Annotated in this window: 53 protein-coding genes (2 of these 53 running past the window's edge); 34 read left to right on the top strand and 19 right to left on the bottom strand. The window is 65.1% G+C overall.

What is annotated here, in order from left to right:
- Positions 1–20 carry the final stretch of a hypothetical protein gene (locus AC1DGP_RS21270; RefSeq protein WP_476776370.1) on the top strand. 1,096 nt of this gene lie to the left of the window's left edge, so only the last 20 of its 1,116 coding nucleotides appear in the window; its start codon lies off the left edge, out of view; its stop codon occupies positions 18–20.
- A 45-nt stretch (positions 21–65) separates the two neighbouring features.
- Here AC1DGP_RS21270 and nadE read toward each other — a convergent pair whose 3' ends face one another.
- Genes nadE through asnB form a run of 4 tightly spaced genes read right to left on the bottom strand, consistent with a single transcriptional unit; the run spans position 66 to position 4,870 of the window.
- On the bottom strand, positions 66–1,073 hold the full coding sequence (nadE, locus tag AC1DGP_RS21275) for an NAD(+) synthase (protein ID WP_441507060.1): 1,008 nt from the start codon (positions 1,071–1,073) through the stop codon (positions 66–68).
- Positions 1,070–2,617, bottom strand: a complete 1,548-nt coding sequence (locus AC1DGP_RS21280) for a class I adenylate-forming enzyme family protein (RefSeq protein ID WP_441507061.1) — start codon at positions 2,615–2,617, stop codon at positions 1,070–1,072. The genes nadE and AC1DGP_RS21280 overlap by 4 nt, the downstream gene beginning before the upstream one ends.
- Before the next feature lie 25 nt (positions 2,618–2,642).
- Complete coding sequence (locus tag AC1DGP_RS21285) at positions 2,643–2,909, bottom strand: acyl carrier protein (RefSeq protein ID WP_441507062.1); 267 nt, start codon at positions 2,907–2,909, stop codon at positions 2,643–2,645.
- 23 nt (positions 2,910–2,932) lie between these two features.
- A complete protein-coding gene (gene asnB / locus AC1DGP_RS21290; protein ID WP_441490892.1) occupies positions 2,933–4,870 on the bottom strand; it encodes an asparagine synthase (glutamine-hydrolyzing) in 1,938 nt (645 codons plus the stop codon).
- A gap of 345 nt (positions 4,871–5,215) precedes the next feature.
- Here asnB and AC1DGP_RS21295 point away from each other — a divergent pair, with 345 nt between their 5' ends.
- The 8 genes from AC1DGP_RS21295 (at position 5,216) to AC1DGP_RS21330 (ending at position 13,266) form a co-directional block, all read left to right on the top strand.
- Positions 5,216–6,769 (top strand): GumC family protein, encoded by a 1,554-nt coding sequence (locus tag AC1DGP_RS21295; RefSeq protein WP_441507063.1) that lies wholly within the window; start codon positions 5,216–5,218, stop codon positions 6,767–6,769.
- A 9-nt stretch (positions 6,770–6,778) separates the two neighbouring features.
- Positions 6,779–8,110 carry an O-antigen ligase family protein gene (locus AC1DGP_RS21300; protein ID WP_441507064.1) on the top strand — a complete coding sequence of 444 codons (1,332 nt, stop codon included), beginning with the start codon at positions 6,779–6,781 and terminating at the stop codon, positions 8,108–8,110.
- Positions 8,103–8,864 (top strand): polysaccharide deacetylase family protein, encoded by a 762-nt coding sequence (locus AC1DGP_RS21305; protein WP_441507065.1) that lies wholly within the window; start codon positions 8,103–8,105, stop codon positions 8,862–8,864. The genes AC1DGP_RS21300 and AC1DGP_RS21305 overlap by 8 nt, the downstream gene beginning before the upstream one ends.
- An 11-nt stretch (positions 8,865–8,875) precedes the next feature.
- Positions 8,876–10,120, top strand: a complete 1,245-nt coding sequence (locus AC1DGP_RS21310; protein ID WP_441507066.1) for a glycosyltransferase family 4 protein — start codon at positions 8,876–8,878, stop codon at positions 10,118–10,120.
- 299 nt (positions 10,121–10,419) lie between these two features.
- Positions 10,420–11,547 carry a glycosyltransferase family 4 protein gene (locus AC1DGP_RS21315; RefSeq protein WP_441491070.1) on the top strand — a complete coding sequence of 376 codons (1,128 nt, stop codon included), beginning with the start codon at positions 10,420–10,422 and terminating at the stop codon, positions 11,545–11,547.
- Between the two features lie 77 nt (positions 11,548–11,624).
- Positions 11,625–12,002 (top strand): VanZ family protein, encoded by a 378-nt coding sequence (locus tag AC1DGP_RS21320; protein WP_441490887.1) that lies wholly within the window; start codon positions 11,625–11,627, stop codon positions 12,000–12,002.
- Positions 12,003–12,071: 69 nt separating this feature from the next.
- Complete coding sequence (locus AC1DGP_RS21325) at positions 12,072–12,848, top strand: bestrophin-like domain (RefSeq protein WP_441490886.1); 777 nt, start codon at positions 12,072–12,074, stop codon at positions 12,846–12,848.
- Positions 12,849–12,975: 127 nt separating this feature from the next.
- Positions 12,976–13,266 (top strand): GYD domain-containing protein, encoded by a 291-nt coding sequence (locus AC1DGP_RS21330; protein ID WP_069881005.1) that lies wholly within the window; start codon positions 12,976–12,978, stop codon positions 13,264–13,266.
- 23 nt (positions 13,267–13,289) lie between these two features.
- Here the strand turns inward: AC1DGP_RS21330 and hpaR are convergent, their stop codons facing one another.
- The gene (gene hpaR / locus AC1DGP_RS21335; RefSeq protein ID WP_441507067.1) at positions 13,290–13,787 is read right to left on the bottom strand and encodes a homoprotocatechuate degradation operon regulator HpaR; all 498 of its coding nucleotides are present in this window, start codon (positions 13,785–13,787) and stop codon (positions 13,290–13,292) included.
- A 213-nt stretch (positions 13,788–14,000) separates the two neighbouring features.
- On the opposite strand from hpaR, the gene AC1DGP_RS21340 reads away from it, so the two are divergent.
- The 6 genes from AC1DGP_RS21340 to AC1DGP_RS21365 all read left to right on the top strand — a co-directional run bounded on the left by AC1DGP_RS21340 (position 14,001) and on the right by AC1DGP_RS21365 (position 19,468).
- On the top strand, positions 14,001–14,399 hold the full coding sequence (locus AC1DGP_RS21340) for a 5-carboxymethyl-2-hydroxymuconate Delta-isomerase (RefSeq protein WP_441490884.1): 399 nt from the start codon (positions 14,001–14,003) through the stop codon (positions 14,397–14,399).
- Positions 14,396–15,946 (top strand): 5-carboxymethyl-2-hydroxymuconate semialdehyde dehydrogenase, encoded by a 1,551-nt coding sequence (gene hpaE, locus AC1DGP_RS21345; protein WP_441490883.1) that lies wholly within the window; start codon positions 14,396–14,398, stop codon positions 15,944–15,946. Before AC1DGP_RS21340 ends, hpaE begins: the two co-directional genes overlap by 4 nt.
- Positions 15,947–16,070: 124 nt before the next feature.
- On the top strand, positions 16,071–17,051 hold the full coding sequence (hpaD, locus tag AC1DGP_RS21350) for a 3,4-dihydroxyphenylacetate 2,3-dioxygenase (protein WP_476832513.1): 981 nt from the start codon (positions 16,071–16,073) through the stop codon (positions 17,049–17,051).
- A 79-nt stretch (positions 17,052–17,130) separates the two neighbouring features.
- Complete coding sequence (locus AC1DGP_RS21355) at positions 17,131–18,765, top strand: thiamine pyrophosphate-dependent enzyme (protein ID WP_441507069.1); 1,635 nt, start codon at positions 17,131–17,133, stop codon at positions 18,763–18,765.
- 132 nt (positions 18,766–18,897) lie between these two features.
- The gene (locus AC1DGP_RS21360) at positions 18,898–19,221 is read left to right on the top strand and encodes a c-type cytochrome (protein WP_441507070.1); all 324 of its coding nucleotides are present in this window, start codon (positions 18,898–18,900) and stop codon (positions 19,219–19,221) included.
- Positions 19,222–19,300: 79 nt separating this feature from the next.
- Positions 19,301–19,468, top strand: coding sequence for a hypothetical protein (locus AC1DGP_RS21365; RefSeq protein ID WP_441490879.1), 168 nt, complete (start codon positions 19,301–19,303; stop codon positions 19,466–19,468).
- A gap of 145 nt (positions 19,469–19,613) precedes the next feature.
- Here AC1DGP_RS21365 and AC1DGP_RS21370 read toward each other — a convergent pair whose 3' ends face one another.
- Positions 19,614–20,798, bottom strand: a complete 1,185-nt coding sequence (locus AC1DGP_RS21370) for an ROK family protein (protein ID WP_441507071.1) — start codon at positions 20,796–20,798, stop codon at positions 19,614–19,616.
- 118 nt (positions 20,799–20,916) lie between these two features.
- Here AC1DGP_RS21370 and AC1DGP_RS21375 point away from each other — a divergent pair, with 118 nt between their 5' ends.
- Genes AC1DGP_RS21375 through AC1DGP_RS21385 form a run of 3 tightly spaced genes read left to right on the top strand, consistent with a single transcriptional unit; the run spans position 20,917 to position 23,944 of the window.
- Positions 20,917–21,660, top strand: coding sequence for a glucosamine-6-phosphate deaminase (locus tag AC1DGP_RS21375; protein ID WP_476776374.1), 744 nt, complete (start codon positions 20,917–20,919; stop codon positions 21,658–21,660).
- The gene (locus AC1DGP_RS21380) at positions 21,660–22,712 is read left to right on the top strand and encodes an N-acetylglucosamine-6-phosphate deacetylase (protein WP_476769957.1); all 1,053 of its coding nucleotides are present in this window, start codon (positions 21,660–21,662) and stop codon (positions 22,710–22,712) included. Before AC1DGP_RS21375 ends, AC1DGP_RS21380 begins: the two co-directional genes overlap by 1 nt.
- A gap of 38 nt (positions 22,713–22,750) precedes the next feature.
- Positions 22,751–23,944: an ABC transporter substrate-binding protein gene (locus AC1DGP_RS21385; protein WP_441507074.1), complete on the top strand. Its 1,194-nt coding sequence runs from the start codon at positions 22,751–22,753 to the stop codon at positions 23,942–23,944.
- A gap of 107 nt (positions 23,945–24,051) precedes the next feature.
- Here AC1DGP_RS21385 and AC1DGP_RS21390 read toward each other — a convergent pair whose 3' ends face one another.
- The 13 genes from AC1DGP_RS21390 to AC1DGP_RS21450 form a co-directional block, all read right to left on the bottom strand.
- Positions 24,052–25,056, bottom strand: coding sequence for a Gfo/Idh/MocA family protein (locus tag AC1DGP_RS21390; RefSeq protein WP_441507075.1), 1,005 nt, complete (start codon positions 25,054–25,056; stop codon positions 24,052–24,054).
- The gene (locus AC1DGP_RS21395) at positions 25,053–26,081 is read right to left on the bottom strand and encodes a Gfo/Idh/MocA family protein (protein WP_441507122.1); all 1,029 of its coding nucleotides are present in this window, start codon (positions 26,079–26,081) and stop codon (positions 25,053–25,055) included. Before AC1DGP_RS21395 ends, AC1DGP_RS21390 begins: the two co-directional genes overlap by 4 nt.
- Position 26,082: 1 nt before the next feature.
- Positions 26,083–27,273: an extracellular solute-binding protein gene (locus tag AC1DGP_RS21400; protein WP_441507076.1), complete on the bottom strand. Its 1,191-nt coding sequence runs from the start codon at positions 27,271–27,273 to the stop codon at positions 26,083–26,085.
- Between the two features lie 266 nt (positions 27,274–27,539).
- The gene (locus AC1DGP_RS21405; protein ID WP_441507077.1) at positions 27,540–28,442 is read right to left on the bottom strand and encodes a TIGR01459 family HAD-type hydrolase; all 903 of its coding nucleotides are present in this window, start codon (positions 28,440–28,442) and stop codon (positions 27,540–27,542) included.
- Positions 28,420–29,259 carry a phosphonate ABC transporter, permease protein PhnE gene (gene phnE / locus AC1DGP_RS21410; protein ID WP_244523542.1) on the bottom strand — a complete coding sequence of 280 codons (840 nt, stop codon included), beginning with the start codon at positions 29,257–29,259 and terminating at the stop codon, positions 28,420–28,422. Before phnE (AC1DGP_RS21410) ends, AC1DGP_RS21405 begins: the two co-directional genes overlap by 23 nt.
- Positions 29,256–30,065, bottom strand: a complete 810-nt coding sequence (phnE, locus tag AC1DGP_RS21415; protein WP_441490871.1) for a phosphonate ABC transporter, permease protein PhnE — start codon at positions 30,063–30,065, stop codon at positions 29,256–29,258. Before phnE (AC1DGP_RS21415) ends, phnE (AC1DGP_RS21410) begins: the two co-directional genes overlap by 4 nt.
- The gene (phnC, locus tag AC1DGP_RS21420; protein WP_441507123.1) at positions 30,062–30,859 is read right to left on the bottom strand and encodes a phosphonate ABC transporter ATP-binding protein; all 798 of its coding nucleotides are present in this window, start codon (positions 30,857–30,859) and stop codon (positions 30,062–30,064) included. Before phnC ends, phnE (AC1DGP_RS21415) begins: the two co-directional genes overlap by 4 nt.
- 23 nt (positions 30,860–30,882) lie before the next feature.
- The gene (phnD, locus tag AC1DGP_RS21425) at positions 30,883–31,872 is read right to left on the bottom strand and encodes a phosphate/phosphite/phosphonate ABC transporter substrate-binding protein (RefSeq protein ID WP_441507078.1); all 990 of its coding nucleotides are present in this window, start codon (positions 31,870–31,872) and stop codon (positions 30,883–30,885) included.
- Positions 31,873–32,003: 131 nt separating this feature from the next.
- Entirely contained in the window at positions 32,004–32,795 is a 792-nt protein-coding gene (locus AC1DGP_RS21430; RefSeq protein ID WP_441507079.1) for a DeoR/GlpR family DNA-binding transcription regulator, read from the bottom strand.
- A 111-nt stretch (positions 32,796–32,906) separates the two neighbouring features.
- Complete coding sequence (locus AC1DGP_RS21435) at positions 32,907–34,400, bottom strand: carboxypeptidase M32 (RefSeq protein WP_476776376.1); 1,494 nt, start codon at positions 34,398–34,400, stop codon at positions 32,907–32,909.
- A 123-nt stretch (positions 34,401–34,523) separates the two neighbouring features.
- Positions 34,524–36,068 (bottom strand): glycerol-3-phosphate dehydrogenase, encoded by a 1,545-nt coding sequence (glpD, locus tag AC1DGP_RS21440; RefSeq protein WP_441507081.1) that lies wholly within the window; start codon positions 36,066–36,068, stop codon positions 34,524–34,526.
- Between the two features lie 138 nt (positions 36,069–36,206).
- Positions 36,207–36,983 (bottom strand): DeoR/GlpR family DNA-binding transcription regulator, encoded by a 777-nt coding sequence (locus AC1DGP_RS21445; protein ID WP_441507082.1) that lies wholly within the window; start codon positions 36,981–36,983, stop codon positions 36,207–36,209.
- Between the two features lie 247 nt (positions 36,984–37,230).
- Complete coding sequence (locus tag AC1DGP_RS21450; protein ID WP_441507083.1) at positions 37,231–38,496, bottom strand: NAD(P)/FAD-dependent oxidoreductase; 1,266 nt, start codon at positions 38,494–38,496, stop codon at positions 37,231–37,233.
- A 153-nt stretch (positions 38,497–38,649) separates the two neighbouring features.
- Between AC1DGP_RS21450 and AC1DGP_RS21455 the strand changes: the two genes are divergently transcribed.
- The 16 genes from AC1DGP_RS21455 to AC1DGP_RS21530 form a co-directional block, all read left to right on the top strand.
- A complete protein-coding gene (locus AC1DGP_RS21455) occupies positions 38,650–39,528 on the top strand; it encodes a MurR/RpiR family transcriptional regulator (protein WP_113519031.1) in 879 nt (292 codons plus the stop codon).
- 41 nt (positions 39,529–39,569) lie between these two features.
- Positions 39,570–41,153 carry an ABC transporter substrate-binding protein gene (locus tag AC1DGP_RS21460; RefSeq protein ID WP_441507084.1) on the top strand — a complete coding sequence of 528 codons (1,584 nt, stop codon included), beginning with the start codon at positions 39,570–39,572 and terminating at the stop codon, positions 41,151–41,153.
- A 36-nt stretch (positions 41,154–41,189) separates the two neighbouring features.
- A complete protein-coding gene (locus AC1DGP_RS21465) occupies positions 41,190–42,122 on the top strand; it encodes an ABC transporter permease (protein ID WP_441490864.1) in 933 nt (310 codons plus the stop codon).
- The gene (locus AC1DGP_RS21470) at positions 42,119–42,964 is read left to right on the top strand and encodes an ABC transporter permease (protein ID WP_069880984.1); all 846 of its coding nucleotides are present in this window, start codon (positions 42,119–42,121) and stop codon (positions 42,962–42,964) included. Before AC1DGP_RS21465 ends, AC1DGP_RS21470 begins: the two co-directional genes overlap by 4 nt.
- A gap of 64 nt (positions 42,965–43,028) precedes the next feature.
- Positions 43,029–44,528 carry a M81 family metallopeptidase gene (locus AC1DGP_RS21475; protein ID WP_441507085.1) on the top strand — a complete coding sequence of 500 codons (1,500 nt, stop codon included), beginning with the start codon at positions 43,029–43,031 and terminating at the stop codon, positions 44,526–44,528.
- Positions 44,529–44,713: 185 nt separating this feature from the next.
- The gene (locus AC1DGP_RS21480) at positions 44,714–45,631 is read left to right on the top strand and encodes a LysR family transcriptional regulator (protein WP_441478019.1); all 918 of its coding nucleotides are present in this window, start codon (positions 44,714–44,716) and stop codon (positions 45,629–45,631) included.
- Between the two features lie 144 nt (positions 45,632–45,775).
- Positions 45,776–46,582: a carbon-nitrogen hydrolase family protein gene (locus AC1DGP_RS21485; protein ID WP_441490860.1), complete on the top strand. Its 807-nt coding sequence runs from the start codon at positions 45,776–45,778 to the stop codon at positions 46,580–46,582.
- A 12-nt stretch (positions 46,583–46,594) separates the two neighbouring features.
- A complete protein-coding gene (locus AC1DGP_RS21490) occupies positions 46,595–47,263 on the top strand; it encodes an RraA family protein (protein WP_441490859.1) in 669 nt (222 codons plus the stop codon).
- Between the two features lie 132 nt (positions 47,264–47,395).
- Positions 47,396–48,376, top strand: a complete 981-nt coding sequence (locus AC1DGP_RS21495) for an ABC transporter substrate-binding protein (protein WP_441507124.1) — start codon at positions 47,396–47,398, stop codon at positions 48,374–48,376.
- Positions 48,377–48,396: 20 nt separating this feature from the next.
- Entirely contained in the window at positions 48,397–49,479 is a 1,083-nt protein-coding gene (locus tag AC1DGP_RS21500; RefSeq protein ID WP_441507086.1) for an ABC transporter ATP-binding protein, read from the top strand.
- On the top strand, positions 49,476–50,366 hold the full coding sequence (locus tag AC1DGP_RS21505) for an ABC transporter permease (RefSeq protein ID WP_441490857.1): 891 nt from the start codon (positions 49,476–49,478) through the stop codon (positions 50,364–50,366). Before AC1DGP_RS21500 ends, AC1DGP_RS21505 begins: the two co-directional genes overlap by 4 nt.
- Before the next feature lie 12 nt (positions 50,367–50,378).
- Positions 50,379–51,173 (top strand): ABC transporter permease, encoded by a 795-nt coding sequence (locus tag AC1DGP_RS21510; protein WP_441507087.1) that lies wholly within the window; start codon positions 50,379–50,381, stop codon positions 51,171–51,173.
- Positions 51,174–51,357: 184 nt separating this feature from the next.
- On the top strand, positions 51,358–53,406 hold the full coding sequence (locus AC1DGP_RS21515; RefSeq protein ID WP_441507088.1) for a hydantoinase/oxoprolinase family protein: 2,049 nt from the start codon (positions 51,358–51,360) through the stop codon (positions 53,404–53,406).
- A gap of 11 nt (positions 53,407–53,417) precedes the next feature.
- Positions 53,418–55,118 (top strand): hydantoinase B/oxoprolinase family protein, encoded by a 1,701-nt coding sequence (locus AC1DGP_RS21520; protein ID WP_441507089.1) that lies wholly within the window; start codon positions 53,418–53,420, stop codon positions 55,116–55,118.
- A complete protein-coding gene (locus AC1DGP_RS21525) occupies positions 55,115–56,146 on the top strand; it encodes an Ldh family oxidoreductase (protein WP_476832514.1) in 1,032 nt (343 codons plus the stop codon). Before AC1DGP_RS21520 ends, AC1DGP_RS21525 begins: the two co-directional genes overlap by 4 nt.
- 80 nt (positions 56,147–56,226) lie before the next feature.
- Positions 56,227–56,595: the 5' end (the start) of an ethanolamine ammonia-lyase subunit EutB gene (locus AC1DGP_RS21530; protein ID WP_441507091.1), read on the top strand. It continues 1,020 nt past the right edge of the window; the window shows 369 of its 1,389 coding nt (coding positions 1–369); its start codon is at positions 56,227–56,229; the stop codon falls past the right edge of the window.

Consider the following 56,595-nt stretch of genomic DNA (forward strand, 5'->3'; position numbering starts at 1 on the left):
ACGGCGGCAGCTTCGACTAGTTTTCGCGCACCGAAGGCGGACAGGCCGCCGCCGGTGCGCTGGCCTCAATGTGCGATCTCGTCCACCGGGCGCACGAGCTGCGGCCCCAGGTGCAGGTAGCGGGTCGCCTTGCGCTTGGCTGCAATATCGGCCCAGACCCGTTCGACCTCGACGGCCGTCAACTGGGTGGCAGTGCCGACCTCTTCGGCGGTGAGGCCGTGATTGAGCCCGTAGAGGCACAGATCCATGCGGTCATAGGGCAGCGAGAAGTAGAACTCCTCCTGAGTCTGCTCGAGGGTGTAGGTGTCGGTCGTCGGCGGCCGCCTGCGGATCTCTTCGGGGATGCCGAGATGAGCCGCCAATGCATAGACCTGGCTCTTGTAGAGATGGGCGATCGGCTTCACGTCGGCGGCACCGTCGCCGTTCTTCACGAAGAAGCCCTGATCATATTCGAGCCGGTTCGGCGTGCCGAGCACGGCAAAATTCAGCCGGTCGGCGTGATAATATTCGATCTGCTTGCGCGTGCGCTGCTTCATGTTGGTGGCGGCGACGATGCCGAGATAGACGGCAGGCGGCATGCGTAGCTTCGTCTGCCGGCCTTCGGGGTCCTGAACGACCAGATACGAGATGTTGTAGCCGTCGCCCGAGAGCGAGTTGGCGATGACGATCTTGGACGCCCAACCCGGCCCATACGCGGGTACGAGCTCCCGGATGAAGCCGTCGCGTCGTTCATAGCACCCCATGGCCTGCAGCGTCGGGCCGATATCCTCGACCGCAGCCTCGATCCCGAACGTGTCGGCGACGAGCCGGCCGAGCCGGAGGCTTTCAGGATCGGAATCGTTTTCCGGCATGAACAGGCAGAAGACGTTCTTGGCGCCAACGGCGCGGACCGCCAGCGCGACGGACACGCTGGAATCGATGCCGCCGGACAGGCCGAGCACGAGCCCGCGCTTGCGCATGCCGCGCAACTGCCCACGCAGTTCGGCGACGATCCGCTCCGTCTCCGCGGCGTTGTCGATCGTCAGCGTGGCAGCCGAGAAGGCGAGCAAGCTCGGGGCAGGGGGGAGGTTCATTCCGCTGCTCCCAGCGTTTCGGCGGCCAGCCTGCGGCTGACCTTTCCGGTATCCGTCTTCGGCAGTTCGGTGCGGAACGCGATGATCCGCGGCACCATGAAATCCTCGAGATGGACAGCGCAGTGGCGAATGATGTCCCGCTCGCTCAGGCTCGCATCCGACAGGACGACGAGGGCGGCAATGGCCTGGCCGAGCACCGGGTCGGGCACGCCCATCACCACCGCTTCGGCGATGCCGGGATGGCCGTGCAGCACCGCTTCCACTTCCTTCGGAGCGACCTTCTCGCCGCGCGTCTTGATGATGTCGTCCTTGCGGCCGACGAAATAGAGGAAGCCCTCCTCGTCCGTCCGGAAGAGATCGCCGGTGTGGAGGCGCTTCTCCCAGGGGTTCGGCCCTGGGCGCAGCATCTGTGCCGTTGCCGCCTCGTTGCGCCAATACCCTTGCATGACATGCGGGCCGCGGATCACCAGCTCGCCCGGCACGCCCGGAGCCACGCGGTTGCCCTCATCGTCGACGACCAGCGCCTCGGTGTTGGGAATGGCGATCCCGACCGAGCCCGGCCGGCGGTCGAGTTCTTCCGGCGGCAGATAGGTGCAGCGCTTGCATTCCGTCAGGCCGTACATCGAATAGAGCCGTACGCCGGGGAACAGTTCACGCAGTCGAGCGATGTGGGCGGGCGGCAGGGCTGCGGCCGTGTTCGAGAGATAACGCAGGCTCGGCAGGAACCCCGGCTCGAGATCGCGCATCTGCAGGATCATCGCGGCCATCGTCGGCACGAGCGGAAAACCAGTGACATTCTCAGTGCGAATGCGCTCGAAGATCGCCTGCGGGAAGGCGAAGGACTTTTCCAGGACGAGGGTCGCCCCAAGCTTCATCGCCATGAGGAACTGGTAAAGGCCGTAGTCGAATGCCAGCGGCAAGACGTTGAGGATGATGTCGTCGGGCGTATTGCGCAGATAGGTCGTGATCGAGTCGGCCGCCGCATCGATATTGCGATGCGTCATCATCACGCCCTTGGGCCGGCCCGTGGAGCCCGAGGTGTAGATCAGCATGGCAAGGTCGATATCGATGCCGCCATGACCGACTGAAGCGGGCGAGCCCTTCAGGCAATCCTCGAAGGACACCGCGCCTTCGAGCGGCCGGCCGGCCGGCGACTGCGTCGAAGCGACAAAGAGCGCCTGCCCTGGGACCAACGCGCGCGCCTGCGTCACAACCGGCAACAGTTTCGCCTGCGTCAGGATCGCGGCGGCCTCGCAATCGCCGATGACATAGGCCAGCTTGTCGGCCTTGGTCGAGGCGTTGATCGGGCTGAAGGTCGCGCCGGCCTTGAGAACCGCGAAGATCGAGACGGCGGCTTCCCAGCAATTGTCCATGAAGACGAGGACGCGGTCGCCCCGCTTCACGCCGCTTGCGGCGAGCGTGGTGGCCAGCCGGCTGGAAAGATCATCCAGCTCGTCATAGCGCAGCCGCCTCTGGTCGGTGACCAGCGCCGTTTTCGCAGCCTGTGCGGCGGCGTTCGTGACGAGGAATTGCTCGATCCGCATGAGCCTGTTGCTCCGCCCCTAATCGTTACGCCGTGACCGGAGCGGATACTTTCGACGCGATGAAAGCCGAGATGCGATCAAGCGAATCCAGGTTTGCGGGCACGATATCGGCATCGGCCACGGTGATCCCGTAGCGATCCTCGATGAAGGCCACGAGCTCGAGCACCCCGGTGGAATCGATGACGCCGTTCTCGATCAGCGACGCCGTACCGGCGAGCTCATGGCTGGTATCGCCGAACAGGAAGTTCTCGACGACGAAGGCCTTCACGCTGTCCCTGATTGTGTCGCTCATGTCTGTTCCTTTCCCGGCCGGTTTCAGGCGGCCTCTGATCTGCGGCCGCTCGTGCCGGTGAATGTCTGCAGCCAGAGCTGCGTCGAGAGGATGCCGACAAAGGCCGCGTTGTCGCGAAAGCCGGAGGCTGGGCGCGCGCTGCATTTCTCGTGCAGCTTTGCCACGGCCTTGGGATTGAACAGGCCGCCGGCTGCGACCTGCGCCTCGCCCATGGCTGCCCGGACATAATCGGCAGCACCCGCTCCGACGAAGGAGTGACTGTCCGGCGCGCGATAGGGCTGCTTTGCCCGTCGGCTGATCGAGGGCGGCAGCAGGTCCTTGGTCGCCTCGCGCAGGATGTGCTTCTCGACAAGCCCCTTCAGCTTCATCTCGGGGGGAAGCCCGGCGGCGAACTCGACCAGCTGATGATCGAGGAAGGGGAAACGCCCCTCGATGCCATGGGCCATCGCCATGCGGTCGCCCTGGCTGGACAGGATATAGCCCGGCAGAAGGAAGCGGGCCTCCAGATACTGCGCCTGATGCAAGGGGTGCCAGCGGCTGAAGGCCTCCGGCAGACGCGAAGCGAGTTCCTCGGCCGCGTCATAGCCCGATAGCGTGGCACGCAGGTCGCCCGAGAAGAACAGCTTCGTTGCCGCCGTGCCGTCGAGCCGCGGCCGATGCGAGAACAGCGGATCGTCGAGTGCCGCACCGTTCGCCCCGAAGAACGATGCGAGATATTCTGCGGATTGTTGCCTGAGGCCAGGCAGATAGGGATAGAGCTTGCGAAACAGGTGCGGCCTGATCCGGGAGCCGGGCTGCCTGCCGCAGAAGCGCCGAACCCGGGCCTCCTTGAAGATGTCATAGCCGGCAAAGACCTCGTCCGCGCCTTCACCCGTCAGCACCACTTTCAGCCCGGCCTCGCGCACCAGGCCGGAGAGTTTGAAAAGCGGGGCAGGTGCGGTTCTGAGGATCGGCCGCTCGGTGAAGCGGATCACGTCGGGAAAGACCGCGGCGATGTCGCCCTCGCCGCAGGCGACGGAACTGTGCTGCGTCCCGAGTGCCCGGGCCATTTCCATCTGGAAGGCGCTTTCGTCATGCTCGGCGCTGTCGAAGGTGACGGAGAAAGTCCTGAGGCCGCCAGGCGCCATGCCCGCAGCAAGCGCAGAGGTGATCGAGGAATCGAGCCCGCCTGAGAGATAGGAGCCGACCGGGACATCGGCCCGCATGCGAATCCGGGTCGCCTCGGTCAGCAGGGCGCGCAGTTCCTCTGCCGCAGCGCGTTCATCGGTGTGCCGGGATGGCGCATCCCGGTCGGGATAATCCAGGCTCCAATAAGGCCGCGTCGAGACGCTGCCCTCCTGGACGATCATGAGATGCGCTGGTTCCAGCTCGAAGATGTCGCGGAAGGCCGTGCGCGGCGCGATCGGCGCCCATAATGTGAAAATCTGGTCGAGGGCGACGGGATCGATCTCTGCACTCACGCCCGGGACCTGAAGAAGCGCCTTGACCTCTGAGCCGAAATAGAACCGATCGCCCTGCCTTGTATAGAACAGCGGCCGGACGCCCATGCGGTCCCGGGCCAGAACCATGCGGCGGCGCCGGCCATCCCAGAGCGCGAAGGCGAAATCGCCATTGAGGACGGACAGGCAATCCTCGCCCATCTCCTCATAGAGATGCAGGATCACCTCGGTGTCGCTCGACGTCCGGAAGCGGCGCCCCTTTGCGCGCAGCTGCTCGCGCAATTCGACATAGTTGAAGATCTCGCCGTTGAAGGCGATCGTCAGTTCACCCGTCGCATCGGACATCGGTTGCTGGCCATCCCCCAGGCCGACGATCGACAGTCGCGCATGTCCGAGACCTGCGTCCTTCGCCGTGAAGAGCCCTTGCTCGTCGGGACCGCGATGCGCAATCGCGGCCGTCATCCGTTCAAGGAGTTCCCTCCCATCCCGGACCGCGCCGAAATAGCCCCCAAATCCGCACATGCCGAGATGCTTCCAAGTCCTTCGTGTCCGGTTGAACTATAGCCAATCCTGGGCGAGCAAGCGTTAACGCTTGGGGATATCCATGCGAATGGTAAATTTCGAAGCACCCGGCAAAGCCCCAAGTTCTTGATTAGACTTCGGATCAAGGCCGAAGATCGACGTCCCAAGGGATCTGATGACGCAGCTGGACTTTGCCGCAAGATCGAGGGCCGGATTGTCGTTCCCGGATGCGGTGTTCTCGTTGCGATTAACGTAAAATTCAGGGCCGGAGCATACCCCTAGGGCATGTTTACGGGGGATAGGCGCGTCTCTTCCGTCTAGAGTTGCGTGCTGAGGGCGAAGCGGATGTACGGGCCGAAGGAGTCGGAGCAGCGACAAGCGCCTCTGCCGACAGGCCATTCCCGGATTCGCTCGGAATCGCTGCGCGATGATGCAGCCTCGTCTTCTGGCGCACGCTCCGATCCGTCGTCTCACTCCCCGCAGTCGAGCCGGGCGCAAGGTTCATTCGGGAGTGGAAGCCCGATTGCCCGTCTCCGCTTGCTCGCCGATGTCGGGGCCGACGACATCCTCGTCTGGCTGCGGCGGGGAATAGGCATGATCGTTGCCGCCATCGTCATCTGCGTCGCCACGGCGCTGGTCTATGCGGTGACGACGCCGCCTCGTTATACCGTCTACACCGATATCCTCATTGATCCCTCGAACCTGAACGTCGTCCGGGACGACGTCTTCACGACCAATCCGCAGCGTGATGCACAACTGCTCGAGGTCGAGAGCAAGCTCAGGGTCCTGACCTCGCGCAACGTCCTGGCACGGGTCATAGACCGGCTCGACCTGACCAATGATCCGGAGTTCGTGCAGCCTGGCTATCTGTCGGCGCTCAGGAGCCTGATCTCGTCCAGGGATGCCAGTCAGGACAATCGCCTTGCCGTGATGCGTGCGTTGGCCGAACGGGTCGAGGCGCGGCGCGAGGAGCGCTCCTTCGTCGTGGTCATGAAGCTCTGGGCGGAAGACCCCGAGAAGGCTGTCGCGATATCCAACGCGATTGTCGAAGCCTTCGAGGCCGAGCTTTTCCAGTCAGCGGCCGAAAGCGCCGGCCGGGTGGTGAAGAACCTCAATAACCGCCTGGATGAGCTGCGCCGCAACGTGACCGAGGCGGAGCGGAGGGTGGAGGATTTCCGGCGTGCGAAAGGGCTGCAGTCCAATAATGGCGAGCTCGTCAGCACGCGGCTCTCGGGCGAGCTCAATACGCAGGTTCTGGATGCACAGCAGCGCTTCATTCAGGCGGAATCGCGCTACAGGCAGATGAGTGCAGCGATCGCAGAGCGGCGGGCAGCCAGCGCGTCGATCTTCGATTCCGCGACCATGACGAGTCTGCGAGCGCAGTATAATACGCTGCAGCAGCAGATCGGGTCGATCAGGGCGACCTTTGGCGCGCGCCATCCGCAGCTGATCACAGCATTATCCGAACAGCAGGTGCTCGAAGGAGCACTGTCCCGCGAAGCCCGCCGCATCTTCGAAGGCGCGAAGGCCGACTTCAACAGGGAACAGACGACGCTCAGAGTACTGCAGGACAAGGCGGGCGACGGGAAGTCGAACGTCTTCACCGACAACGACGCCGAAGTGCAGCTGCGCGATCTACAGCGCGACGCGCGCGCCAAGGCGGCGATCTACGAAACCCACCTGGCGCGTGCCCAGCAGATCGGTGAGCGCCAGCAGATCGACACCAGCAATGTGCGTGTGATCTCGTCACCGATGCCGCCCAAGGCGCGTAGCTGGCCACCTCGTACGTTGATCCTGCTGGCGGCGGCGGTGATGCTGGGCCTTATGCTCGGGATTGCAGCGGCCCTGGCGCGTGGGGCCTGGACCTATATCCGTCACCCGCAGCCCGCGGCTGCTTGAGGGGCGGCCATGGGAAGCGCCGCCAAGGGGGAGGCAGATCGAGGAGAGAAGCTGAGGGAGACTGTCGGCACCGCCCTGTTCATGGCGATCTTCCTGTTCTTCTGGATTTCCCTCAATCCCTTCGTCGACCTGACCGGCGAGGCCGTGCTGGACCCCAGCGCCGGCAACTCCAACCTGATGAACCAAGTCGTGTCGCTGCTGCTGTTCGCGGGCACGCTCGCCTACGGTTTGCTTCACCCGATGCGCAGCATCATCCTGCAGCCGCGCGTGCTGTTGGGCCTGCTGTTTGCCTGGTTCTTCCTGGTTTCGCTGATCTCGTCCTACCCCATGCTCGGGATCAAGGGGACCGTTCTCGCCGTCATGGTGACGGTCAATGCCAGCATCTATCTGCTGCTGCCGGCCTCCGAGAGGCATTTCGCCAAGATGCTGGGCATCGGTACGCTCATCATGCTGGGGGTCAGCTATTACGGCATCCTGTTCAAGCCGCTGCTGGCGATCCATCAGGCTTCCGAGCTGCGCGAGCCGATGAATGCCGGTTTGTGGCGCGGGCATTTCCCGCACAAGAACAGCGCTGCAGCGGCAATGGTGGTCGCTTCGTTCTTCGGCCTCTTCGTCATGAATGCCTGGTCGCGGATCGCGGGCATGACGATCCTGTGCCTGTCGTTCCTCTTCCTGATCAATACCGGCGGCAAGACCTCGACGGCCATGCTGCCGGCTATCCTTCTGCTCGCATGGGTCTTCGAGAAGGTTCGCTTCCTGCGCATTCCGATCGTCATCGGCGGTGTCGGGGCGTTCAACATCTTCGCGATCGGGGCTGCGGTCTTCAGGCCGCTGGGCGATTTCATCAACGAGCTCGGGATCGATGCGACTTTTACCAACCGCGCGGATATCTGGCGGTTTGCCGTCTCCGAACTCGCGGACCGGCCACTGACAGGATACGGCTTCAAGGGTTTCTGGCAGACATCGGAGCTCGTCCACAGCGGCGGCTCGATCGAAACCTGGGCGGTTGCCGCGGCAAACGGGCACAATTCCTATCTCGACGTCGCATTGATGACGGGAATCCCCGGGCTTTTGCTGACGCTGGTCTGGCTCGTCGTCCTGCCGCTCCGCAACATTTCGCGGCTGGAACCCGACGCCGAGCACTCGCATCTGACTCGGCTCTTCACCCGCATCTGGCTCTACGCCATCTTCAATGCCGGCCTCGAGAGCCTGTTCTTCGAAGGTGGCAACTCGCTTTGGTTCACCTTGCTGTTCGCGCTTTACGGCCTGTCCCTGCAGGCCTCGGCCGCGCTGGCGCCGGAGCGCCGGACCCAGCCGGAAGGGGCCGTCGCGCATGCCTAGCGTATCCGAACGCCTTGGAGCGAAGGTCGACAGCCTGAGCAACCGGCTGATCTGGGGGCTTGCGGGCTCCAGGCGCCGCCTGGAGACGGACACCCCGCTGGTCTCCTTCACCTTCGACGATGTTCCAGATTCTGCCCGTAGCGAGGGAGCATCGATCCTCGAGAAATATGGCGTGCGTGGCACGTTCTATATCGCCGGAGGGCTTGCGGGGCAGGTCGAGCCGAACCGGGTGCTGATAACACCGGACGGGTGCCGGGATCTCGCCGAACGCGGTCACGAAATCGGCTGCCACACCTTCTCGCATCGCAGGATCCGCGACATTCCCGGCGCCGATCTGTCGCGCGATCTGGACCGCAATGCCGACTATCTCGCGCAAGCCGGCATTTCCGCGGAGCCGGCCAATTTCGCCTTTCCCTACAATGCGGCATGGCCTCTGGCGCGACCCGAATTCCGCCGGCGCTTCCGCACATGCCGCGGGGCCGGCGAAGCCATCAATCGCGGTGCGGTCGATCCCCTGATGCTCAAGGCCGTCGAGATTCGCCAGCCCGATCCGGAGGCGCGCGCCCTGACACGCTGGATCGACGAGGTGGTCGCCATGCCCGGCTGGCTCGTCTTCTTCACGCATGACATCGCACCCAACCCGACATCCTATGGGTGTACGCTGGGCACATTCGAGCATCTGGTGCGTCACGCGGTCGAGCGCGGATGCGCGGTCCAGCCTGTCGATCGCATTCTGGATCGGATCGGCTGGTGAGGAGCCGGGACGTGGCAAAACCCCAACCTGCCGGGAAGCGCCTGCTGGCGATCAATAACTATTTCTACCGCCGCGGCGGGGCCGAGGCGGTCTTCTTCGACCACATGACCATGTTCGAAAGGATCGGTTGGGATGTCGTCCCCTTTGCCATGCAGCATGAGGACAATGAACCCTCGCCATGGTCAGACTATTTCGTGTCGGAGATCGAATATGGTCGCCAGACGAGCCCGTTGCGAAAGGTCGTCCAAGCAGCAAGCATCATCTACTCCGTCGAAGCGCAACGGAATATCGCGCGACTGATCGAGCAGGCGCGCCCCTCGGTCGCCCACGCCCATAACGTCTACCACCACCTCTCCCCGGCGATCTTCTCCACCTTGAAGTCAGCTGGCATTCCGGTGGTGATGACGGCGCATGACCTGAAGCTCGCCTGTCCGTCCTACAAGATGCTGCGCGATGGAAAAATCTGCGAGGATTGCCGCGGCGGCCACATCTACAATGTCCTGCGCCATCGCTGCATCAAGGGATCCGTGCCGTACAGCACCCTGGTCCTGGCGGAAACTCTGGTGCATCGCTCGCTCGGCCTTTACCGGGACAAGCTCGACCGCATCGTCGTTCCCAGCCGCTTCTATCTGGAGAAGCTGGTCGAATGGGGCTGGCCCCGCGAGCAGCTGGAATACATACCGAATTTCGTCGATGTCGAGCGTTACAGCAGCGACTGGGAGGAGGGCGATTATTTCGTCTTCGCCGGCCGCCTCGCGCCCGAGAAAGGGCTGGCGACCTTGATCAAGGCCGTCGCTCTCTCGAAGCAGCGGCTCATCGTGGCCGGCACTGGGCCCGATGAAGCGGCCCTTCGCCAGTGCGCCGATGAAACCGGCGCGGACGTGAGCTTCGTGGGGCACTTGTCAGGGCAGGACCTGCACCGCCTGATCGGACAATCCCGAGCGCTGGTGCTGCCCTCCGAATGGTATGAGAACGCCCCGATCAGCATCCTGGAAGCCTATGCGCTGGGACGTCCCGTGCTGGGTGCCGCCATCGGCGGCATCCCGGAGATGATCCGGGAGAAAGAAACCGGAATGCTGGTGACCTCGGGAGACGCGCAGGATCTCGCGCAGAAACTGGGAGATCTGGCCGCGCTCCCGGCGGCCGAGCGCGCGAGGATGGGAGCGGCGGGGCGCAAATGGATCGCAGCCGACTTCTCCGCCGCCGCCTTTCGCGACCGGACGCTGAACCTCTATGCCGCGCTCGGGGCCGCCTGAAAGGCGACGAGGCAAAAAGCGATGTAAAGGTTAATAATTGGAAAACACGCCGCGCGCCGGGCTGTCTATTGCGGATGGCAGCCCGCATTCTATAAAATTCATCGAAATCAGGTAGAGGGATTTTCCAGAACACCGGATTCCACTCTCTACCTTCCCAAGAGGAATCTCTCCGAGGTCCGGCGCCGAGCTGAAAGCGCAACGGTCTTCGGCATTGTCGTTCAAGACCGGCCGGGCAGCAATCGGCGGAGGCGTCATTGACCAGTCTTCCTCTTGAGGTGCCTCCCGCACAGCCGGTGGCTATGGCAAGTCAGGATATTCCACGGCGTGTCATTTTCCTCGGACTCCGCGGCATCCCCAATGTTCAGGGCGGCGTAGAGAAACATGTCGAGATGCTGGCCGGCGAGATGGCCGCATGCGGCTGGAACGTCGAAGTCATCGGCCGGCACCGTTACCTGCCGTCTCCGCCTTCTCCCGCGAACGGTATCCGTGTCTTCTCGCTCTGGGCCCCCCGCAAGATGGCGCTGGAGGCCATCGTCCATACCTTCCTGGGCGTCTGTTTCGCGGCGGTGCGCCGGCCGGACATCCTGCACATTCATGCGGTTGGCCCGGCATTGATGGTGCCTCTCGCCCGTCTCCTGGGCATGAAGGTGGTCGTGACCCATCACGGCTATGATTACGACCGGCAGAAATGGGGCGGCGTTGCCCGGCGCGCCCTAAGACTTGGCGAGTATCTCGGCATGCGCCTGTCCCATGGCCGGATCGCGGTCTCGCGCGAGGTCGCCCAGACCATGAGCTCCCGCTACGATACGCCGGTCAGCTTCGTGCCGAATGGTGTGGCCATCTCCCGGGGCGCGCATCGGACTGGCGTCCTGGCGGAGTTTGGCCTGCAGCCCAAGCGTTATGTCCTGCTTGCCGCCCGCCTCGTTCCGGAGAAGCGGCAAACGGACCTCATCGAAGCATTTGCGCGGAGCGGGCGCTCCGACCTTCGCCTGGTCCTGGCGGGTGGAGCGGAGTTTGAAACCGCCTATTCCCTGCAGGTCAGGGAGATGGCCCAGGCCGTGCCCGGCGTCGTCTTGACTGGTTTCCAGTCCGGCGACAGGCTTGCCGAACTCTTCGCCAATGCCGCGCTCTTCGTCCTGCCGTCGAGCCATGAGGGGATGCCGATCGCGCTCCTGGAGGCCATGGCGTCCGGCCTCCCGGTGCTCGCCAGCAATATCGCCGCGAACCGGGAACTTGGCCTGCCTCCGGAGGATTACTTTCCGCTTGGCGATGTCGATGCGCTCGCCGCGGCGATAATGGCAAAGATCGCCAATCCGATCAGCGAGGAGCAGGCCCGCTCCCAGATCAAGCGGGTGGAGCTGGCCTATAGCTGGCCGAACGTCGCCCAGAAGACGCTGGAGGTCTATCGGGCGCTGCTGGCGAAATAGGCGGGCTTCCATTGTGAGCGAGAGCGCGCGATAGAGCGCCAGCAGCTCGCCGCCCCACAGCCAGAGATCGACGGACCATGACATTCAGGATAGTTCTACGCGCCCTGGCATGGTTCACGCTCGCCTTCATCGCTTACGCAACCTTGTCCGCGATCGAGCTGCGTCCGAGAATCGGCGATGCCGTTCATCTCGAACGGTTCGGCGCATTCGGCCTCCTAGGTTTCCTCTTCGCCACCGCATATCCCCGGCGAATTGGGATCATACTCCTGCTGACCATCGGGATCGCAATAGGGTTGGAGCTCTTCCAGATGCTGTCACCCGACAGGCACGCGCGGCTGGGAGATGCCCTGGTCAAGATCGCCGGAGGTGTGAGCGGCGTCGCGGCGAGTTGGCTGTCTGCCCGCCTGCTGCCGCGGCTCACAACCTACCTGGATCGTGAGCGGCTCAGGGGGTAGGCGTCTCGCTGCATCCGCGGCAGCGTCGGCCAGCATGCTATCATTGTTGTGAGGAGGGTGATGCTCTCGATGATACAACTGATTGCAGCCTATTCGGACGCAGTGATCCTGATCATTTGCGGATTGTCCACTGCGGTACTGGGAGTATTGCTCGCCTCCATTGCCCGTCGCCTATGGTTTGCCCGGCCTCGGGACGCTGCCGACGAGCCCAACAAGCTCGCCGAGGTCGTTCATGGCAGTCTGCTGGCGTTCTCGGTTTTCGTGCTCGCCCTGATGCTTGCGGATGTCCGTGTAAATCTGGCGCGGGCTGATGACGCGGTTTCGCGTGAGGGCTCCTATATCGCGCGCCTCGATCGGGATCTGGCGAGTCTCGACGGGAGCGAGCCCGAGGCGGCGCGGAAGGCGCTGCGAGACTATGTCGGTGCCGTGACCCGCGATGAGTGGCATTCCCTCTCGACCGAGGATGCCGGGCTTTCTGCGACCGCTGATCGTGCGCTCGCTGCGTTGGTCCTGCAGGTGCGCAAGGTTGCGGCGGAGTATCGGGATTCGGCCTCCTCGCTGCGCGGATTGCTGGACAGGCTGGAGGAATATCGCCAGGGGCGGCTCGAAACGGCGACCAAGAGCGTGCCGGGGATTTTCTGGTGGATGATCCTGATCTTTCTGCTCGGCGCGATGCTGATGAACGGCCGCTTTTACCTGAACCCTGCCGCTCTTGCCCTGATCGCGGCGCATATGGGCGCAATCGGCATGGTGCTCGGCCTCATCATCATCATGGACGAACCGTTCAGAGGCGAAACGAGCATTTCATCGGCGCGGGTGAGCCAGGCCATCAAGAGCCCGCAATAGGCGAGGCGCTCCCAGGCGGAGCTGGACGCGCGTCTCGCAAGGCAGGCACGCCATTCCCCCAGGTACAGATCGACTGGCGTCTCCAGCTGTGGTGCATTGCGCCGGGGCTCAAAGGGAGGAGCGCGTCATGGCTACCTACGTCGTCCTCGCGAACTTCACCGATCAAGGCATCCGTAACGTCAATGACAGCGTCAAACGCCTGGAAGCATTCCGGGAGATGGCGAAATCCAAGGGGATCACCGTCAAGGACGCCTATTACACGCTCGGCAAGTATGACGTCCTCGTCACCGTGGATGCTCCCGACGAGATGAGCGCCACTGCGCTCAGTCTTGCCGTTGCCAAGCTCGGTAACATCCGCAACCAGACGATGCGGGCTTTCACCCCGGCCGAGATGACCACGATCCTCGGCAAGGTCTAAGGAGGCCGGAGCGCGGCGCGTCGTCAGGTCGCGCTGCGCTTCCGTTTCAGGGGAATCCTTCGCTTCTTTCGCGTGGTTTCCCCTGGCGGGGGCGGCTTGCCCGCACTCTCGTCATGGGGTGCGACAGCGCTGGCCACGCCCTCCAGCTCGCGCAGCAAGGCCTGCAGAGTCGCGAGTTTCTCGTCGCCAAAGCGGCTGGTGATGTCGCGGTAGATCGCTTCCGAGACCGGCGTCACCGTTTCGATCAAACTGGCGCCGGCCGGGCTGATCGAGATGATGGCGCGACGCAGATCACGCTGATCGGCCCCTCGCGTGATGAGGTGTCTGGCCTCGAGGTCGACGAGGATCCGCGACAGGCTCGGCGCGAGCAGGAACGTTGCGCGCGCGAGATCGGTCACCTCCAGGCTGGGCACCGAGTTCAGCGCCCGCAGCACCCGCCATTGCTGCTCCGTGATTTCATATTGCCGCAGCGACGGCCGAAAGCAGCGCATGACCGCTTCGCGCGCCCGCAGCAGGGACATCGGCAGGGATTTCGAGAAATGGCGAAGATGGACACGCGTCCCACCTTGCGAGGACTCATCGGGGGGTGGAGCGGGGCTTCTCAAACGTGGTCCCTTCCGGGGCGGTGCGCAGGATCAGAGCAATGCCACCATTCTAGCGGTTCGCGCCGGTAATCGCTTGCTCAAATTAATTTAACACGTTAATTTAATTTCGAACACGAGGCGGGTGCGCGGATGCCGCATATCATCGTCGAATATTCAGCCAATCTTGAGCCGGCGCTGTCGCTCCGCCGGCTGGTCGACGAATTGCACCATACAGCGCTCGCAACCGGGGTTTTCCCCATTGGCGGCCTGCGGACGCGGGCCGAACGCCGCGATATCTTCGCGATCGCCGATGGCGATCCGACCCACGGTTTTGTTGCCGTTCTGGCTCGGATCGGGGAGGGTCGGGATGCCGCGACGCGCCGGCGGGTCGCCGAAGCGCTGATGGCGACGCTCGAAGCGCAAACCGCCGACCTGTTCAGCAAGATCGGGCTCGGTCTCACAGTCGAGGTCCAGGAGATCGACGGGACGGCCTCGCTCAAGACCAACAATCTGCATGAACGCCTCGCACGCAAGGGAGGCCTCGCATGAACCGGGCCATCGATCCGAAATTCGCCAGCAATCTGATCGGGGCCGAGCGCGCCATGGCGCGCTTCCTCACCGGCGGGGTCGTTCCGCATGTCATTGCCGGAGAGCGCGTGCTCTCCGCCACGAGCGCCACCTTCGAAACGCTCGATCCGGCCACCAATGAGCATCAATGCACCATCGCCTCCGGTGGTGCAGCGGAGATCGACCGTGCGGCCCGCGCCGCCGAGGCGGCCTTCAAGGTCTGGCGCGATGTTCCAGGCGCGACGCGTCGCAAGATCCTGCATGCGATAGCGGATGCGATCGAGGCGCGAGCCGAGGAGATCGCCTTCGTCGAGAGTTGCGATACTGGCCAACCGATCCGCTATATGGCCAAGGCTGCGCTGCGCGGCGCCGAGAATTTTCGCTTCTACGCCGATCGTGCCACCGAGGCGGGCAACGGGCTTTCGCTGCCCGATACCGACCATATCAACTACACCATCCGCCAACCGATCGGCCCCGTCGGCGTGATCACGCCGTGGAACACGCCTTTCATGCTGTCGACCTGGAAGATCGCGCCGGCACTCGCCGCCGGCTGCACCGTCGTCCATAAGCCGGCCGAGTGGTCACCGCTCTCCGCGGTCATCCTGACCGAGATCATGGATGAGGTGATCCGCGCCCACGGATTGCCCGCGGGCGTCGTCAATCTGGTGCACGGGCTCGGCGAAGAGGCTGGCAAGGCCCTGACCGAGCATCCCGCGATCCGGGCAATCGCCTTCGTCGGCGAGACCACGACCGGCTCGCACATCATGGCGCAAGGCGCAAAGACGCTGAAACGCGTGCATTTCGAACTCGGCGGCAAGAACCCGGTGATCGTTTTCGACGATGCCGACCTGGACCGCGCCCTCGATGCCGTGCTGTTCATGATCTACTCGCTGAATGGCGAACGCTGCACGTCGTCCTCGCGCGCGCTGGTCCAGCGCTCGATCTATGACAGCTTCAGCGAAAGAGTCGTCGAGCGTGTCCGGCGTATCAAAGTCGGCCACCCGCTCGATCCGGCAACGGAGATCGGGCCGTTGATCCACCCGCGTCATGCCGAAAAGGTCCTGTCCTACCCTGCGCTCGCGCGAGAGGGCGGGGCACGCGTCGCCTGCGGCGGCGGGCGGGCGATGGAGGGGGCCGGCAATTATGTCGAGCCGACGCTCTATGTCGACGCTGCAGCTGGAATGCGGATCGCCCAGGAGGAGATCTTTGGTCCTGTCCTGACCATGATTCCCTTCGAGGATGAGGCCGATGCGGTTCGGGTCGCCAACGATGTCCGCTACGGGCTCGCCGGCTATCTCTGGACCCGTGATATCGGCCGCGCGCACCGTGTCGCTCGCGATCTCGAAGCCGGCATGATCTGGGTGAACTCCGAGAATGTGCGGCATTTGCCGACCCCGTTCGGAGGCATCAAGAGTTCCGGCATCGGCCGTGACGGCGGCGACTATTCCTTCGATTTCTACATGGAGACGAAGAACATCGCGGTCGCCTATGACAGCCACAAGGTCCCAAAGCTCGGGCTCGGAGGCTGACCGGTAACGGGAAGGATCGAAGCGGGAACGGCGGCCGTGGTCGCAGCCGTGCCACCGGCTTCACAGCATCAAGCCCTCGAAAAGCAGGCCGGCAGCAGGAATAAGATACCAAGGAGGAAGCTCTATGCCTGTCCCGCAGCCGGTATTGAATCCGCCCTTTCAAGTGATGCGGCTCAATCACGTCGTCCTGTCCGTGTGCGATCTGGCGGCTTCGCGAGCCTTCTGGTCCGATACGCTTGGGCTGCTAGTGACGGACGAGAGCGAGAGCCGAGTCTACATGCGTGCGATGGAAGAACGTGGACACCATTGCATCGTCTTGGAGAAGGGTGAAAGCCCGGTCGCAAAGGTACTCGGTTTCAAGGTTTTCTCGGAAGAGGATCTGGACAAGGCACATCATTTCTTTCGGGCGAACGGCCTGCCGGCCCGGTTTGTCGAGGCGCCGTTCCAGGGCCGCACGCTCAGGACTGTCGACCCGCTCGGCGTCCCGCTGGAGTTCTATTTCAGCATGGACAAGCTTCCGTCGGTTCACCAGAAATACGCGCTCTACAAGGGCGTGAAGCCGCTCCGGATCGACCATTTCAACTGCTTCTCCGACAATGTCGACGCGTCCGTCGCGTTCTATAACGCGATCGGATTCCGAACGACCGAATACACGGTGAACGAGGATGGCAGCCGGCTCTGGGCGGCCTGGATGCACCGCAAGGGTGGCGTTCACGACATGGCCTTCACCCATGGGGTTGGGCCGCGCCTCCACCATGTTGCCTTCTGGGTGCCGACGCCGCTCAACATCATCGACCTGCTCGATCTGATGGCGACCACCGGCTACGTCACCAATATCGAGCGCGGCCCCGGACGGCACGGCATCTCAAATGCCTTCTTCCTCTATATCCGCGACCCCGACGGTCATCGGATCGAGATCTATTGCTCGGACTACCAGACGGTCGACCCCGACCACGAACCGATCCGTTGGGATCTGCGCGATCCGCAGCGCCAGACGCTCTGGGGCGCGCCAGCTCCGCGCTCCTGGTTCGAGGAGGGCACGCTCTTCGCTGAGACGCCGGTGCGTCAGCCCTCCTTCCAGGCGTCCCCGATCATCGCTGCGTGAGTTAACGGGGCGCAGGGGCGGGGACTCCACTCAAGGTGACGGCCCGTTGGGCGGATCTGCAGGACAAGGTGAGGCGGATATGGTGAGAGCGACTGGCGGCGAGGGACTTGTGTCCGGGCTGATCGATCATGGCATCGATACGGTCTTCGGTCTTCCCGGGGCACAGATCTACGGCCTGTTCGACGCGCTCGAGCGGAACAAGGACAGGATCGCAACCATCGGAGCGCGTCACGAGCAGGCCTGCGGTTACATGGCCTTCGGCTACGCAAGGGCCACCGGACGGCCCTCGGTCTGCACCGTCGTGCCCGGCCCCGGCATCCTCAACGCCGGGGCGGCCCTGTTGACGGCCTTTGGTGGCAACGAGCCGGTGCTCTGCCTGACGGGGCAGGTGCCAACCCCCTTCCTCGATCGTGGTCGCGGGCATCTGCACGAGATGCCGGACCAGCTTGCGACCCTGCGCGGCTTCACCAAATGGGCCGAGCGCGTCGAGCACCCGGCGTTGGCGCCGACAGCGGTGTCTCGGGCCTTCCAGGCGATGCTCTCGGGACGGCGCGGTCCGGCCGCGCTGGAAATGCCCTGGAACGTCTTCACGCAGCCGGGGGAAGTGCCGGTCACCTCCGTGCTCGATCCCTCGCCACCGCCACCCATCGACGCTGACGCCATTGACCGCGCCGCAAGACTGATCTCGGCGGCGAAGGCGCCCATGATCTTCGTCGGCAGCGGCGCGTTCGATGCCGCGGATGACATCCTGCAACTGGCCGAACTGATCGATGCGCCGGTCGTCGCCTTCCGCAGCGGTCGTGGCATCCTGTCGAATGACCATGAACTCGGCCTCACCATGGCTGCGGCCTATGAGCTCTGGCCCCAGACCGACCTGCTGATCGGCATCGGTACGCGCCTGGAACTGCCGGGCTGGCGCTGGTCACATACGCCGCCGAACCTGAAATCGGTTCGCATCGATATCGATCCGGTCGAGATGCGCCGCTCCATTCCCGATGTCGCGATCCTGGCCGATGCCCGTGCGGCCACGGCTGCGCTCGCCAAGGCAGCCGGGCGGCTGCCGCAGAGCCGCCCCGGCCGCCGCGCGGTGATCACGGAGGCGACCGCGGCGGCTGAAGCCAAGATCCAGGCGATCCAACCGCAAATGGCCTATTTGCAGGTCCTGCGCGAGGTGTTGCCGAGGGACGGCATCGTCACCGACGAACTCTCCCAAGTCGGCTTTGCCTCCTGGTACGGCTTCAAGGTCTATGAGCCCAGGACCTATCTGTCCTCCGGCTATCAGGGCACGCTCGGCTCAGGCTTCCCGACCGCGCTTGGCGCGAAAGTGGCGTGGCCGGATCGGCCCGTGGTCGCGATCACCGGGGATGGCGGTTTCCTGTTCGCAGTCCAGGAACTGGCGACGGCCGTGCAATACGGCATCGGCGTCGTTACGCTGGTCTTCAACAACAGCTCCTACGGCAATGTCCGGCGCGACCAGCTGACGGGCTTCGAGGGCCGGCTGATCGGCTCGGACCTCGTCAACCCGGACTTCGTCCAGCTCGGCCGGTCCTTCGGGGTCGAGGCAGTGCGGGTCGACACGCCCGAAACCTTCCGCCCTGTGCTGGAGAAGGCGCTGGCCGATAATCGTCCCGCGTTGATCGAGATCACCATTCCGCGCGGCACTGAGGCAAGCCCGTGGCCGTTCATCCATCCGGCACCACCGGCAGCGCGCTAGCGAGCCTGCAGGTACGAGCCAATGCGCACCCCCCACATTTCTCGGGCGGAGCTTCCGCGATCTTAACGCTTACCGTGCGACAGGCTCGCCCATGGCTTTGCGGCGAAGGCTGCGATGGGAGGAGCCTCGATCATGAGCTGGTTCAGATTTGGCCTGGGGATGACGGCTGCGGCCTCGCTCACGGTGGCCGGGTTGATGATGGTTACGCCGGTGGCGTCTGAGCCACGGACATCCCCGCTCGAAGATTGTGCTGCCTGCCATGGCGCGGACGGCATCGCCCGCGACACCGAAGTGCCGCATCTGGCAGGGCAGAACGAGCGCTATCTGTTCAACCAGATGATGGCCTTTCGCAACGGCAAGCGGGCTCACAAGGAAATGCGCTACATGGCGCGGCACATGTCGGTGAACGAGATTGCGGCAATCGCGGCGTATTATGCAGCCCTGCCGACGCGTTAGCGGAACATATGCGCCGGTTTTCGGTTATAATCAGGTTGGGTCAGACTCTTTCATGACCCGGACGTAGCGCGGGGCTGCCATGAAACAACCGATCGTAATTCACACCGACGAGGATTATGAGCAAGCTCAGCTGCGTGTTGCGGAGCTTCAGGCTGCCTCCGATACCAGCACCAAGGAACAGGAACTGCATGCGCTCGCCGAGGCGATGCTCGCCTGGGAATTGCGGCGCGAAACCGCCGAGGATTGACGCCAGGACAGGCGCCGAGACAGGCGCTAAGGACTAGACAGGCGCGAAGACATCGGTCCGACAAGTCGATTGCGGCTTTCGGAAGAGCGGGTGCAAAGGCAGCAGGCGAGGCCGTTGGGCCGGCCGATATCCGGTCCGCTGACGGTCAGGCGCCTTGCAAGAGGTCTTCCAGCGCCTTGCTGAGCAGCGGCGTCGCCGCTCCATGGACTTCATATTGCCGGCTTGAGCGGTCGCTGACGAGTTCAGGCATCATCAACCCGTGCATTGTTCCCTCGGCCCTAAACAACCCGTCGAAACGCGCCCATAGCTGCGCATTGGCGACGAACGGGCCGGTTACGATGATCCGGGTGGGAAACAGCAGGCGGCTCGCATTGGCGAGTGCGCGCGCCAGCAAACGCGCAGCCGTGTCGATCTCGGGCAGGCTGGTCAGGTCGCAACGCGCCAGTTGTCGGTAGAGGCGGTTCTCGTCCTCCGCGAGATCGGGCCAGCGCCGGCGCAGTTCCGGCAGGAGCGACCAGAGCGCCGCGCCCGTTTCCAGGCAGGCGGTGTTGCCGCAGCCGCAACGGCGGCCGTCGAGCGCGGCGAAGCGCCAGTGCCCGACTTCTCCGAAGGAGCCGCCGGGCGGCGCGAGCGAGCGTCCGCCGATGGCGTAGCCCAGTCCGATGCCCCAGCCCCAGTGCAGCAGGAGCGCGCCATCCGAGAACTGCTCCGAATCCTGCGCCATGCGCGCGCGCAATTCGGCGTCAAGATTGCGACAGACCACAACGGGGCCAACCGCTTCCCCGAGCGCAATACCGACATCGAGGCCGCGCAGGTTGGGCCAGCGCGACGACATCAGCCATTGCTTGCGCCTGAGATCGAGCAAGCCCGAGAGCGACACGGCGGTGCCGGCATGCTCCATGCCGCGCGGCATCGCGGCGAGCAGATCCGCGCCAAGCCCGGCCATCACGCCTGCGACAACCCTGTTATCTGCGTCCGAGGCAATCTCGACGACGCGTTCTTCAAGCAACTGGCCGTCGAGATCGACCAGAGCGCCGACCAGCGATTGGCTCGCGACATAGATGACGGAAGCACCGACGCGGCGTGGATTGGCAATGAGAATTCCGGCCGGACGGCCGCGGCCGGCTTTCTGCCCCGCGGTTTCCAGCAGCAGACGGCGTTCCACCAGATCGCCGACGAGGCGCGATGTCGTGGTCGAGCGTAGCCCGAGCGCAGCGCCGATCTCAGGCCGGGAATGGGCCTGGCCGCGTGCAACAAGCGTGAAGGCGCGGGCGCGGTCGCTGCCGTGCCCGTCGGAGAACAGCATCTGGTCGATGGCTGGCAGTGTCATGGGCATCCATATTTTAGAACCTGATGGTTCTGAAATTGAGATTGCATTTTACAGAGGCGCTCATAAGCTCGATCTGAGAATTTTGAAACAATTTGCTCTGTCCGGGTTCAGAAATAGCATGATCGATATCAACATCGTCGCCGACAAGGAGACCCTCGGCGTCCAGGCTGCGGCCCGTGGTGCTGCGGCCATTCGCGAAGCACAGGCGCGGCACGGTCATGCGACGATCATCGTCGCGACCGGGGCCAGCCAGTTCGAGATGCTGAACCATCTCGTCATTGCCGAGGGCATCGACTGGTCGAAGGTCACTGCCTTCCATCTCGACGAGTATGTCGGCCTCGGCCAGGAGCACCCGGCGAGCTTCCGTCGCTATCTGCAGGAGCGCTTCGTCGCCCCGCTGGGTGGCAAGGTCGAGTTCATCCCGGTCGATGGCGAGGGCGATGCCGAGCAGGAGGCGCGCCGGCTCGGCGAACTAATCGCGGGACTACGCATCGATGTCTGCTTCGCCGGCTTCGGCGAGAATTGCCATCTTGCCTTCAACGACCCCCCGGCCGATTTCGAGACGGACGAGCCCTACATCGTGGTCAAGCTCGATGGCGCCTGCCGCCAGCAGCAGTTCGGCGAAGGCTGGTTCCCGAGCCTCGAAGCGGTGCCGGAGCGCGCCATCTCGATGAGTGTCCGCCAGATCCTGAAGAGCGAGTTGATCGTCCTTTCGGTGCCCGACGAGCGCAAGGCGAAGGCGACGCGCGATGCGCTGGAAGGTCCGGTGAGCCCGCTCTACCCCGCCTCGATCCTTCAGACCCACAAGAACACGGTGCTGTTCCTCGACCCGCCGGCTGCCTCCCTGCTCAAGCGGGGCTGATGGTGGGACAGGGTGCGATCATGCTGACGGCCGGCCTCGTCGATCTCCAGGTCAACGGCTTTGCGGCCGTCGACTTCAATTCAGGCGCGGTGACGGCAGCCGAGATCGACCGGGCGCTCGAGGCGATGCTTCGGACGGGCGTGACCATTTGCCTGCCGACGGTGATCACCGCCCATCCGCATGAACTGGAAGAGCGCCTGCGCGCGCTCGATGCCGCGATCTCGGCGAGCCGCCTCGGCCCGCTGATGTGCCCGGGCTACCATCTCGAGGGGCCCTTCCTGAATCCGGCTGACGGCTATTCCGGCTGCCACCCGGCCGCCGCGATGACCGCAGCCGATCCCACCCTGGTCGATCGCCTGGAAGCAGGGCTCGACCGTCCGATCCTGATGGTGACGGTCGCTCCCGAGGTCGAGGCCGTGCCGGCCCTGATCGCGGCGCTGCATGGCCAGGGCAGGATCGTCGCTCTCGGCCATACCGCTGCTGATTTCGATCAGGTCGCTTCCTCCGCCGCGGCGGGCGCGACCCTGTCCACCCATCTCGGCAACGGCATGCCGCAGGTCACGCATAAACTCGCCAATGCGATCTTCGCGCAGCTTGCCGAGGACGGGCTTTGGGCAAGTTTCATTGCCGACGGCATCCATGTTCACCCCAAGGCACTGAAATCGCTGTTGCGTGCCAAGGGACTTAACCGTTCGATCCTTGTGACCGATGCGGTTTCGGCCGCAGCGGCGAAGCCCGGCAACTATCCCTTCGCCGGCATGAGCGTGGAGCGGAAGGCCGACGGTTCCGTGCGCCAGCCGGGAAGCGTCTCGCTCGCCGGCTCGGCGCTCTGCCTCGATCAGGGGGTGCGCAATGTCGTGGCCTGGGGCCTGGCGACGCCGGAGGAGGCGGTCGCGATGGCCTCGAGCCATCCGCTGGCGGTGCTCGAGCCCGCCTTGCGGGCGAGGGGGCTGGAGCTGCCACTAAGCGAGGTCGAGTGGTCCGCTGATCTCGCCGTGCAGCGCGTGCGCATCGGGCCCGAGGAACGCCGCTACGACGCGGTCAAGATGTAGACAACCCAACGATCAGCCTAACCAAAGAGGGAGAGACCATGAGCAAGGATTTCAAGGGAATTGACCGCCGCACCGTGCTGGGCGGCCTGGCCGCGATGGCGACGGGAGCACCGGCGGCCTTTGCGGCTTCGCCGCCGCTGCCGACCTCGCCGGTCGGCATCAACATCATCGATGTCGGCGGTGCGCTGGCCTTGATGCAGAAGGCGTTCGAGGACTATCGCGCGGCCAATCCGAAGCTGGTCTCGCGCATCACCTTCGTGAAGGCGCCGGCGCCGGAACTCGCCAGCAAGATCAAGGCGCAGCAGGAGGCCGGCCGCGCCGATCTCGATCTCGTGCTGACCGGCAGCGACGGCCTCGCAGCGGGCCTCGAACAGAAGCTCTGGCTCAAGATCCTGCCCGACTTCGCCGACAAGTTCCCGAATATCGAGGAGAACTACGAGCCGGCCGCGCTCAATCTGCACCGTGCCCAGGGCGACGGCTTTGGCGTCGTGGTCAACTACTACCCCTCCGGCCCGCTGCTCGAATACGCGCCGGAGCGCGTCAAGAACGTGCCGACCACGGCCGACGAGCTGCTCGCCTGGGCCAAGGCCAATCCCGGCAAGTTCATGTATGCGCGCCCGACCAATTCCGGCCCGGGCCGTACGTTCATGATGGGCCTGCCCTATATCCTCGGCGACAAGGACCCGCAGGATCCGGTCGGCGGCTGGGACAAGACCTGGGCCTATCTGCAGGAGCTTGGCCAGTACATCGACTATTATCCGGCTGGCACCGGCGCGACGATGAAGGAGTTCGGCGAGGGCTCGCGCGACATCATCATCTCGACCACCGGTTGGGACATCAATCCGCGCGCGCTCGGCATCGTGCCGAAATCCGCGATGATCGGCACGTTGAAGGGCTTCCACTGGGTTTCGGACGCCTTCTTCATGTGCGTGCCGAAGGGCGTCCCGAACGATCGCCTCGCCGTGGTGCTCGATCTGATGGCCTATGTGCTGACGCCGAAGGCTCAGGCCTATGCCTATGACGAGGGCTATCTCTATCCGGGCCCGGCGGTGAAGAACGTGCCGCTGTCGCTGGCACCGGAGAGCAGCCAGAAGGTGATCGCCGAATTCGGCCGGCCGGAATATGCCGACCTGATCGCGAAGAATCCGATCGAGCTGCCCTTGAAGCCCGACAAGATGGTCGTGGCCTTCCGCAAATGGGACGAGATGGTCGGCGCCAAGCGCGCCCGCTGAGCAGGCCAGTCGAACGCGACTGTCCAGCACACGACAAGAACATCCCGGGCGCCTGCAGGGCGGCCCGGGATGCCATGATGACCGGATAGGATTTTAGAGGCGACGCCTCAACGCCTCGCGGCCGCGAGGATGCTGTCGACGAGCCGCTGCGATGCCAGCGCCTCGTTGCCCGTCACGACGGGCTCGCGCCCGGTCGTGACCGCATCCAGGAAATCGGCGATCACCGCACGGTGCGCATCATGGGGGAAATCCATGATATTGGCGCCGCTGCCCGTGCTGCCCTCCGCCTCCACGATCTCCTTGCGGCCGTCGAGGAAGGAGAGGCTAAGCGTGCCGCCAATCAATGTCGCGAAGCCCTGGGTCCCGATGATCTCGATGCGCTCGGGATGGCCGGGATAGGCGGCGGTCGTCGTCATCAGCGTGCCCGGTGCGCCATTGCCGAGCTCAAGCAGCGCCGAGGCGAAATCCTCGGTCTCCATGCGGTGCAGCTTCGTGGTCCGCGCCTGCGCCGCGACCACTTGGGACACACCCACCAAAGAGCGGAACAGGTCGAGCGAGTGGATCGCCTGGGTCAGGAGCACGCCGCCACCGTCACGCGCCAGCGTGCCGCGGCCGGGCTCGTCGTAATAGGCCTGCGGACGCCACCACGGCACGCTCAGGAAAGCGGCCTCCACGGTTCCGAGTTCGCCGGCGGCCAGTGCAGCCTTGAGGCGCAGGCTCGCAGGCCGGAATCGGTGCTGCAGCACGACCCCGAAGACTTTGCCGGCACGGCGCGCGGCTTCGACCAGCGCCTCGCCGCGCGCGACCGTCAACTCCAGCGGCTTCTCGACCAGCACATGCTTGCCATTCTCGAAGCAGCGCGCGGACACGTCGAGATGACTGCTCGGCGGCGTCAGCACAATGACGGCCTCGACCGCTGGATCAGCCAGCACGGCATCGAGATCGGTCGTCACCGGAAAGGCGAACTGCTTGCGGTAGGCCCCGGCTCGCTCTGCCGAGCGACTGACCGCCCAGCGTACATCGACCCTCTCTGCGAGGTCGATCAGGCTGCGGGAATGCGGCAGGGAAGCTGGCCCGAGGCCGACGATGGCAATGCCGATCTTGCGGGTCACGAAGCAGTCCTTTCGCTCGCGCGGGCGGGCAGCCGCACGGCCTTCGCCTGCGCTTCCAGCGCCAGCCGGCAGACCGTGAAGGCGTGTTGCTGAGACATCGCGCTCTCGGTCCTGCCGGCGATATCCGCCACAAGATTGCGGAAGTAGGTCAGCGGCTCACGGGAGGCATCGATATGACGGGTGCCGTTCCCATCGACCAGGAAGAGATGGTCGGTGCCCGGCCGGCCTGCGATATCGACATATTTGCGCAGTTCGATCGTGCCTGCCGTTCCGAGGATGGTCAGCCGCCCGTCACCCCACGTCGGAAGCCCGTCAGCGGTGAACCAGTCGACGCGGATATAGGCGCCGGCTTGCGGGCTGCGCAGCAGGATCTCGCCGAAATCCTCGAAATCCGGCAGCTCAGCGCTGCCGAAATGGCCCGTTCCCGACGCCACGATCTCCGCATCGCGCGAACCGGTGAAGTGCAGGAACTGGTCGATCTGGTGCGAGGCGATATCGGTGAGGATGCCGCCGAAAGCGCTCTGGTCGAAGAACCATGACGGCCGGATCGCGCGGTTAAGTCGATGCGGGCCGACACCCAGGGTCTGTACCACACGCCCGATCGCGCCGTCGGCGATGAGCTTGCCGGCGATGATCGTCGAAGGCACCAGGAAGCGCTCGGAAAAGCAGATCGAGAAGATCCGCCCCGTTCGGGCGACCGTCGCCTCGACATCGGCAAGCTGCGCGAACGTGGTCACGCCCGGCTTGTCGACCATGACGTCCTTGCCGGCCTGCATGGCCCGGATCGCAATCGCGGCGCGCTCCGAGGGAATCGCTGCGCTGGCGACCAGATCGATCGAGGGATCGTCGATCAGCCGGTCGGCATCCATGGCCTGGAGCTGCGGAAAGCGCTCGCGGAAGCCGGCAACGACGCGCTCGTCGCTGGTGCGCGGATCGAAGCCGGCGCAGACAGCGCCGGCTTCGAGGAGACCTTCGACCATGTTGTAGATATGGCGGTGGTCGAGGCCGATGGCGGCAAAGCGCATGCTATTGGGGTGCTCCGTGGCCAACGCCGATCTCCTGGTCCCAGCGCCGGAAGGCGGCGACGAGCCGTTCCGGAGTCAGAGGCGGGCGGGTCGGCAGCTTGGCGATCAGCTCGTCATAATGGGCGCGCCCGAATTCCTTGATGACGTCGCGGCTTTCCTGCGGCGCCATGGCGAGCGTCACGCCCTTCACGGCCGGGCCGGGATAGAAATAGCCCTTGTCATAAGTCGCGGCCTGCGGCTCGGGCTTCAGCATGAACGACATCAGCGCCAGGATGACGGCGACCTTGGCCTCCGGCACGCCCTTGGGAATGCACATGAACTGGGTGTCGGGAATCCAGTGAGTGTTTTCCAGCGCGAAGACCTCGGCCTCTTTCGGCACGATGCCGAGCACGCGGGGGTTGATGTCCCAGCCGAGCGTCGAGACGATGACGTCGCGCGTGCCTTCGCCGAGTTCCTTCATCGTCGCGGCCGTGCCGCCGGGATAGTAGTCGATGCCGGTGCCGAGCTCCTTGAGATAGGCCCAGGTCTTGTCCCAGCCGTTCATCGGATCGCTCGGATCCTTGTCGCCGAGGATGTAGGGCATGCCTTGGAGGAAGGTCCAGCCAGGCCCGGAATTCAGCGGGCGGGCATAGGTGAAGCGCTTGGGATTGGCCTTCACATAGGCCAGCAGGTCGGCAGCCGTCCTGGGCACGGTCTTCAGCCGGGCCGGGATGTATTCGAAAAGCGGCCCCGACGGGGAATAGACGACGGCGACACCTTCGTTCTGACCGAAGTTGCGCTGCATCATCAGCGCCTGCTCATGATAGACGTCTTCAGCCTTCGGCAGTTGCGACGGATAGGACTTCCAGACGTCGATCCACAGTCCCTGCTGGATGCCGTCGGACATCGCGCCCGGCCCGGTCAGCACGAGGTCGAGATCGACCCGGTTGGCCTGCTGCTGCGCCTTGAGCTTCGCCGGCAGCTCCGGCGAGGGCGCCCGCGAGAAATTCACCCGCGAGATCAGCTTTGGGTTTTCCTTGGCGAAGCGTTCGATCGAAGCCTGGGTCAGCTGCAGGTTGCCGGCGACGTCGATGATGTTCAGCGCAACCGGGCTGGAAGGCAGGGGCAGGCCCTGGGCGAAGGCGCCTGTCGCCTGGAGAGCGGCAAGGCTGGCTGCTCCATGCAGCACGCCGCGGCGTGTGATTTCGGTCATGGTCTCTCCCTCGATAGGCCTGCTATCCGCGCAACCAGACCGGACGCGCGCCGAGGCCTTGACATGTATACTAGTACACCAATTCCGGGCCGACTAGTTGAGGGAGCTTGACCTTAAGGAGGGGGACGGCTTCGCGGAGAGCATGACGGCGCGCGCCGCCAGGCCCTCAGGGCTTGGCAGCCTGCAAGCCGATGGCCTGAGAGCCAACGGATCGTCTGGCGGTGATGTGGACGGGGGTTGGCAGCGGCCGTGTCAGGGCGCGGCAATCACCACGCGAAGGAGGGCACGACGTAACCGGGCATCCATCCGGCCGTTGCAAAGAGCCTGGCGCAGCTCGCATGGTCGACCGTATCCGGTGTCGGCCAACCCAGATCCTGCCGATGAATGCCGCCGGCAATGAAGGCGACATCGATTCCGGCACCGGTTGCGCCGGCGACGTCATGCTCAAGCGAGTCGCCGACCGCGAGCACACGCCGCGGAGCCAGGCCGAGCCGCTGCAGGCTGCTGCGATAGATGCGCGGTTCGGGTTTGCCGTGATAGCGAACCCGCCCGCCAAGCCCGGCATAGCACCGGGCGACAAGTCCGGGCGCCTCATGCAGCGTGCCGTCGGCATGAACGCGGTAGAGATCGGGATTGCCGCAGATCATCGGCAGATCGCGGGCCACTGCAGCCTCGAGCGCCGGGCGCCAGCCGGCCAGCGATTGCTGCGGCGGGTTCATGCTCAGCATGAACAGGAAGTCGGCGGCCTCGGTGCTCTCGACCCTGGTCAGGCCCAGACCCTCGATCAGGTGGTCCTCGCCGTCGCGCGCAAACAGGAAGCAGCGGCGGCCGAGGTCGCGATAGAACGGATCCTGCTCGGTCAGCAGCGCGTCGCGGGCGTCGTCTCCGGCCGAAACGACATGGTCGAACAGCTCGCGGGCAAAGCCCATCCGGGCGAGTAGCTCCTCGTTTTCCCGAGCCCCACGGCCGGAATTGGAGAGGATGATGATCGCCTTTCCCGCCGAGCGCAGCCTCTGCAGGCAGTCGACTGCGCCGCGATAGGGGGTCGTGCCGTCATGCAGCACCCCCCACTGGTCGAGCAGGAAGCCGTCATAGCTCTGGGCGACCTCGGCGAGGCCGGAGAGATGGCTGACGGCGGCTCCGGTTTCAGGTGATACGTGAACGGACATAGGCGGAAAGCGCCTCGCTGATGATGATGATCGCCAGGATGGCAATGAGGATGACCAGGACCTGGCTCCAGGCGAACTGGTTGATCGAGGCGTAGAGCAGAAGCCCGATGCCGCCGGCGCCGACAAAGCCGAGCACGCTCGACTCCCGCACATTGATGTCCCAGCGATAGATCGATGTGCCGATCAGAACGGGCAGGATCTGGGGCAGGATGGCGATGCCGTAGATCTGGAAGGTGCCGGCGCCGGTGGCCTCCACCGCCTCGATCTGGCCGGCCTCGACCTCCTCGATCGCTTCGGCGACGAGCTTGGCGATGAAGCCGACCGAGCGGGCTGCGACCGCGCAGATGCCGGCAACCGGGCCGGGGCCGAAGATGGCGACGAAGAGAAGCCCCCAGATCACCGTGTTGATCGAGCGCGACAGCACGAGGATTGCGCGCCCGAGAAGCCAGGTTCCCTGGTTCAGCGTGGTGTTGCGTGCGGCCAGGAACGCGACCGGCAGCGCGAGCACGATCGAGATCATCGTGCCGAGCGTCGCGATATGGATCGTCTCGATCAGCGGACGCACGACAACCGGCAGATAGGACCAGCGCGGTGGCCACATCCGCTGGATCAGGTCGGCCGCCTGTTCATGCGCATCGGCAAAGAAGGCCCATTCGATGTCGAGTGCCGAAACCGACCAGACGGCTGCGAATGCGCCGCCGAGGAGCCAGAGCCACTGCGTCAGCCGCTCGCGCGGCGTATGGCGTTCCCACTGGTCGGGATAGATGCGCTTGGGCTGAGCCCCGCCATCCCGGCGCTGGTTTGCATTCGCCTTCACCTGAGCCTCCGCCGGGCCCAGTCGCTGAACCACTCGCCGAGCGCAACGAGCGCCGCGATGGTGAGCAGGATGGCGCTCGAGAAATCGAAATCGTAGCGGGAGAACGAGGCCGAGAGCGTCTGGCCGATGCCGCCGGCGCCGACGATGCCGATGACGGTGGAATGGCGCAGATTGGCGTCGAGCCGATAGATCAGCACGCCGAGCGATTTGACCATGACCTGCGGCACCACGGCGTAGCCGACGACCTGGCCAAAACTCGCGCCGGTGGCACGGATGGCCTCGACCGGGCCTTCCTTCATGTTCTCGATGTCCTCGGCCAGCATCTTGCCGAGGAAGATCGCCGAGGAGAAGGCGAGCGTAAGCAGCCCTGCGACGGGGCCGAAGCCGAACAGCTTCACGAAGAAGATCGCGATGATGACCTCATGGAAGGTCCGCCCGATCACGATGAAGCCGCGCGCCAGAAAATAGAGCGGGCGCGGCGAGAGATTGGCAGCGGCAGCCAGCCCGATCGGGATTGCGAGCAGGGCGCCGACGATCGTCGAGGCGATCGCGATCTGGATGCTCTCCACCATGCCCGAGAGCAGCATCTCCCAGCGCGAAAAATCCGGCGGGAACATGCGCGCGAAGATATCGAGCGCGCGCGGCAGGCCGGCGAGGATGCGGTTGCCGTCGATATTGAGGTCGGACACCGACCAGATCACATAGGCAACGACGGCGGCCCAGAAGATGAATCGGCGCCGGCGGCTGCCGAACAGGCTCGGCGGCCGCCATGTGGTCGGATAGGCGGGGGAGGCGGTGGCGCTCATGAGGCGGAACTAAGCGCCGGCGCGGGTTCGTCGTCGCCCTCACCGGGCAGGATCCAGTCCTCGTCGCCATAGATGACCGAGAGAACCTCGTCCGTCAGTTCGGCCGGCCCGTCGTCGAAGACGACGACGCCGTCGCGCAGGCCGATGATGCGGTCGGAATAGGCCTTTGCCAGCGCGACGTCGTGGATATTGATGATCGCTGGCGTTTGCCGTTCGGAGACCAGTTCGCGCACCAGCCGCATGATCTGGCGGGCGGTTTTCGGGTCCAGGCTGGCCGTTGGCTCGTCGAGCAGCAGCAGATCGGGCCGTTGCATCAGTGCGCGTGCAATGCCGACGCGCTGCCGCTGCCCGCCCGACAGGGCGTCGGCGCGCTGATTGTGGTAGCCGTCGAGCCCGACGCGGTCGAGAAGCGCGAAGGCCGACTGGATATCCTCCGGCGGAAAGCGGTAGCGCAGCGAAGCGAACAGGCCGACATAGCCGAGCCGGCCCGAGAGCACGTTCTGCATCACGGTCAGCCGCTCGACCAGATTGTACTCCTGGAAGATCATGCCGATCCGCCGCCGCGCGGCTCGCAGCCCCTTGCGATCGAGAGCCACAATATCCCCGCCATTGAGCAGGATGCGCCCGGCCGTCGGCTCGACCAGCCTGTTGATACAGCGGATCAGCGTGCTCTTGCCCGCGCCCGATGAGCCGATGATCGCGACGACCTGCGGACGGTCGATGGTGACATCGACGCCAGCCAGGGCGCGTTTGCCCGTCGGGTAGGTTTTTTCGAGCGCCTCGATCCGCAGCAGCGGCGTGCCGGAAGGGGTCGTCATCAATCCGGCTTCAGCTTGGAGAGGCCGTCCTGGGTATAGACGATGCCGGTATCCCGCTGGATCGTCCGGATATCGGCCCAGTCGGCCTTGTAACTCAACGCCTTGAAGCCCTTCTCGTCCTTGAACTCCTTGGCCAACTTGGAGTTCTTGAAGTCGAAGGTCGCGAATGCCTGCTTGATCTTGTCCTGCAGCTCGGGCGCGAGGTCATGCGAAATGCCGAAAGCGGTCCGCGGGAAGGGCGCCGATTCATAGACGATGCGCAGGTCGTCGGGCTTGAACATGCCGCGGGCTCTCATGCGGTCGACCACGCTCGATGCGACGGGAGCGGCGTCATAATCCTTGTTCACGACGCCCATGATCGAGTTGTCGTGCTTGCCGGAGTACAGCACCTCATAGTCCTTGCCCGGCTCGACCCCCTTGTCCTTGAACAAGACGCGCGGCGCGGTGTCGCCGGAATTTGAGGAGGGCGCGACATGGGCGACGCGTTTGCCCTTGAGATCGGCAATGCTCTTGATCGGACTGTCCTTCGGCACGATCAGCTGCAGCGTATAGCCGACGCCGCCGTCATGGCGCTCCATGGCAACGATCGGGACGAAGCCGGCAAGATTGACCGCGAACGGCGTGGGGCCGCTGGCGACGCCCGCGATATGCAGGCGGCCCGAGCGCATGGCCTCGATCTGGGCCGCATAGGATTCTGCCGAGAACCAGCGGATACGCTTGCCCGTGACCTTGCTGAGATGGGCCAGGAAATCGGAGAAGACGTTCTCGTACACGGCCGGGTCCTCGACCGGCGTGTAGGAGAAGACCAGCGTATCCGGGTTCTTCTGCTGCGCCTTGTCGCTCGGCGTATCCGCGAGAAGATCGTTATCCGCATCGCAATAACGCGCATCGAGCGTGCCGCGATTTGCGCAACTCTGTGCATGGGCGGGCGATGCCAGGGCGAGCCCCATGGCTACCGCGCCGAGCGCGGCCAGCGAAATCCGAACCATCCGTTCCCTCCAGATTCTCTGCCGCATCTTCTGGCGGCCTGAGCGGCCGGTGCGGTTGATCTGAAATGATCATAATGCGCGGGAACGATCATGCAATCATGATTTTGCCGGCTATCCTCTCAAATCGTGCATCATGCCACGACGCAGCGAACGCCAGCCGTGTCGAACAGGCGGCGCAGGGGCTTGGGCGGCTCGTTATCGGTCACCAGAGCATGGAAGGCCGAGAGCGGCGCGACGCGGGCAACGCCGGCCTTGCCGAACTTGGAAGCATCCGCGACCGCGATTCCATGGCGGGAATGGGCCAGCGCCACCTGCCGCACCGCGATCTTCTCCAGGTCGAAATCCATCGGCGCGCCGTCATCGTCGAAGCCGCCGAAGCCGATCACCGCATAATCGACCCTGAACATCTTGAGGCTTTCGGTGGTGACGCCGCCGACGAGCGAGCCGTTCGCGCCACGGACGCTGCCGCCCGTCACGAACACGTCGAACTTGCCGTGGGAGCAGAAGATCATCGCGACGGAGACGCTGCAGGTGATGATCCGCAGAGTCATCTTGCTCAAAAGCGCCCGCGCGACGGCTTCGACCGTCGTTCCGACATCGAGATAGACCGATGCGCCGTCGGGAATCATCTCCGCCACCGCTCTGCCGATCCGCTCCTTGCCGGCGGGAGCCGTCGTCAGCTTCTGCGCGTAGCCGGGGCGGAACGTGCCGTCCGTCAGGCCGGCACCGCCGTGGAAGCGGTGCAGGTAATTGGCCTGCTGCAGCTTGATGATGTCGCGCCGGATCGTCTGGCTCGACACTTCGAATTCCCTTGCGAGCCCGTCGATCGTGACGAACCCGAGCTCCTGGACCGCCGCAAGCACGCTGCGCTGGCGGCGCGTCAGGGCAGCGGGTTTCGGGGAGGCTGCGCCGCGCGCTGACATGTCGACCTCTTGCACCTGGACGAAGAGAGCCGGGCGCGGGAGCGCCGCGCGCGGCCTGTTCGCGATTGTGGAAGATATCTTACATTTCTGCCAGCTCTATTGCGGGCGATGTCACCCTTCTCCGACATAGCGTCGGCGCAGATGCGCCTTGAACACTCCAGCGTCGAGCGGGCGGCCGGTGGCGCGGGTCAGCAACTCGTCCGTCTCGTAGAGCGAGCCCTGGCTGTGGATGTTGGTCCGCAACCAGTCGAGGAGCGGGGAGAAATCGCCGCGCCCGATGGCGGGCAGGATCTCCGGCTGGGTCCGGCAGGCTGCGTCGAAGATCTGCGCGGCCGTCATCGCACCGAGCGTATAGGTCGGGAAATAGCCCCAGCCGCCGCTCGGCCAGTGCACGTCCTGCAAGCAGCCGAGACGGTCGTCCGGCGGCGTGATGCCGAGCAGCTGCCGCATCTGCTCGTTCCAGGCCGAGGGCAGCTCCGAGAGCGGCATGGCGTCCGCAATCAGGGCCTGCTCCAGTCGATAGCGCAGGATGACATGGGCGGGATAGGTGACCTCGTCGGCATCGACGCGAATGAAGCCGGGCTGGACCCGCGTCGCATTGCGCCACAGGGCCCCGGCGTCCCAGGCCGCACCGCTCGCGCCAAAGGCCTCGCGCATCAGCGGTGCCGCGAAGCTCATGAATTCATGGCTCCGGCAGGCCTGCATCTCGATCAGCAGCGACTGGCTCTCGTGCAGGCTCATGCCGCGCGCATGGCTGACCGGCTGGCTCAACCAGGCTTGCGGGCGGCCCTGCTCGTAGAGGGCATGACCGGTCTCGTGCAACACGCCCATCAGGGCCTTGGTGAAGTCGGCCTCGTCATAGCGGGTGGTGATACGCACATCATTGTCGGCACCCCCGCAGAAGGGATGTGTCGAGATGTCGAGCCGGCCACGCTCGAAATCATAGCCGAGCGCCGCCATCATCTTCAGGCCGAGCCGGCGCTGCGCCTCGATCGGAAAGGGCCCTTCCAGACTCGGGGCGGCAGGCCGCCTGGCCTGCGCTGCCAGCGCCTCCTGCGTGAACCCCGGCAGGAAGGCCGCGAGATCGTCGAACAGCCCGTCGATCCGCTGCGCGCGGCCGCCGGGCTCGTAATCATTCAGCAGCGCATCATAGGGCGAGAGCCCGAGCCGCTCGCCCTTGGCCCGCCCGATCTCGCGCTGAAGCTTGAGCACCTCGGCCAGAAAGGGCAGCAGGCCGGCAAAATCCGAATCGGCCCGGGCCTGGCGCCAGCGCATCTCACAGGCCGAAACTGCCTTGCTCGATGCTTCGACCAGATCGCTGGGCAACGCGGTCTCGACCGTCCAGCTGCGCCGGATCTCGCGCAGATTCGCCCGCTCCCAGGCGCCAAGCGTCGTATCGGCCTCGGCTTCTGATAGCCAGTCGCCGATACGCAGCTCGGTCACCATGCCGTGGCGCAGCACATGCAGCAACGCCATGCTCTCGGCCCGCGTATCGGCCGCTCCCTTTGGCATCATCGCGTCATTGTCCCATTGCAGGATGCCAATGGCATTGGACAGGGCGGCGACGCGGCTGAAATGGGCGGAAATCTCGGCATAGGCAGTCATGGCGGAAACTCGCAATCCGGTAGCCGTAGGGCAGGGCGCAAAGTGGTGCGTCATTCCCAGGGCTTGATCAAGCGCACGGGAGCAGGCGGGCGCCTCACAAGCCCATGGATGAACTGCAGGAGATCAGCCTCGCGTCGCAGGGGCGAGGCGTGCTTCCGCGGTCGCGGTCATGAAGGCGTCGAGTGTCCGGGCGCCGGCCTCCGACAGCCTCAACCCGAGCTTGCTCCGGCGCCAGAGCACATCCTCGGCCCGCTCGGCCCATTCCGCACGCATGAGGTAGCGGACTTCGCGCTCATAGAGATCGGCGCCGAAATGCTGGCCAAGGTCAGCGAGCGAGCCTGTGCCATCAAGGATATCGCGGGCCCGGGTGCCGTAGGCACGGGCGAGCCGGGTGACGGTCTCGCGCGGCAGCCACGGATGCGCGGCACTGAGCGAGGCTGCGAGCGTATCGAAGCCGGTGACCGGAAAGTCGCCCCCCGGCAAGGGGCCGCTGACAGTCCAGCCGGGCTGCTTCGCCCAGCCCGCATGCGGCGCCAGGCGCGCGATTGCAGCCTCCGCCAGCCGGCGATAGGTGGTGATCTTCCCGCCAAAGACCGACAATAGCGGCGCCTCCCTCTCGGGTGCGTCGAGCGTCAGGACATAATCGCGCGTTGCTTCCTGAGCCATGGAGGCGCCATCGTCATAGAGCGGCCGAACGCCGGAATAGGTCCAGACGACGCCCTCACGCGTCACCGGCTGCTTGAAATACTCGCTTGCCGCCGCGCAGAGATAGTCGATCTCCTCGGCCGTGGCCGAAGCGGTCGCGGGATCGCCGTGGTAGTCGCGATCGGTCGTGCCGATCAGCGTGAAGTCGCGCTCATAGGGAATGGCGAAGACGATCCGGCCGTCGGAATTCTGGAAGATATAGCAGCGGTCATGCTCGTAGAGCTTGCGCACCACGATATGGCTGCCCTGGACCATGCGCACGGCGGCCTGCGTGTTCGAGCGGACGATCCCGTTCAGCACCTGCCCGACCCAGGGCCCGGCCGCATTCACCAGGGCCTTGGCGCGGACGCTGTTGCGCACGCCGTCCCGCACGGTCGTGATTCGCCAGGCGTCACCCTCGCGCTCGGCATGGAGCACCTTCGTGCGGGTGTGGATGTCCGCGCCGCGCGCTGCCGCGTCGGCTGCGTTCAGCACGACGAGCCGCGAATCCTCGACCCAGCAATCCGAGTACTCGAAGGCTTTCACCAGCTCCGGCTTCAGCGGCTCGCCCTGCGGGGCGTGCCGGAGGTCGATAGTGCTGGTCGGCGGCAGGAGCTTTCTGCCGCCGATATGGTCATAGAGGAAGAGACCAAGCCGCAGCAGCCAGGCCGGGCGCAGGCCCTTGTGATGCGGCAGCACGAACCGCAGCGGCCGGATGATGTGCGGCGCAAGCTGCCAGAGCACCTCCCGCTCCATCAGCGCCTCGCGCACCAGCCGGAACTCGTAATGCTCGAGATAACGCAGACCACCATGGATCAGCTTGGTCGAGGCCGAGGAGGTCGCGCTGGCGAGGTCGCTCTGTTCGAACAGGATGACGGAGGCGCCGCGGCCGGATGCGTCGCGCGCGATGCCGCAGCCATTCACACCACCGCCGATGATCGCGAGATCATATGGCTGGGCGGCAATCTCGGGAACGGCGGTCACGGCGTCTCTCCGGCTGGCGGGTGATAGTTTCAGGTTTGATTTCGTTTTGATGATGATTTTTGAATAGGTGAACCTAAAAGCGAAAGCAATGGCTCGGCCAGCACGGCGCGTTCGCCCGAATAGGGGGCGAGTTGCGGCTCAATCCCGGCGGCCGACTTCGACGAGTTGGACGGCCTCACCTTTGCATAGGGTTCGCAACGCGGGCGAGGGCAGTTCGTCGGTGACGAAGACATCGACCTCGGAAAGGTGCCCGATGCGGATCGGGGCCGCCCGCTCCAGTTTCAGCCGGTCGGCAACCAGCATCACCCGCCGTGCATTATCGATGATCGCGCGCGAGATCTTGACCTCACGGAAGTCGAAATCGAGCAGCGCACCGTCCTCGTCGATGGCCGAGGCCCCGATCACGGCATAATCGACCTTGAACTGGCTGATGAACTCGGCCGTGCTCGAGCCGATCAACCCGCCATCCGTGCGCCGGACCGGCCCGCCGGCCAACACTACGTCGATCCTGGGCTGCCGGTACAGCAGCGTCGCGACATTCAGGTTGTTGGTGATGACCATCAGGTCCTCATGTTGCATCAAGGCGCGCGCGACCTCCTCGGTCGTGGTGCCGATATTGATGAAGAGCGAGGCGTTGTTGGGAATCAGCCGGGCGGCCGCTTCGCCGATGGCGCGCTTTTCGGCCTGCGCAATGAAGCGGCGGGCCTCGTAGGCGACGTTCTCGACCCCCGAAGCGATGACGGCGCCGCCATGGATGCGGGTCATCAGCCTGCGGTCACACAGCTCGTTGAGGTCCTTGCGAATCGTCTGGGGGCTCACATCGAAGCGAGCGGCCAGCTCGTCGACGCCGACCTTTCCCTGCAATCGCGCCGTGGCCAGAATCTCGGCCTGCCGAGGGGTGCTGAGCTGATCCATGAGCCTGTCACTGCAAGTGTGATTGCGATTAGCTTTCAGTTTGCAACAAAATCACGCAAAATGTGAATGTCTGATTACGCTGCGCCAGACTCGCCCCGCCGGATCAGCGAGTCTTGAGGGAGCCCCGGAGCTGTCATGCATCAGGACGCCGATGCTGGCGCCGGAGTAGGTGCCATTTCGCGGCCGCTCCAGGCGCTGCTGGCCGCCCCATGATCGCAGCGCAACCGAGCAAGCCTCGGATCCCTATTCAGCCACGTTGGGTGAAGCGCTCGGCGGCGTAGGGGCGCGGATCGGTGAACGGCTCTTCGCCGGTCATCATTTCTCCTAGCAGGCGACCGGTGACGGGCCCGAGCGTAAAGCCGTGATGCGCGTGGCCGAAGGTGAACCAGAGCCCGTCATGCCGTGGCGCCTTGCCGATGATCGGCTTCATGTCGGGCAGGCACGGACGTGCCCCGCGCCAGGGTGCGGGATCCACCGCCTTGCCGAGCGGGAAGATGCGCCGTGCGATCTGCTCCGCCTGCTTCATCTGCCGCGTGTCGGATGGGGCGTCACGGGCCGCGAGTTCGATGCCTGTGGTCAGGCGGATGCCGCGCATCATCGGCGACAGCACGAAACCGGCCTCGGCATCGCAGATCGGGTGGTTCAGCACAGCATTGCCCTGCGCCTCGTAATGCATGTGGTACCCGCGCTTGTAGGCGAGCGGGAAACGGTAGCCGAAACGCCGACAGAGATCGTCCGACCAGGGGCCGAGCGCGATGACGGCCGCTTCGGCGCGATACTGCGCACGCGGTGTCGTAATCGCCCAGGCCGCGCCGTTCTGTTCCAGGCCCTTCGCATCGCCGGTGACGAGCTCGCCGCCACGCGCCGTAAAGAGCTTCGCATAGGCGCGGGTCACGGCGCCGGGATCGCTGACGGTGACCGGATCGCGCCAGTGCAGTGCGCCGGCGATATCGCCCTGCAGGGCCGGCTCCCGGCGATTGAGCGCCTGTCTGTCGAGGACGTCATAGGACAGTTGGAACGGACCAAGCTCGGCCGCGCCTTCGGCTGCACGTTCGAAGCTGCGCGCTGACCGGTAATACTCGATCCAGCCTTCGCGACGCATCAGCGGCTCGACCTCGGCCGGCCCCGCGAAATGCTCATGCTCGCCGATGCAGCGCTCGATCAGCGGCAGCATCTCCCGGGCGGCGCGGTTCAATCGCTCGCTTGCCGAGTGCCACCAGTACCGGGCGAGCCAGGGCAGGATCTGCGCCAGGAAATCCGGCTGATAGCGGACCGCGACCGAGCGGTTCGAGGCATAGGCCAGGATCGTGGAGAGGTCCCGCGGGAAGGCATAGGGAATCACCGAGGAACGCTCGATCAGGCCGGCATTGCCGTGGCTGGTTTCGGCGCCGGGCAAGCCCTTGTCGATCAGCGTCACCGCACGACCACGAGCCTGCAGATGCAGCGCCACGCTGACTCCGACGATGCCCGCGCCCAGCACGATGACGTCGGATTGCTTGATCGTTTGGCCCATCGCTCCTCGGCGGCATCACTCGCGTCGCGCTCGACCCAAAGGCCGGGCGACCCGTTCGAGAAGCCTCATTTTTCAGAGATATGCAAGAAAAGAAAAATCGTTTGACACTATGAAAGAAAAATTTCTTGATTGCGCCATCAACCGGGCAAACCCATGACCCAGACGCTGCGCCAGAGACTGCAGGCTTGCCTTGAAGACGGCTCCAAGGCCGACAAGGCGCTCGCGAGCTACATGCTGGCGCGCCTGAACAGCGTGCCGTTCGAAACAGCTGGGAGCCTGGCCGAAAAGGTCGAGGTCAGCGAGCCGACGGTTGGGCGCTTCTGCCGTTCGCTCGGCTACAAGAGCTTCAAGGATCTCAAGGAACAGCTCAGACAGGATATCGGCGACCGGCCCTGGCTGATCAGCGACCGGTTGCGCGATTTCCAGCAGCGCAGCCTGGCCGGCGAGGATCAGCTCGCCCGCGGCCTGCAGCTCGAGATCTCCGGCCTGGTGGCCATCTACGAGCTGGCCCAGACGGATGAATGGAAGCGGGTCGCCAGGCGGCTTGCCGCGGCTTCGGCCGTCTATGTCACGGGCTTCCAGACGGAGCGGGGCCTCGCCCAGTATCTCGCCAACCAGCTCCAGTACCTACGCGAGGGCGTCCATCTCATCGATCTTGCAGGCGGCAATTTCGCCGAGCTGCTGCTTTCGGGCGGACCGTCGCCCTGTCTCGTGATCTTCGAGGCCCGCCGCTACTCGCGCATGGCCAAGCTGCTGGCCCGCGAAGCCAAGCAGGCCGGCATCCGGACCACGCTCGTGACCGACGCGTTCTGCGACTGGGGCCGGGACCTCGTCGACGAGGTTCTCGTGGTTTCGACCGAGTTCAACCAGTTCTGGGACTCGACCGCGCAGATGGCGAGCCTCGGCAGCCTCCTGGTCAACAGCGTCTTCATCGAACTCGGCCCGTCCGTCGAGGAGCGCCTGAACAGGATGGCGACGCTCTACAGCCGATTCACGGGGCATGTGGGGGATGGTTCAGGCCCCGTCGAGTGAACGAAGACCCAACATCAATCAAAAAAGAGGGGAATGGCGTCATGACGAAGATGAAGGTGAGCGGAGCTGCCTTGGCTCTCGCGCTGGCCGGGACGGCGATCTCGGGAGCGTTGTCGGCTGTCGTCGCGCAGGAAGCGACCTTCGTGCTGACGGCACGCTGGGTCGGCGCGCCGACCTACAATCCGATCAAGGCGACGAAGCTGAACACGGCGACGACGCTGATCTATGACCGGCTGGTCCTTCAGGATGCCGACCAGAGCTTCCACGGTCAGCTTGCGACGTCGTGGGAGACTTCGGCCGACGGCAAGCAATGGACCTTCAAGCTCAAGCCCGGCGTGAAGTTCCACAATGGCGAGCCCTTCAACGCCAAGACGATCGAATGGTGGGTGCCGCAGTTCAAGGGCACCGAGAACGCCTTCACCGTCGAGGCGATCGAGCGCGTCGAGGTCATCGACGACCTCACCGTGCGCTTCCACATGAAGAACCCTGACCCGAACCTGCTCTCGAACCTCGCGAGCTCGTTCATGTGCATTCCCGAGCCGAAATCCTATCAGGCGCTCGGCGACAAGTTCGGCGTCAGCGAGGCCGTCGGCACCGGCCCCTACAAGCTGCAGCAGTTCACGGTCGGCCAGCAGACCGTGCTGGTCCGCAATGACGACTATGCCTGGGCCTCCGACCTTTCGAAGAACCAGGGGCCGGCCAAGTTCAAGAAGCTGACCTTTCGTGAGATCGCAGAGGAATCGACCGCCTATCTCGAGCTGAAGACCGGTGGCGCCGACCTGATCGTCGCCGTCCCCACGGACTTCCTGCCGCGCATGCAGGCGGACAAGTCGATCAAGGTGGTGACCATCCCGGGCACCGAGCTGGTCTACATGCCGATCAACACCAGCGTGGAGCCCTTCACCGACATCAAGGTTCGCGAGGCGACCGCCTTCGCCGTGAACCAGGCGGAGATCATGAAGAGCCTCTATGGCGGGCTCGGCGAAGTGGCCGACACCTTCCTGATCTCCTCGCTGCAGGAGTCCAAGGTCGATCCGAAATACAAGATCAGCTACGACCCCGAGCGCTCGAAGCGGCTTTTCGACGAGGCCGGCTGGAAGCTCGGCCCCAACGGTATCCGCGTCAAGGACGGCAAGCCGCTCCAGGTCAAGTTCTGGGCCCAGAATGGCACGGAATTCAAGCGACTGGCCGAGGTTCTTCAAGCCCAGCTCAAGGCGGTCGGCATGCAAGCCGACATCACGATCCTCGATTCCAGCACGATCAATTCGCAATACCGCAAGAAGACCGACCACCAGCTCGCGGTCCGCGCCTATCTCTGGACCAATGCCGATATCGTCGACTGGTTCTTCAGCGCCAAGCGCCTCGGCTATCCCAATGTCTCGATGTTCAACGATCCCGAGGCCGAGAAGCTGAACGACATCGCAATGAACAAGTCGCGCAATTGGGATGAGCGCGTCGTCAACTTCACCAAGTACCACGAATACGTATTGTCCCAGTATCCGTTCGCGCCGATCTACCAGCCGGTCCAGCTCTTTGCTCACGGCAAGCGCGTCACCATGCCGGAGAAGATCCGCGGTTCGGGTCTGTCGAGCCAGTCGATCGTCGATATCGAACCCGTCAACTGACGGGTTCGCGGACCGGTTCGAGCGGGAGAGGGCGCCGTGCTTCAATTCGCGATCAAGCGACTGCTTCTGCTCGTGCCGGTTTTCCTGGCCGTGTCGCTGGTGATCTTCCTGATCATCCATCTCGTGCCGGGCGACCCGCTCGACCACATCATCCAGGTCGGGTCGTCGCCCGAGCAGCAGGCGCAGATGATTGCGCGATACGGGCTGGATCAGCCCCTCATTGCCCAATATCTGCGCTGGCTCGGCAAGGTCGTCACCGGCGACCTTGGTGATGCGATCGTGCTGCGCCAGCCGGTGGCGAAGCTGATCGCCGAGAACCTGCCGCACAGCCTTGCTCTCGGCGGGCTCGCCTTCATGTTCTCCACGATCATCGGCATCACGGTCGGCGTGCTCGCCGCCTCCTTTCGCGACAGCCTGTTCGACCGGGCCGTGATGGGGCTGATCCTGCTCGGCTCGACCCTTCCGAGCTTCTGGCTCGGGCTGCTGATGATCCTGATGTTCGCGGTCCAGTTCGAGTGGTTCCCGGTCTCCGGTGCGCGCAGCTGGGAGGCGCTCGTCCTGCCCGTGCTGACCATCGGCATCGGCGGCACTGCGCTGATCGCCCGCGTCACCCGTGCGGCGATGATCGAGACGGCCAATCGCGACTTCGTTCGCGTGCTCTACGCCAAGGGATTGCCGTTCTGGCGCATCCAGCTCCGCCATGTCCTGCAGCATGCGTTGATGCCGGTCGCCACCATCCTTGGCCTGCGCATCGGCTGGATCCTCGGCGGCGCGGTCACGGTCGAGTTCGTCTTCGCTCGGCCGGGGCTGGGATCGCTGCTGATCACCGCGCTCGGCCAGCGCGATTATCCGCTCGTCCAGGGCTGCCTGTTGATGCTCGCCATCGCGGTGATGCTCGGCACGCTGCTCGGCGACCTTGTCCAGGCAGCCATGGATCCGCGGCTGCGCGAAGTGATGGGTGCCCGATGAGCCGGTCTTCGCTGCCCGCGCGGATCGCGCGTTCGCCACGGGGAGCGCTCAGCGCGCTCTTCCTCCTCGGGCTCGTGCTCTGCGCGCTGCTCGCCTACTGGATCGCACCCTATGACTATGCGAGCCAGAATCTGAGCCTGGCGAATTCGCCACCCTCGGCCGCCCATTGGCTCGGCACCGACGAGTTCGGACGCGACCTGCTCTCCCGCATCATCCAGGGCGCGCGCACCTCGCTCAGCGTCAGCGTGCTGTCGATCTCGCTCTCGGTCGCCGTCGGCGCATCGCTCGGCGCAGCCGCCGGTTATTTCGGCGGCGTCTTCGACCGGATCGTCACCGTCATCGTCGATCTGACCTGGTCGTTCCCGGAAATCCTGCTGGCGCTGATCCTGATCGCCATTCTCGGTCCGGGTCTGCACAGCACGGCCATCGCGATCGGCATCGCCTATCTCGCCCAGTTCACGCGCCTGACGCGGGCGCAGGTGATGACCCTGAAGAACGAAGTCTTCATCGAGGCATCGATCAATATCGGCGCCAGCCCGGCCCGCATCCTGTTCTGTCATCTGCTGCCGAATGCGATCACGCCGGTGATCGTGGCGGGAATGCTGGCGACGGGCGATGCCATCGTTCTCGAGGCTACGCTCGGCTTCTTCGGCCTGGGCGCTCAGCCGCCCCTGCCGAGCTGGGGGGCGATGATGAGCTCCGGTACGGCACAGATCTTCATCGCACCCTGGATCATCATATTTCCCGGCCTCGTCATCGCGGCGACGGTCATCGCCATCAACCTGTTCGGCGATGCCCTGATCGAGGCGCTCGATATTCGCCGGCCGCTGCGGGACGGCTGAGACCCTGCCGTCCGCCGCTTACTGTCCGTTCCGATCCGCCAGAAGAAACGTATGAGGAAGCGCCATGTCCTTCACTGTCCTGACCGCCGAATTCTCGCATGAGAGCAATACGTTCAGCCGCAAGCCGGCCGATTACGCCGCCTTCGCGTCCCGCAATATCCAGCTTGGCGACGAGGCCGTTGCGGCCCGCAGCGAGGCGAACACGCCGATCGCCGGCTTCCTCGATATCGGCCGCCCCAATGGCTGGACGGTGATCCACACGATCAGCGCCTCGGCGCAGCCCTGCGGGCCGGTGACGCGCGATGCCTATGAGCGGATCGCCAGCGTCATCATCGAGGCCGCAAAGCAGAACAAGGACCGGCTGGACGGCATCCTGCTCGGCCTGCACGGCGCCATGGTCACCGAGTTCGACCAGGATGGCGAGGGCGAACTGCTGGAGCGTCTGCGCGCCGTGGTCGGGCCGGACCTGCCGATCGGCATCACGCTCGATCCGCATGCGAATGTCACCTCCAAGATGGCCGCGCTCGCCAACATCATCGTCGCCTACAAGACCTATCCGCATGTCGATGTGCGCGACTGCGCCAGGCAGGCCGCCGGCATTCTGCAGCGCGCCATGACCGGCGAAATCAGGCCGGTCACCATTCGCGCCCATCGCCCGATGCTGGAAGAGATCAATGGCGGGCGCACCGATATCGGGCCGATGGTCGAGCGCATCGCGCGGGCACGTGCCTATGAGCAGAAGCCCGATGTCTTCGCCGTCAGCGTCAACGGCGCCTTCGGCAATGCCGATATCGAGGAGGTCGGCCCGACCGTCCTGGTGACGGGGCAGGGGGATCTGTCCGCCCACCACGCCTTCGCCGAGGAGCTTGTCCATGACATGTGGACGCGGCGCTTCGAGAGCGTGAACACCTATCTCACGGTCGAGGAGGCGGCCCGGCAGGCCAATGCCTTCGACTCCAAGGACGGCCCGCTGGTCATTGCCGATTACGCGGATAATCCGGGCGGCGGCGGCTATGGCGACTCCACCGAATTGCTGCGCGCGATGATCGCGGCCGACGTCCAGGATGCCTGCTTCGGCCCGATCATCGATCCGGAAGCCGCCGAGGAGCTGCATCGCCACGCGGTCGGTGACCGCGTCTCGATCCGGCTCGGCGGCAAGACCGATCCGCGCGTCGGGGGCGCACCGCTTGCGCTCGAAGGCACGCTTCTCTTGTTGAGCGATGGCGACTTCGTCGGTGACGGGCCGATGCTCGGCGGGCTGAAGGGAAGCTGGGGCACGACTGCCGTGCTGCGTGTCGGCGGCATCGACATCCTCGTTGCTACCTTCCCGGCCCAGATGCTCGACCTGCAGCAGTTCCGCGCCTTCGGGATCGACCCGGTTGCGAAACGGGTGGTCGGGCTGAAATCCATGCAGCATTTCCGTGCCGCCTTCGAGCCGATCGCCGGCAAGGTCGTGGTCTGCGACAGCGGTGCACTCTGCACGCCCGACCTGACCAAGCTGCCCTACAAGCATGTCCGCCGGCCGATCTTCCCGCTCGACCGCGACATGCAGCTCGCCGGCTGACCTGAGATAAGGGCGCGGCGCCTCACTGTCCCTCGGAGCGGCGACACGCAACTCCGGGGCCAGCTGGCGGCCCGCCAGCGGCATCCCTGCGTGCCATCCCGCCACCGGGTCGCTATGGTCCGGCTGTATCGGTCTTCATGTCACGCGCATCGGTTGCTTGCCGGTTGCGCTCGCATGGTCGATGGGTGACCAAGGCGGATGAGGGCTGGCCCAACGTGAATCTGAAATTCCTGGAAACCTTCGTCTGGGTTGCAAGGCTTCGCAGCTTTTCCGTCGCTGCGGACAAGCTCTGCACCACGCAGGCGTCGGTCTCCAACCGCATCGCCACCCTGGAGCGTGATCTCGGCGTCCGCCTGTTCGAGCGCGACCTGCGCAATGTCAGCCTGACACCGCACGGCCAGCGCGCCCTGGCGCAGGCGGAAGCGATCGTGCGCATGGTCAATGACTTCCAGCGCACGATCGGCGACGCCAGCAATGAGCGCGGGACGGTGCTGATCGGCGCGATCGATTCTGTCGTGTATGCTTGGCTGCCGCGGCTGATCGAGCGCGTGAAGGAAGCCTATCCGAACGTCACGATCGACCTGAACGTCGACACCAGCCTGAACCTGGCGCGCCAGATCCAGGACGGTCAGATCGATCTCGGCCTGGTCATGGGGCCGGTCGTCGCTCCCCATATCCGCAATATCGAGCTCTGCACCTTCGAATGCCTCTGGATCGCCTCGCCGAAGCTGCCCCTCAAGCCCGGCAGGCTCGCGATCGCCGATCTCGTCGACTATCCGATCTTTGCCTATTCAAAGGGCTCCCAACCGCATCAGGCCGTGCTGCGGGTGATCGAAACGGCGGGAGTTGACCCCAGCGCGATCCGCATCTTCAACTCCAACTCGCTCGCCACCATCACGCGGCTGATCCGCGACGGCGTCGGCATCGCCGTGCTGCCGCGCGTCGTCGTGCAGGAGTTCCTGGAGACGGGTGATCTACGCGTTCTCGATGTCGATGCGCGCTTGCCGCCGCTGAATTTCCACGCGGTTTTCGCCGATGATCCGGGCAACACATTACCGGCGCTGATCGCGGACATGGCCGTCGAGATCGCGGCCTCCAACTGACCATACGGCGGATGCCCAAGGAAACGGCAGGGCATGGCGCTGGCGTTCTCATAAGCAATTCTTGTCGAGGCGAACAAGAATTTCGCGTTTGCCGGGCCGGCTCGCGTTTGTTCTGCTGCGGCAACACCTGCAGGGAGAACGCCGTTGAAAGTCTCGCTCATCCAGATGAACTCGCAGGACGACAAGTCCGCGAACCTCAAGACGGCCCGGGCCATGATCGAGAAGGTCGTCGCCGAGGACCATCCCGATCTCATCGTACTGCCGGAATACTACGCCTTCCTGGACGGCAGTCCGGCGGCGATGCGCGAGAGCGCCGAGACCTTTCCGAACGGCGAGAGCTATCGCCTGATGTCGGGCCTGGCCGAGAAGCACGGCGTCACCATCCATGCCGGCAGCGTCTGCGAGCGCGACGGTGACGACTATTTCAATGCGACCCTCGTCTTCGGTCCCGATGGCAAGCAGATCGCGCATTACCGCAAGATCCACCTGTTCGATGTCGATGCTCCCGGCGGCTCGAGCTACCGTGAGTCCAACATGGTCTCGCGTGGGAAGGAGGTCGTGACCTATAAGGTCGGGGACGCCACGGTCGGCTGCGCCATCTGCTACGACATCCGGTTCCCGGAGCTCTTCCGCAAGCTGCGCGACGCCGGTTCCGATCTGATCGTGCTGCCCGCCGCCTTCACCCTGATGACCGGCAAGGACCATTGGGAACTGCTGGCCCGGGCCCGCGCGGCCGAGACGCAGACCTGGTTCCTGGCGACCGGACAGACCGGCACCCATGCGCAGGGCAAGAACGCCTGCTACGGCCATTCCATGGTCATCAACCCCTGGGGCCATATCGCCGCCCAGGCTTCCGACGGTATCGGCACGACGAGCGCCAGGCTCGATTTCGACTACACCGCCAAGGTCCGCGCTGCGGTCCCCGTCGCCAATCATCACGTCATCGGCTGACCGGAGCGCAGCATGTTCATCGTCAATCCCATGCCGGCGCAGATTCCGGCCAGCCTCGTTGCGCTGCTCGAGAAATGCGAAGTCGCGACCATCGGTCATGTCCTGCATTCAGGCTTCGTCGACCGCGAGATCCGCGCGGTGCTGCCGACCAAGCGCATCGCCGGCACGGCGGTCACCATCCGCATCCCACACGCGGATTCGACCGCGTTGCACTACCTGACCAAGCTCGTCCGTCCGGGCGATGTGGTCGTGATCGACCGCTGCGGCGACACCAAGCATGCCTGCTGGGGCGGCGTCGTCACCCACGCCATGAAGAATGCCGGAGTGGCTGCCGGTGTCATCGACGGCCCGGCCACGGATTTCTCCGAGATCGTCAAGACCGACATGCCGATGTGGTGCCGCGGTCCGTCGCCGATCACGACCAAGATCCTCGGCACCGAGGGCGCGATCAACGTTCCGGTCAGCGTCGGCGGCCAGACGATCGAGCCGGGGGATGCCGTGCTCTGCGACGAGAGCGGCATTGTCGTCCTCAAGGCCGCGACGGCCGAAGCCTATGCCCGCCGCGCCATCGAAATGCAGGAGCAGGAACTCGTCCTGCTCGAGCGCCTGCGCAAGGGCGAGAAGCTGCCCGATATCTCCGGCGCTACCGCCATGGTCGAGGGCAAGCTCGCCAGGGTCTGAATGTCCGACATGTCGAAGCGGGCGGCACAAAGCCGCTCGCGCAACCATAAACAGAGGGGAAGTCGCATGAAGACATATGCCAAGATCGCGATCGGAGCCGGGCTCGCGACCGCACTCCTGTCAAGCACCGCCATGGCCCAGCAGACCGTGACGGTGATGGCCTATTCCGGTCTCTTCCAGGAGCGCTACACCAAGGCGGTGGTCGAGCCCTTCATGAAGGCCAATCCCGGCATCAAGGTCGAATATTTCCCGATGCCGAACTCGGCCCAGATGCTGGGCAACCTGCGCGCCCAGAAGGCCGCGCCGCAGGCCGATGTCGTGATCATGGACGTCTCGGTCTCGAAGGCTGCGACCGACGAGAAGCTGCTCACCAAGATCGACGAGAAGAACACCCCGAACGTCGCCGATCTCTACCCCAGCGCGCGCATTGCCGATGTCGACGGCGTCGCCGTGACCTTCGACAACCTCGTGCTGCTCTACAACACCGATACGGTGAAGGAGACGCCGAAGTCCTGGATGGACCTCGCCGACAAGAAGTTCGCCGGCAAGGTCGCAATCCCCGGCATGCCTGACATCCAGGGCCTCTCGCTCGTGCTGATCACCGACAAGGCGCGCGGTGGCACCGACTATCTCAAGAATGTCGACAAGGGCATCGCCGCGCTCGGCGAGATCGCGCCCAACGTGCAGACCTGGGAGCCGAAGCCCGAGGTCTATGTCACGATCATCTCCGGCCAGGCGACGGTGGGCGCCGGTTGGAACGCCCGTGCGCAGGTGAACATCGACACCTCGAACGGCAAGCTCGGTGCGACCCTGCCGAAGGAAGGCAGCGTCTTCCAGATCAACACCGTCAACCAGGTCGCCGGCGGCCCCGGCAAGGATGCCGGCGCGAAGTTCATCAACTACGCGCTCAGCCCCGAGGCGCAGAAGGCTTTCACGGAAGCGATGTTCTACGCGCCGACCAATGCCAAGGCGCAGATCTCGGACGCCGCGATCGCGCGCACGGCGGTGAAGTCGATGGACAAGGTCATCCCGGTGGATTGGATCGCACTCGCCAAGGTCCGCGAGCCGATCATGGACCAGTGGCGCCGCAAGGTGATCCCGCTGAGCCGCTGAGCCAAAGGAGGATGTCGACCATGACCAGCCGAACCGATGCACCAGAGGGCTTCCTTTCGATCCGGAGCCTGACCAAGCGCTATGGCGACTTCGTCGCGGTCGACAATCTCGATCTCGAGGTGCCGAAGGGCGAGCTCGTCGCCTTCCTCGGCCCCTCGGGCTGCGGCAAGACGACTTCGCTGAGAATGATCGCGGGCCTCGTGCCCGCGACCTCCGGACGGATCGTCGTCGGCGGCAGCGACCTGACCGAGGTCGCGACGCATCGGCGCGACATGGGTCTGGTCTTCCAGAGCTATGCGCTGTTCCCGCACATGAGCGTGGCGCGCAACGTCGCTTTCGGCCTCGAGATGCGCAAAGTCGACAAGGGCGAGATCGCCAAGCGGGTGAAGGAGGCGATCGCGCTCGTCCACCTCACCGGCAAGGAGGAGCACCGGCCGGCCCAGCTCTCCGGCGGCCAGCAGCAGCGCGTGGCGCTGGCGCGTGCGCTCGTCATCCGTCCCTCGATCCTGCTCCTCGACGAGCCGCTCTCCAATCTCGATGCCAAGCTGCGCGACGAGATGCGCAACGAGATCCGCGACATCCAGAAGCGCCTCGGCATCACTGCGATCTTCGTGACGCATGATCAGGTCGAGGCGCTGACCATGTGCGACAAGGTCGTGGTGATGAATCAGGGCCGGCTCGAACAACTCGGAACCCCGGTCGAACTCTATGAGACGCCGAAGACGGCCTTCGTCGCGAGCTTCGTCGGCCGCAGCAATCGCCTGACGGCTGTCGCCCGCAATGGCGCGGCCGAGTTCGCAGGCCAGCGCATAGCCGCTCCCGCCGGCCTCGAGGGACCGGTGCAGGTGATGATCCGCCCGCATCGCCTCGGGCTTTCGCCGGACTCTGCTGCAGCCGCGGATTCCGCGCGCCAGCACGTTTCGGGCACCGTCGCCCGCGCGATCTTCGCCGGCGACATCCTGCAATATGACGTCGATGTCGGTGGCCAGATCGTCTCGGTCGAGCTCGCGACCCGCGGCGGCGAGAGCGTGATCGAGCCGGGCCGCCCGGTGACCCTGTCCTGGCGGCCGCAGGACATCTTCGTCTACGGAGCGGCAGCATGAGCGCCGTCGCGCCAGCCGCAGCGATGGCGGCCCCGATGCCGGCCGCGGAGCGGAGCAGCGGCCTGCCGCTGGTCGTGCTGCTGCTCCTGCCGATCGCGCTCGTGAACGCCTTCGGCTTCCTCGCACCCGTCTTCAACCTCCTGCGCATGTCGTTCTACGAGTCGCAGGCGACGGGCGCGATGGTCGAGGTCTATACGCTCGCGACCTGGGCCTCGGTGCTGCGTGACAGCTTCTACGCCGAGCTCATTCTCAACAGCATCCTGGTCAGCCTCGGAATCACGCTGATGACGCTGGTCTGCTCCTATCCGATCGCGCTCTATCTTCATCGCTCCAGCGGCACATGGCGCACGATCCTGCTCGTGCTGGTGATCTCGCCGCTGCTGACTTCGGCGGTGGTGCGGACCTATGGCTGGGTCGCGATCCTCTCGGAAAACGGACTCGTCAACAATGCGCTCGGTGCCATCGGCATCGCGCCGCTCAAGCTGATGTTCAACAAGACCGGCGTGGTGATCGGGCTGACCGAGATCCTGATGCCCTACATGATCCTCGCGCTGCTTGCCGGCTTCGGCCGGCTCGATCCGCGTGTCGAGGAGGCTGCGTCCACGCTCGGCGCGCCGCCGTGGAAGGTGTTTCGCCATATCGTCGTGCCGCTGACCCTGCCGGGCATCGCGCTTGGGTCGCTGCTCTGCTTCGTGCTGGCTGTCTCATCCTTCATCACGCCGAAGCTGCTCGGTGGCGGCCGTGTCTTCCTGCTTGCGACCGAAATCTACGACCAGGCCATCGTGACGCTGAACTGGCCGCTCGCCGCGACGCTCTCGATCCTCGTGCTCGTCATCTTCGGCGGTGCTCTCGTGCTCTACACCCGCGCCCTGCGCGCAATCATGTGAGGGGAGGACATCATGGACGAACGCCCGATTTCTCCCGCCCTGAAGATCCTCGCCGGTGCGATGTTCATCTTCCTGCTGGCGCCGTTGATCGTCGTCGTACCGATCTCGTTCTCCGGCGACAGCTACATGATGTTCCCGCCTTCGAGCTGGAGCACCAAATGGTACCCGGCGATCTTCGCGGACGGGAAGATGGTCTCCGCTTTCTGGACGAGCCTGTTGCTCGCCTTCCTGGTGACCGTGCTCAGCCTGCTGATCGGCCTGCCGGCGGCCTATGCCCTGGTCAGGCTCAAGCCGCGCGGCGCGGAATTCCTGTCGAGCCTGTTCACCGCGCCGCTGCTGCTGCCGACGATCGTGCTCGGCCTGGCGATCCTGATCGTGTTTTCCGGATATGGCCTACTCGCGACCTTCCAGGGTCTCGTTGCAGCGCATCTGGTCGTGACCTTGCCCTACGCCATCCGGGTGCTCTCGACCGCTCTCGCCACCCTGCCGATCCCGGTCGAGGAAGCGGCCGCGACGCTGGGCGCCTCGCCGCTGACGGTGTTTCGGCGCGTCACCCTGCCGATGATGCGCTCGGGCATTGTCGGCACCACGGCGCTCTGCTTCCTCGTCTCCTTCGACGAGGTCGTGCTCTCGCTCTTCATGACCGGCCCCCGCATCTCGACGCTGCCGGTTGCGATGTATCACCGCGTCGAACAGCAGGCCGATCCGCTGGTCGCGGCCTTGTCCGTGCTGCTCGTCGTGCTCACGCTCGTCGTCGTTCTGGTTGTCGACCGGACCTCCGGCCTCGCCAAGACCTTCGTCAAATGAACACCTTGGTCGCATCAGGACGGCCGGACAAAGGGAGCCGCATGGTCTCGAGCTGTCATGAAGCAGGCCGCTAGCCCGGCCGAACACTGAAGGCGGTCGGGCAGGGCCCGCCGCCGCGCCGAAACGCCCACTCTTCGAACCTGGCCTGCTCGCGGCGCGAGCGGGAACCCTGGAGTTTTGCCTGATGGAACAGGATATCCGCATCGCCGTCGATATCGGCGGCACCTTCACCGATATCGAGATCCTCGATGCCGGTACCGGCGCGATCCACCAGATCAAGACCCCGAGTACACCGAAGGATCCGTCCGTCGGCCTCCTCACCGGCATCCGCCAAGCGTCGGAGCGCTTCGGTTTCCCGCTGGAAGCAGTGCAATATCTGCTGCACGGTACCACGATCGCGACGAACGCGGTGCTGGAACGCAAGCTGCCACTCGGGGCAGTGGTCACCACGACGGGCTTCGAAGACGTGATGCAGATCGGCCGGCACGGCCGCAAGGACGTCTACGCGATCACCCTGGAGCAGCCGGAGCCGCTCGTCGCCCGCCGCTTCTGCTTCGGCGTCGAGGAGCGCGTCGGTGCAGACGGGCGGATCATTACTCCGCTGCATGAGGACGGCGTTCGCAGGATCGCGTCCGAAATCGCCAGGGCCGGCGTCAGGTCGGTCGCGGTCTGCCTGCTGCACGCCTATGCCAATCCGGCCCATGAGCGGCGCGTTGGCGAGATTCTGTCTGACTTGCTGCCGGGCGTCGCCATCTCACTCGCCAGCGACATCTCGCCCGAGATCCGCGAATATGAACGCATGTCGACCACGGCGCTGAACGCGCTGCTGGTGCCGATCGTCCAGAGCTATACCGACCGTCTCGCCGGGCGCCTCGCCGAGGAGGTGCCGCAGACTCAGGTCTACCTCGTCCAGTCCAATGGTGGTGTGTCCGGCCTGGCCAAGGCCGGGCGTGAGCCCGCCCGCCTGCTGCTCTCCGGCCCTAGCGGCGGTGCCGCGGCGGCCAGGCGCCTGTCGGCCGAGCTCGGCGAGCCCAATCTCGTCGCGGTTGACATGGGTGGGACCTCGTTCGACGTCTCCGTGGTCCATGACGGCGTGGTCTCGATGGTCAATGAGGGGGAGGTCGATGGCCTGCCCGTGCGGCTGCCGATGATCGAGATGCGCACCATCGGCGCCGGTGGCGGCTCGATCGCCTGGGTCGATGACGGCAATCGCCTGCGCATCGGCCCGCACAGCGCCGGAGCCGATCCCGGCCCGGCCTGTTACGGCAAGGGTGGTATCGCGCTCACCGTGACCGACGCCAATCTCCTGCTCGGTCGGCTCGACGGCAAGAGCTTCATGGGCGGGGCGATGCCGCTCGACCGTGAGGCCGCGCGGCGCGCTGCCGAAACCGTGGCGGCGCCGCTAGGGCTCTCCGTCGACAGGACCGCGGCCGGCGTCATCGACGTCGCGAATTCGGCGCTGGCCATGGCGATCCGGCTCTCGCTCTTCGAGAAGGGGCTCGACCCCGAGGATTTCGCCATGCTGTCCTTCGGCGGTGCCGGTGGTGTCCATGCCTGCGAGGTGGCGGAGGAACTCGGCATCCGCCGTGTCATCTTCCCCGCCCATGCCTCGACGCTCTCGGCCTGGGGCATCCTCTGGTCCGATATCGCCCATGATCTCGGCGCCACGCAGATCGGCCTCTTCGATGAACTCGCGCCGGGCCTGGAAGCGACCGCGTCCCGCCTCGTCACGGAGGCGGAAGCGCTGCTCGCCGAGGACGGTGTCGCGCCCGCGGCACGCCGTTTCGAATGGGCCGTCGACCTGCGCTATGCCGGTCAGGCCTTCGACCTGCGTGTGCCGCTGGACGAGGCTGATTTCTCGGCCGCTGGTGTCGCCAAGGCGAGTGCCTCCTTTCACGCCCTGCACAAGCAGCGCTTTTCCTATGACGAGCCCGAGGTCCTGGTCGAAATCGTCGCCCTGCGCCTAAAGGCAGTGGGAGCGCTGGCCAAGCCCGTGCCGGCGCGCCAGGCCGCCGGCTCCGCGAAACCGGCCGCACAGTCGCGCCCGGTCCATGGCCGGGGAGCGGCAGTCGACACCCCGGTCTGGGAGCGCGATGCAATCGGCACCACCGATCCCGTCAGCGGCCCGGCCGTCGTCGAAGAGCCCTACACCTCGATCTACCTGCCGGCCGGCTGGAACATCGTCACCCATTCCGCCGGCGCCCTGATCGCCGACCGCATCACCGCGCAGTGAGGCCCGACACCATGAGCGACATTTTCAAGGGCATCGACCCCGTCCGCCTCGAAGTCATCCGCAATGCGCTGGTCGCTGCGGCCGAGGAAATGAGCATCACGATCTGGCGCACCAGCCGCTCGACCGTGGTTCGCGAAATCCTGGATTTCTCGACCGCCGTCTTCGATGCGCAAGGCCGCAACATCGCCCAGTCCGCGCGCATCCCGGTTCACCTGAACTCGATGTCGGACTGCCTGCGCACGATCCTCGATCGCTTCATTCCACTCGACCAGTGGAACGACGGCGATGTCATCGTCACCAATGATCCCTATTCCGGCGGCCAGCATCTGCCTGATATCCAGACCTTCCGGCCGGTTTTCGTTGATGGCGAACGGGTCGGCATCGTCGGTACGCTCTGCCACCATGTCGATGTCGGCGGCGGTGCGGCCGGCAGCTACTATGCCAATGCGACGGAGGTCTTCCAGGAAGGCATCCGCATCCCGCCGCTGCGCCTCGTCGACAGAGGCGTGCTCAACACCGGCGTCTTCGAGATGCTGCTGCACAATGTGCGCCAGCCCGACGAGACGCGCGGCGACCTCAACGCGCAGATCGCCGCACTCGGCATCGGCGAGCGGGCCGTGGCGCGCATGGCCCGCAAATACGGCTCCGCCTCGCTCGCAGCCGCAATGTCGGCCATCCTCGACGGCTCCGAGCGCATGGTGCGCGCCGCGCTGAAGGCGCTTCCCGACAGCGAATCCTCCTTCGTCGAACTGGTCGATGATGATGGCCAGTCGGAAGAGCCGATCCGCCTTGCGGTGAAGATCATCAAGCGCGGCGAGACCATCACGCTCGATTTTGAGGGGTCGAGCCCGCAGGTGAAGGGGCCGGTCAACAACACCCCCGCCATGACCTGCTCGGCCGTCTACTACGCGCTGCTGGCGGCACTCGGCGGCGAGATCCCGGCCAATTCCGGCTGCTATCGCGCCGTCACCGTGAAGCTGCCGGAAGGCAGCGTGGTCAACGCGGTCTTCCCGGCGCCCGTCGCCGGCCGCATGGTCGTCAACCATCGCATCGCGACCGCCGTCTTCGGCGCGCTGGCGCAGATCATGCCGGAGCGCATCCCGGCTGCCTATTACGCGATCTCCTATGTCTACGCGCTGCAGACGACGAACCCGAAGGGCAAGCGCCAGGTCTATTTCGACATTGAGGTTGGCGGTTGGGGCGGACATGCCAGAGGCGACGGCGCGAGCGCGCTCTCCTGCGGCCTGCACAACAATACCAATGCCCCGATCGAGATGGTCGAGGCCAAGTACCCGGTGACCTTCACCAGATACGGGCTCATTCCCGACTCCGGCGGCGCCGGTGAATTCCGTGGCGGGCTGGGCCTCGTGCGGGAATGGCGATTGGACGCGGCCGAGGGCTCGCTCTCGACCAATTTCGAGCGTTTCCGGCATGCGCCCTATGGCATTGGCGGCGGAGAGCCCGGTTCGCTCAGCCGCACCACCGTGACGCGCGCGGACGGCTCGAAACTTTCTCTCCAATCCAAGGTCTCGGGCATCCCGTTGAAGGCCGGCGACACCGTCACCATCGAGACATCCGGCGGCGGCGGCTTCGGCGATCCGGCGCGGCGCGATCCGAAGCGCCTCGCCAAGGACCTCTCCGACGGGCTGGTGACGCCGAAGGCCGCGTCCCGGTTCTACGGCGCCGAACAGGACAAGGAGGAGGCGGCATGAACACGCAGAGTTCCGCCGACGGCGTTCAGATGACGCTCGCCCAGGTCGAGGCGCTGACGCGGCGCGTGCTGCTCGCCTGCGGGGTCGATCCGCGCAACGAAGCGCCGATCACGGCTTCCGTCGTCGCGGCGGAGGCCGAAGGCGTGCATAGCCACGGCCTCGCGCGCCTGCCGACCTATTGCGAACACGCCCGCGTCGGCAAGATCGACGGGAAGGCGCGCCCCGTGCTCGATAGCCCGAAGCCGGGCCTGGTCCGCATCGATGCCAAGGGCGGCTTTGCCCATCCGGCGATCGATTTCGGCCTGCCGGCTTTGTGCGAGGCGGCAAAGGCCCAGGGCATCGCCGCCCTCGCCGTCACCAACTCCTATAATTGCGGCGTGGTCGGCTATCATGTCGAACGCATCGCGCAGAATGGCTTGCTGGCCCTGGCCTTCGTCAACGCTCCGGCCTCGATCGCGCCGGCGGGCGGTGCCACGCCGGTCTTCGGCACCAATCCGATCGCCTTTGCGGTGCCACGTGCGGGGCGCGAGCCGTTGGTGCTCGACCAATCCTCCAGCGTCGTCGCCAAGAGCGAAATCGTCGTCCACCAGCAGCGCGGCGAGGCGATCCCGCTCGGCTGGGCGTTGGACAGGGACGGCAATCCGACGACCGATCCCAAGGCCGCGCTGGCCGGTGGTTCGATGGTCCCGTCCGGCGGCTACAAGGGCGCCGGCCTTGCCTTGATCGTCGAGGTCTTCGCAGCCTGGCTGACCGGCGCCAGTCTCTCGATCGATGCGTCCTCCTTCGCCGACAATCTCGGCGGCTCGCCCCGCACCGGCCAGTTTTTCATCGCGATCGACCCTGGCGAACTGGTGGGCGAGGGCGCTTCGTCCCGCCTCGAGCGCCTGTTCGATGCGGTGGCCGGTCAGCCCGGCGCCCGCCTGCCGGGCGAGGGTCGCGCCGGCGCCCGCACACGCACGGCGACCGACGGCATCATCATTTCGCGCAAGCTCTTCGACACGATCGAGGCCTACGCCAGACCGGCATAGGCTCTGCATGGGGTGGCGCGGCTTGCGCTCCGGCACGGCCGCTCCCACACTCGTACGGGCAGGATCCGGGGGACAGCTTGATGACATACCGCGTCACGGTCGGAGGGCATGTCCACGTCTTTGCCGATCTGAAGCAGTTGATGGCGAAGGCGACGCCACTGCGTTCCGGCGACATGCTGGCCGGCATCGCCGCCGCCAGCATGGAAGAGAACATGGCGGCGAAGATCGCGCTCGCCGACCTGCCCCTGCGAACCTTTCTCAATGAGGCGCTGGTGCCTTACGAGGACGACGAGGTCACCCGCCTGATTCTCGATACCCATGATGCGGCCGCCTTCGCGCCGATCGCGTCGCAGACGGTCGGCGAGTTCCGAGACTGGCTCTGCTCGGAGAAGGCGACGCCGGAGGTCCTGGCCGCTATCGCACCCGGCGTGACGCCCGAAATGGCAGCC

Source organism: Allobosea sp. 05T433, from assembly GCF_056396065.1.

What these genes read in the sequence shown, in the direction of transcription:
- AC1DGP_RS21455 (WP_113519031.1), top strand. Translation starts at nt 38,650, where the DNA reads ATGACCCAGACGCTGCGCCAGAGACTGCAGGCTTGCCTTGAAGACGGC.
- AC1DGP_RS21365 (WP_441490879.1), top strand. Translation starts at nt 19,301, where the DNA reads ATGAAACAACCGATCGTAATTCACACCGACGAGGATTATGAGCAAGCT.
- phnE (WP_441490871.1), bottom strand. Translation starts at nt 30,065, where the DNA reads ATGAGCGCCACCGCCTCCCCCGCCTATCCGACCACATGGCGGCCGCCG.
- phnD (WP_441507078.1), bottom strand. Translation starts at nt 31,872, where the DNA reads ATGGTTCGGATTTCGCTGGCCGCGCTCGGCGCGGTAGCCATGGGGCTC.
- AC1DGP_RS21395 (WP_441507122.1), bottom strand. Translation starts at nt 26,081, where the DNA reads ATGCGCTTTGCCGCCATCGGCCTCGACCACCGCCATATCTACAACATG.
- AC1DGP_RS21520 (WP_441507089.1), top strand. Translation starts at nt 53,418, where the DNA reads ATGAGCGACATTTTCAAGGGCATCGACCCCGTCCGCCTCGAAGTCATC.
- AC1DGP_RS21380 (WP_476769957.1), top strand. Translation starts at nt 21,660, where the DNA reads ATGGTGGGACAGGGTGCGATCATGCTGACGGCCGGCCTCGTCGATCTC.
- AC1DGP_RS21470 (WP_069880984.1), top strand. Translation starts at nt 42,119, where the DNA reads ATGAGCCGGTCTTCGCTGCCCGCGCGGATCGCGCGTTCGCCACGGGGA.
- AC1DGP_RS21490 (WP_441490859.1), top strand. Translation starts at nt 46,595, where the DNA reads ATGTTCATCGTCAATCCCATGCCGGCGCAGATTCCGGCCAGCCTCGTT.
- AC1DGP_RS21430 (WP_441507079.1), bottom strand. Translation starts at nt 32,795, where the DNA reads ATGTCAGCGCGCGGCGCAGCCTCCCCGAAACCCGCTGCCCTGACGCGC.
- AC1DGP_RS21285 (WP_441507062.1), bottom strand. Translation starts at nt 2,909, where the DNA reads ATGAGCGACACAATCAGGGACAGCGTGAAGGCCTTCGTCGTCGAGAAC.
- AC1DGP_RS21370 (WP_441507071.1), bottom strand. Translation starts at nt 20,798, where the DNA reads ATGACACTGCCAGCCATCGACCAGATGCTGTTCTCCGACGGGCACGGC.
- AC1DGP_RS21300 (WP_441507064.1), top strand. Translation starts at nt 6,779, where the DNA reads ATGGGAAGCGCCGCCAAGGGGGAGGCAGATCGAGGAGAGAAGCTGAGG.
- AC1DGP_RS21295 (WP_441507063.1), top strand. Translation starts at nt 5,216, where the DNA reads ATGTACGGGCCGAAGGAGTCGGAGCAGCGACAAGCGCCTCTGCCGACA.
- AC1DGP_RS21405 (WP_441507077.1), bottom strand. Translation starts at nt 28,442, where the DNA reads ATGTCCGTTCACGTATCACCTGAAACCGGAGCCGCCGTCAGCCATCTC.
- AC1DGP_RS21330 (WP_069881005.1), top strand. Translation starts at nt 12,976, where the DNA reads ATGGCTACCTACGTCGTCCTCGCGAACTTCACCGATCAAGGCATCCGT.
- AC1DGP_RS21305 (WP_441507065.1), top strand. Translation starts at nt 8,103, where the DNA reads ATGCCTAGCGTATCCGAACGCCTTGGAGCGAAGGTCGACAGCCTGAGC.
- AC1DGP_RS21515 (WP_441507088.1), top strand. Translation starts at nt 51,358, where the DNA reads ATGGAACAGGATATCCGCATCGCCGTCGATATCGGCGGCACCTTCACC.
- AC1DGP_RS21355 (WP_441507069.1), top strand. Translation starts at nt 17,131, where the DNA reads ATGGTGAGAGCGACTGGCGGCGAGGGACTTGTGTCCGGGCTGATCGAT.
- hpaR (WP_441507067.1), bottom strand. Translation starts at nt 13,787, where the DNA reads ATGTCCCTGCTGCGGGCGCGCGAAGCGGTCATGCGCTGCTTTCGGCCG.
- AC1DGP_RS21475 (WP_441507085.1), top strand. Translation starts at nt 43,029, where the DNA reads ATGTCCTTCACTGTCCTGACCGCCGAATTCTCGCATGAGAGCAATACG.
- AC1DGP_RS21505 (WP_441490857.1), top strand. Translation starts at nt 49,476, where the DNA reads ATGAGCGCCGTCGCGCCAGCCGCAGCGATGGCGGCCCCGATGCCGGCC.
- AC1DGP_RS21445 (WP_441507082.1), bottom strand. Translation starts at nt 36,983, where the DNA reads ATGGATCAGCTCAGCACCCCTCGGCAGGCCGAGATTCTGGCCACGGCG.
- AC1DGP_RS21450 (WP_441507083.1), bottom strand. Translation starts at nt 38,496, where the DNA reads ATGGGCCAAACGATCAAGCAATCCGACGTCATCGTGCTGGGCGCGGGC.
- AC1DGP_RS21360 (WP_441507070.1), top strand. Translation starts at nt 18,898, where the DNA reads ATGAGCTGGTTCAGATTTGGCCTGGGGATGACGGCTGCGGCCTCGCTC.
- AC1DGP_RS21325 (WP_441490886.1), top strand. Translation starts at nt 12,072, where the DNA reads ATGATACAACTGATTGCAGCCTATTCGGACGCAGTGATCCTGATCATT.
- nadE (WP_441507060.1), bottom strand. Translation starts at nt 1,073, where the DNA reads ATGAACCTCCCCCCTGCCCCGAGCTTGCTCGCCTTCTCGGCTGCCACG.
- AC1DGP_RS21525 (WP_476832514.1), top strand. Translation starts at nt 55,115, where the DNA reads ATGAACACGCAGAGTTCCGCCGACGGCGTTCAGATGACGCTCGCCCAG.
- AC1DGP_RS21510 (WP_441507087.1), top strand. Translation starts at nt 50,379, where the DNA reads ATGGACGAACGCCCGATTTCTCCCGCCCTGAAGATCCTCGCCGGTGCG.
- AC1DGP_RS21320 (WP_441490887.1), top strand. Translation starts at nt 11,625, where the DNA reads ATGACATTCAGGATAGTTCTACGCGCCCTGGCATGGTTCACGCTCGCC.
- AC1DGP_RS21375 (WP_476776374.1), top strand. Translation starts at nt 20,917, where the DNA reads ATGATCGATATCAACATCGTCGCCGACAAGGAGACCCTCGGCGTCCAG.
- asnB (WP_441490892.1), bottom strand. Translation starts at nt 4,870, where the DNA reads ATGTGCGGATTTGGGGGCTATTTCGGCGCGGTCCGGGATGGGAGGGAA.
- AC1DGP_RS21280 (WP_441507061.1), bottom strand. Translation starts at nt 2,617, where the DNA reads ATGCGGATCGAGCAATTCCTCGTCACGAACGCCGCCGCACAGGCTGCG.
- AC1DGP_RS21435 (WP_476776376.1), bottom strand. Translation starts at nt 34,400, where the DNA reads ATGACTGCCTATGCCGAGATTTCCGCCCATTTCAGCCGCGTCGCCGCC.
- hpaE (WP_441490883.1), top strand. Translation starts at nt 14,396, where the DNA reads ATGAACCGGGCCATCGATCCGAAATTCGCCAGCAATCTGATCGGGGCC.
- AC1DGP_RS21460 (WP_441507084.1), top strand. Translation starts at nt 39,570, where the DNA reads ATGACGAAGATGAAGGTGAGCGGAGCTGCCTTGGCTCTCGCGCTGGCC.
- AC1DGP_RS21500 (WP_441507086.1), top strand. Translation starts at nt 48,397, where the DNA reads ATGACCAGCCGAACCGATGCACCAGAGGGCTTCCTTTCGATCCGGAGC.
- AC1DGP_RS21340 (WP_441490884.1), top strand. Translation starts at nt 14,001, where the DNA reads ATGCCGCATATCATCGTCGAATATTCAGCCAATCTTGAGCCGGCGCTG.
- AC1DGP_RS21495 (WP_441507124.1), top strand. Translation starts at nt 47,396, where the DNA reads ATGGCCCAGCAGACCGTGACGGTGATGGCCTATTCCGGTCTCTTCCAG.
- AC1DGP_RS21400 (WP_441507076.1), bottom strand. Translation starts at nt 27,273, where the DNA reads ATGACCGAAATCACACGCCGCGGCGTGCTGCATGGAGCAGCCAGCCTT.
- AC1DGP_RS21385 (WP_441507074.1), top strand. Translation starts at nt 22,751, where the DNA reads ATGAGCAAGGATTTCAAGGGAATTGACCGCCGCACCGTGCTGGGCGGC.
- AC1DGP_RS21315 (WP_441491070.1), top strand. Translation starts at nt 10,420, where the DNA reads ATGGCAAGTCAGGATATTCCACGGCGTGTCATTTTCCTCGGACTCCGC.
- hpaD (WP_476832513.1), top strand. Translation starts at nt 16,071, where the DNA reads ATGCCTGTCCCGCAGCCGGTATTGAATCCGCCCTTTCAAGTGATGCGG.